At 34.5% G+C, this 57,671-nt stretch carries 48 protein-coding genes, 2 riboswitches and 1 other annotated feature (1 of these 51 running past the window's edge); of the genes, 12 read left to right on the forward strand and 36 right to left on the reverse strand.

Annotation, left to right across the window (positions count from 1 at the left end; genetic code table 11):
- The 5 genes from DFR57_RS18390 to DFR57_RS15335 all read left to right on the forward strand — a co-directional run.
- The coding region (locus tag DFR57_RS18390; protein ID WP_211315379.1) for a hypothetical protein at window positions 1-181 on the forward strand (181 nt) is incomplete at its 5' end.
- Window positions 182-332: 151 nt separating this feature from the next.
- Window positions 333-1,259: a peptidase U32 family protein gene (locus DFR57_RS15320; protein ID WP_170133006.1), complete on the forward strand. Its 927-nt coding sequence runs from the start codon at window positions 333-335 to the stop codon at window positions 1,257-1,259.
- Window positions 1,260-1,274: 15 nt separating this feature from the next.
- On the forward strand, window positions 1,275-2,492 hold the full coding sequence (locus tag DFR57_RS15325; protein WP_114354098.1) for a peptidase U32 family protein: 1,218 nt from the start codon (window positions 1,275-1,277) through the stop codon (window positions 2,490-2,492).
- 178 nt (window positions 2,493-2,670) lie between these two features.
- Window positions 2,671-3,819: an NAD-dependent epimerase/dehydratase family protein gene (locus DFR57_RS15330; protein WP_114354099.1), complete on the forward strand. Its 1,149-nt coding sequence runs from the start codon at window positions 2,671-2,673 to the stop codon at window positions 3,817-3,819.
- Window positions 3,820-3,834: 15 nt separating this feature from the next.
- On the forward strand, window positions 3,835-4,947 hold the full coding sequence (locus tag DFR57_RS15335) for a glycosyltransferase family 4 protein (protein ID WP_114354100.1): 1,113 nt from the start codon (window positions 3,835-3,837) through the stop codon (window positions 4,945-4,947).
- A 315-nt stretch (window positions 4,948-5,262) separates the two neighbouring features.
- Here the strand turns inward: DFR57_RS15335 and DFR57_RS15340 are convergent, their stop codons facing one another.
- Together DFR57_RS15340 and DFR57_RS18335 are read right to left on the reverse strand one after the other, a co-directional pair.
- Window positions 5,263-6,108: a manganese catalase gene (locus DFR57_RS15340; protein WP_114354101.1), complete on the reverse strand. Its 846-nt coding sequence runs from the start codon at window positions 6,106-6,108 to the stop codon at window positions 5,263-5,265.
- 144 nt (window positions 6,109-6,252) lie between these two features.
- A complete protein-coding gene (locus tag DFR57_RS18335) occupies window positions 6,253-6,411 on the reverse strand; it encodes a hypothetical protein (protein WP_170133007.1) in 159 nt (52 codons plus the stop codon).
- Window positions 6,412-6,642: 231 nt separating this feature from the next.
- Between DFR57_RS18335 and DFR57_RS15345 the strand changes: the two genes are divergently transcribed.
- On the forward strand, window positions 6,643-7,773 hold the full coding sequence (locus DFR57_RS15345; protein ID WP_114354102.1) for a CAP domain-containing protein: 1,131 nt from the start codon (window positions 6,643-6,645) through the stop codon (window positions 7,771-7,773).
- A gap of 510 nt (window positions 7,774-8,283) precedes the next feature.
- On the opposite strand, the gene DFR57_RS15350 is transcribed toward DFR57_RS15345, so the two are convergent.
- The 5 genes from DFR57_RS15350 to DFR57_RS15370 form a co-directional block, all read right to left on the reverse strand.
- Window positions 8,284-8,973 (reverse strand): hypothetical protein, encoded by a 690-nt coding sequence (locus tag DFR57_RS15350; protein ID WP_114354103.1) that lies wholly within the window; start codon window positions 8,971-8,973, stop codon window positions 8,284-8,286.
- Between the two features lie 136 nt (window positions 8,974-9,109).
- Window positions 9,110-11,653, reverse strand: a complete 2,544-nt coding sequence (locus DFR57_RS15355; RefSeq protein ID WP_114354104.1) for a lipocalin-like domain-containing protein — start codon at window positions 11,651-11,653, stop codon at window positions 9,110-9,112.
- A gap of 200 nt (window positions 11,654-11,853) precedes the next feature.
- Window positions 11,854-14,400 (reverse strand): LamG-like jellyroll fold domain-containing protein, encoded by a 2,547-nt coding sequence (locus tag DFR57_RS15360; RefSeq protein WP_114354105.1) that lies wholly within the window; start codon window positions 14,398-14,400, stop codon window positions 11,854-11,856.
- 220 nt (window positions 14,401-14,620) lie between these two features.
- Window positions 14,621-15,283, reverse strand: coding sequence for a thiaminase II (gene tenA / locus DFR57_RS15365; RefSeq protein WP_114354106.1), 663 nt, complete (start codon window positions 15,281-15,283; stop codon window positions 14,621-14,623).
- Between the two features lie 126 nt (window positions 15,284-15,409).
- A riboswitch (TPP riboswitch) is annotated at window positions 15,410-15,519 on the reverse strand.
- A gap of 37 nt (window positions 15,520-15,556) precedes the next feature.
- The gene (locus DFR57_RS15370) at window positions 15,557-18,529 is read right to left on the reverse strand and encodes an EAL domain-containing protein (RefSeq protein ID WP_114354107.1); all 2,973 of its coding nucleotides are present in this window, start codon (window positions 18,527-18,529) and stop codon (window positions 15,557-15,559) included.
- A 260-nt stretch (window positions 18,530-18,789) separates the two neighbouring features.
- Window positions 18,790-18,970: riboswitch (Lysine riboswitch) on the forward strand.
- Window positions 18,971-19,114: 144 nt separating this feature from the next.
- Between DFR57_RS15370 and dapA the strand changes: the two genes are divergently transcribed.
- Window positions 19,115-20,002: a 4-hydroxy-tetrahydrodipicolinate synthase gene (gene dapA, locus DFR57_RS15375; RefSeq protein ID WP_114354108.1), complete on the forward strand. Its 888-nt coding sequence runs from the start codon at window positions 19,115-19,117 to the stop codon at window positions 20,000-20,002.
- A gap of 138 nt (window positions 20,003-20,140) precedes the next feature.
- Here the strand turns inward: dapA and DFR57_RS15380 are convergent, their stop codons facing one another.
- On the reverse strand, window positions 20,141-21,295 hold the full coding sequence (locus DFR57_RS15380; protein ID WP_114354109.1) for a M20 family metallopeptidase: 1,155 nt from the start codon (window positions 21,293-21,295) through the stop codon (window positions 20,141-20,143).
- 108 nt (window positions 21,296-21,403) lie between these two features.
- Between DFR57_RS15380 and DFR57_RS15385 the strand changes: the two genes are divergently transcribed.
- Window positions 21,404-21,844 carry a YaiI/YqxD family protein gene (locus DFR57_RS15385; RefSeq protein WP_114354110.1) on the forward strand — a complete coding sequence of 147 codons (441 nt, stop codon included), beginning with the start codon at window positions 21,404-21,406 and terminating at the stop codon, window positions 21,842-21,844.
- Here the strand turns inward: DFR57_RS15385 and DFR57_RS18340 are convergent.
- Together DFR57_RS18340 and DFR57_RS15390 are read right to left on the reverse strand one after the other, a co-directional pair.
- Window positions 21,834-21,980, reverse strand: a complete 147-nt coding sequence (locus DFR57_RS18340; protein WP_170133008.1) for a hypothetical protein — start codon at window positions 21,978-21,980, stop codon at window positions 21,834-21,836. The genes DFR57_RS15385 and DFR57_RS18340 overlap by 11 nt on opposite strands.
- A gap of 66 nt (window positions 21,981-22,046) precedes the next feature.
- Window positions 22,047-22,835 (reverse strand): alpha/beta hydrolase, encoded by a 789-nt coding sequence (locus DFR57_RS15390; protein ID WP_114354111.1) that lies wholly within the window; start codon window positions 22,833-22,835, stop codon window positions 22,047-22,049.
- Between the two features lie 129 nt (window positions 22,836-22,964).
- Between DFR57_RS15390 and DFR57_RS15395 the strand changes: the two genes are divergently transcribed.
- Window positions 22,965-23,210 carry a hypothetical protein gene (locus DFR57_RS15395; protein ID WP_114354112.1) on the forward strand — a complete coding sequence of 82 codons (246 nt, stop codon included), beginning with the start codon at window positions 22,965-22,967 and terminating at the stop codon, window positions 23,208-23,210.
- Window positions 23,211-23,268: 58 nt separating this feature from the next.
- Here DFR57_RS15395 and DFR57_RS15400 read toward each other — a convergent pair whose 3' ends face one another.
- From DFR57_RS15400 to DFR57_RS15475, 16 genes are all read right to left on the reverse strand, one after another.
- On the reverse strand, window positions 23,269-23,913 hold the full coding sequence (locus DFR57_RS15400; RefSeq protein WP_114354113.1) for an SDR family oxidoreductase: 645 nt from the start codon (window positions 23,911-23,913) through the stop codon (window positions 23,269-23,271).
- Window positions 23,914-23,931: 18 nt separating this feature from the next.
- Window positions 23,932-24,831 (reverse strand): cysteine synthase A, encoded by a 900-nt coding sequence (gene cysK / locus DFR57_RS15405; RefSeq protein WP_425450976.1) that lies wholly within the window; start codon window positions 24,829-24,831, stop codon window positions 23,932-23,934.
- A gap of 173 nt (window positions 24,832-25,004) precedes the next feature.
- Window positions 25,005-25,721, reverse strand: coding sequence for a LutC/YkgG family protein (locus tag DFR57_RS15410; RefSeq protein ID WP_114354115.1), 717 nt, complete (start codon window positions 25,719-25,721; stop codon window positions 25,005-25,007).
- Window positions 25,722-27,143, reverse strand: a complete 1,422-nt coding sequence (locus DFR57_RS15415) for a LutB/LldF family L-lactate oxidation iron-sulfur protein (protein WP_114354116.1) — start codon at window positions 27,141-27,143, stop codon at window positions 25,722-25,724.
- Window positions 27,143-27,868: a (Fe-S)-binding protein gene (locus DFR57_RS15420; RefSeq protein ID WP_114354117.1), complete on the reverse strand. Its 726-nt coding sequence runs from the start codon at window positions 27,866-27,868 to the stop codon at window positions 27,143-27,145. Before DFR57_RS15420 ends, DFR57_RS15415 begins: the two co-directional genes overlap by 1 nt.
- A 254-nt stretch (window positions 27,869-28,122) precedes the next feature.
- On the reverse strand, window positions 28,123-30,189 hold the full coding sequence (locus DFR57_RS15425) for a bifunctional aldolase/short-chain dehydrogenase (protein ID WP_114354118.1): 2,067 nt from the start codon (window positions 30,187-30,189) through the stop codon (window positions 28,123-28,125).
- A gap of 241 nt (window positions 30,190-30,430) precedes the next feature.
- The gene (rhaD, locus tag DFR57_RS15430; RefSeq protein ID WP_114354151.1) at window positions 30,431-31,264 is read right to left on the reverse strand and encodes a rhamnulose-1-phosphate aldolase; all 834 of its coding nucleotides are present in this window, start codon (window positions 31,262-31,264) and stop codon (window positions 30,431-30,433) included.
- A 210-nt stretch (window positions 31,265-31,474) separates the two neighbouring features.
- Complete coding sequence (gene rhaA, locus DFR57_RS15435) at window positions 31,475-32,731, reverse strand: L-rhamnose isomerase (protein ID WP_114354119.1); 1,257 nt, start codon at window positions 32,729-32,731, stop codon at window positions 31,475-31,477.
- 14 nt (window positions 32,732-32,745) lie between these two features.
- Window positions 32,746-34,149, reverse strand: a complete 1,404-nt coding sequence (gene rhaB / locus DFR57_RS15440) for a rhamnulokinase (protein ID WP_114354120.1) — start codon at window positions 34,147-34,149, stop codon at window positions 32,746-32,748.
- 148 nt (window positions 34,150-34,297) lie between these two features.
- Entirely contained in the window at window positions 34,298-35,257 is a 960-nt protein-coding gene (locus DFR57_RS15445; protein ID WP_114354121.1) for an AraC family transcriptional regulator, read from the reverse strand.
- 81 nt (window positions 35,258-35,338) lie between these two features.
- Window positions 35,339-36,598, reverse strand: coding sequence for a threonine ammonia-lyase IlvA (gene ilvA / locus DFR57_RS15450; RefSeq protein ID WP_114354122.1), 1,260 nt, complete (start codon window positions 36,596-36,598; stop codon window positions 35,339-35,341).
- Between the two features lie 124 nt (window positions 36,599-36,722).
- A complete protein-coding gene (locus tag DFR57_RS15455; protein WP_114354123.1) occupies window positions 36,723-37,895 on the reverse strand; it encodes an MFS transporter in 1,173 nt (390 codons plus the stop codon).
- Between the two features lie 80 nt (window positions 37,896-37,975).
- The gene (locus tag DFR57_RS15460; RefSeq protein WP_114354124.1) at window positions 37,976-38,905 is read right to left on the reverse strand and encodes a manganese-dependent inorganic pyrophosphatase; all 930 of its coding nucleotides are present in this window, start codon (window positions 38,903-38,905) and stop codon (window positions 37,976-37,978) included.
- 103 nt (window positions 38,906-39,008) lie between these two features.
- On the reverse strand, window positions 39,009-40,253 hold the full coding sequence (locus DFR57_RS15465; RefSeq protein ID WP_114354125.1) for a glutamate-5-semialdehyde dehydrogenase: 1,245 nt from the start codon (window positions 40,251-40,253) through the stop codon (window positions 39,009-39,011).
- Window positions 40,246-41,373, reverse strand: a complete 1,128-nt coding sequence (proB, locus tag DFR57_RS15470) for a glutamate 5-kinase (protein ID WP_114354152.1) — start codon at window positions 41,371-41,373, stop codon at window positions 40,246-40,248. Before proB ends, DFR57_RS15465 begins: the two co-directional genes overlap by 8 nt.
- A gap of 87 nt (window positions 41,374-41,460) precedes the next feature.
- Window positions 41,461-41,670 (reverse strand) — a binding site (T-box leader).
- 54 nt (window positions 41,671-41,724) lie between these two features.
- Window positions 41,725-42,801 carry a branched-chain amino acid aminotransferase gene (locus DFR57_RS15475; protein ID WP_114354126.1) on the reverse strand — a complete coding sequence of 359 codons (1,077 nt, stop codon included), beginning with the start codon at window positions 42,799-42,801 and terminating at the stop codon, window positions 41,725-41,727.
- Between the two features lie 192 nt (window positions 42,802-42,993).
- Between DFR57_RS15475 and DFR57_RS15480 the strand changes: the two genes are divergently transcribed.
- Window positions 42,994-43,734 (forward strand): CBS domain-containing protein, encoded by a 741-nt coding sequence (locus DFR57_RS15480; RefSeq protein ID WP_114354127.1) that lies wholly within the window; start codon window positions 42,994-42,996, stop codon window positions 43,732-43,734.
- 50 nt (window positions 43,735-43,784) lie between these two features.
- On the opposite strand, the gene gltD is transcribed toward DFR57_RS15480, so the two are convergent.
- Both gltD and gltB read right to left on the reverse strand, forming a co-directional pair.
- The gene (gene gltD, locus DFR57_RS15485) at window positions 43,785-45,278 is read right to left on the reverse strand and encodes a glutamate synthase small subunit (RefSeq protein ID WP_114354128.1); all 1,494 of its coding nucleotides are present in this window, start codon (window positions 45,276-45,278) and stop codon (window positions 43,785-43,787) included.
- Between the two features lie 18 nt (window positions 45,279-45,296).
- A complete protein-coding gene (gene gltB / locus DFR57_RS15490) occupies window positions 45,297-49,853 on the reverse strand; it encodes a glutamate synthase large subunit (RefSeq protein WP_114354129.1) in 4,557 nt (1,518 codons plus the stop codon).
- Window positions 49,854-49,983: 130 nt separating this feature from the next.
- On the opposite strand from gltB, the gene gltC reads away from it, so the two are divergent.
- On the forward strand, window positions 49,984-50,886 hold the full coding sequence (gltC, locus tag DFR57_RS15495) for a glutamate biosynthesis transcriptional regulator GltC (RefSeq protein WP_114354130.1): 903 nt from the start codon (window positions 49,984-49,986) through the stop codon (window positions 50,884-50,886).
- Window positions 50,887-51,092: 206 nt separating this feature from the next.
- On the opposite strand, the gene DFR57_RS15500 is transcribed toward gltC, so the two are convergent.
- Entirely contained in the window at window positions 51,093-51,977 is an 885-nt protein-coding gene (locus tag DFR57_RS15500) for a 5'-3' exonuclease (protein ID WP_114354131.1), read from the reverse strand.
- An 83-nt stretch (window positions 51,978-52,060) separates the two neighbouring features.
- Between DFR57_RS15500 and msrA the strand changes: the two genes are divergently transcribed.
- Complete coding sequence (gene msrA / locus DFR57_RS15505) at window positions 52,061-52,594, forward strand: peptide-methionine (S)-S-oxide reductase MsrA (protein WP_114354132.1); 534 nt, start codon at window positions 52,061-52,063, stop codon at window positions 52,592-52,594.
- 176 nt (window positions 52,595-52,770) lie between these two features.
- Here msrA and hisIE read toward each other — a convergent pair whose 3' ends face one another.
- The 7 genes in view from hisIE to hisG are tightly spaced (at most 24 nt apart) and all read right to left on the reverse strand, a layout consistent with a single transcriptional unit that may run on beyond the window.
- Window positions 52,771-53,418 carry a bifunctional phosphoribosyl-AMP cyclohydrolase/phosphoribosyl-ATP diphosphatase HisIE gene (gene hisIE / locus DFR57_RS15510; RefSeq protein ID WP_114354133.1) on the reverse strand — a complete coding sequence of 216 codons (648 nt, stop codon included), beginning with the start codon at window positions 53,416-53,418 and terminating at the stop codon, window positions 52,771-52,773.
- On the reverse strand, window positions 53,408-54,166 hold the full coding sequence (hisF, locus tag DFR57_RS15515; RefSeq protein ID WP_114354134.1) for an imidazole glycerol phosphate synthase subunit HisF: 759 nt from the start codon (window positions 54,164-54,166) through the stop codon (window positions 53,408-53,410). The genes hisIE and hisF overlap by 11 nt, the downstream gene beginning before the upstream one ends.
- Window positions 54,163-54,867 carry a 1-(5-phosphoribosyl)-5-[(5-phosphoribosylamino)methylideneamino]imidazole-4-carboxamide isomerase gene (gene hisA, locus DFR57_RS15520; RefSeq protein WP_114354135.1) on the reverse strand — a complete coding sequence of 235 codons (705 nt, stop codon included), beginning with the start codon at window positions 54,865-54,867 and terminating at the stop codon, window positions 54,163-54,165. Before hisA ends, hisF begins: the two co-directional genes overlap by 4 nt.
- A 24-nt stretch (window positions 54,868-54,891) precedes the next feature.
- Window positions 54,892-55,494, reverse strand: a complete 603-nt coding sequence (gene hisH, locus DFR57_RS15525; RefSeq protein ID WP_114354136.1) for an imidazole glycerol phosphate synthase subunit HisH — start codon at window positions 55,492-55,494, stop codon at window positions 54,892-54,894.
- Window positions 55,491-56,078 (reverse strand): imidazoleglycerol-phosphate dehydratase HisB, encoded by a 588-nt coding sequence (gene hisB / locus DFR57_RS15530; RefSeq protein ID WP_114354137.1) that lies wholly within the window; start codon window positions 56,076-56,078, stop codon window positions 55,491-55,493. The genes hisH and hisB overlap by 4 nt, the downstream gene beginning before the upstream one ends.
- A 13-nt stretch (window positions 56,079-56,091) precedes the next feature.
- Window positions 56,092-57,369, reverse strand: coding sequence for a histidinol dehydrogenase (hisD, locus tag DFR57_RS15535; protein ID WP_114354138.1), 1,278 nt, complete (start codon window positions 57,367-57,369; stop codon window positions 56,092-56,094).
- Window positions 57,363-57,671, reverse strand: partial view of an ATP phosphoribosyltransferase gene (gene hisG, locus DFR57_RS15540; RefSeq protein ID WP_114354139.1) — the final stretch only. Its footprint extends 315 nt past the window's final position; 309 of the gene's 624 nt are visible here — the last part of the coding sequence; the start codon falls outside the window, past its right edge; the stop codon is at window positions 57,363-57,365. The genes hisD and hisG overlap by 7 nt, the downstream gene beginning before the upstream one ends.

Here is a 57,671-nt window from a genome sequence, read left to right on the forward strand (position 1 = left end):
TGTTTGTGTGGTTACTTGCATTTTACACGAAGCTGTTATGGGCTGTTTTATTTTAGCCATGTTTTTAGGTGTTGCACTTAATATTACAATTCGTCATATACAAAAAGCGTTGCAAAATACAGCGCAATTTATTACACATTTTCAGTTGCATTTTGGTACGCGAATTAGAATTTTGCGATAGATAACGGAACCTGTTATAAATATAACAAGCTTTTTTATACATACAGTTCTATTATATGTGCTAATTTGTGATGGAAATCACAGATAAAATTTTAAGTAAACGTTATGATAGAAGTTGTTGCTTTTATTATTGGTAAATGGAGGTTGAAATGATGCAACATAAATATCAACCAGAATTAATTGTGAATGCAAGAGACTTTCATGAAGTAGAAATGTTAATCCTAGCTGGTGCTGATATTATTGAAATTGGCCATCAAAGCTTTGGGCTTCGAACCTTAGGTGATATAAATCTGGAAGATATAAATAGGGCTACTAGCCTTGCTCATAAACATGGAAAACAAATTAGGGTATTAGTAAATGCTATATTTAACAATTCTCGAATTAATGAAGTGAAAGAATATTTAAATGCACTTAATGAAATAAGAGTAGATGCTGTTGTTATAAGTGACCCAGCAATACTTACGCTTATCAAGGAGATGCAATTTGATATTCCGCTTCATTGGAACCCTGAAACACTAGGAACAAATACACAAACCCTTAAATTTTGGGTGAAAAGAGGAATAGAAAGAGTAAGTGTTTCTAATGAATTATCCTTAGAATCCATTGAAAAGATCAACAAGGAGTTGAGTGTTCCGATAGATATTCAAGTCCAAGGAATGACCAATATTTTTCAATCAAAAAGAAATTTAGTGAAAAATTATTATAATCATATTGATGAAGCACTTAAAACTAATTCTGCCTATTACATCAGACAACCTAAAGAAGAACCTGGAACATACCCTGTTTATGAGGATACAAACGGTACACACATCATGAGTAAAGAAGATTTGTGTATGATTGAGTATATTCCTGCTATTTTAGCTAGAAGCATTAGTGGATTAAAAATAAATGGCTTTCTGCAATCCAAAGAAAACCACATAAGTAATACAAAAATATATCGTACTGCAATCGATCAATCCTTAGAGAATAAGGTGATTGATACCAACTACTTCAAAAAATTAAAGTATTTAATCATAAAAAGTCAAGATAAAGATAGATCCCTTGGAACAGGTTTTTATTTTAAAGAGCAGATTTATTAAAACAGAGGTGTACGAATGAAGAGAATGTCTAAGCCAGAATTATTAGCTCCAGCAGGGAACCTAGAAAAATTAAAGTTCGCCATACATTATGGTGCAGATGCAGTTTATATCGGGGGTAAACAGTTCGGACTTCGGGCCAAAGCTGGAAATTTCTCCTACGAGGATATGAAAGAAGGCGTTGCATTTGCTAATAAATATGGTGCAAAAGTATATGTTGCTGCAAATATCATTGCGCATGATCAAGATCTAACCGGTGCAAAAGAATTTTTCAAAAACCTTAAAGAGATTGGAATCTCAGCAGTAATTATTGCAGATCCAGCCTTAATTGATGCTTGTCAAGAAGCTGCGCCAACGCTTGATATTCATATAAGTACACAAGCTTCCATTGTAAATTATCGAACTGTACAGTTTTGGAAAGAAGAAGGAATTCCAAGAGTTGTCTTAGGTAGAGAAGTTTCATTAGAGGAAATACGAGAAATGAAAGAAAAAGTAGACATCGAAATTGAATCATTTATTCATGGAGCAATGTGCATTTCATATTCAGGTAGATGTGTATTATCCAATCATATGACAGCAAGGGATGCAAATAGGGGTGGCTGTGCTCAATCATGTCGCTGGAATTATGATTTATTTGAAGATAGTACAAATGAAAATATCCCACTTAGTACAGAGAATTTCACCATGAGTTCCAAAGATTTATCAATGATTGAACATATTCCAGCATTAATAGAAGCCGGAGTAGATAGTCTAAAAATAGAAGGAAGAATGAAGAGTATTCATTATGTTGCTACTGTTGTAAATGTGTATCGTCATATAATTGATAGGTATTTTGAAAATCCTTCAAGCTATAGTTTAGATTCATCTATCTCTGATGAAATTCTAAAAATTGCTCAGAGGTCTTTAACAACTGGTTTCTATTTCAATGAACCTACGAATAAGGATCAATTATTCGGTAAGCCAGATCGTATTCCAAAGTATGATTTTGCAGGATTGGTTTTAGACTATAATGATGAAACAAAATTAGCAACAGTGCAGCAAAGGAACGCCTTTAAAATTGGCGATGAAATAGAGTTTTTCGGACCGAATTTCTCAAATTTTAAACAAAAAATAACGAAGATTTTCTCAAAAGACGGAGAACCGTTGCAACATGTTAAACAACCAATGGAAATTGTAAAAGTGGAAGTAAAACAAGCTGTTTCTCATCTTGATATGATGCGAAAAAGAGTTTCCTAATCCTCGTATTAATTACGAGGATTTTTTTGTGGCATCGCAATTGTTTGAATATTCATTTTTAATTCTATATACTCATACTATCATAAAGAATTTGTTAAGAATAAAAGATACTACTTTAATTACAGCAATAATATGATTAAATGAATATAATATTTCTTTTTCAAGGGGGAGTATCGACATGCGCGTAATCGTAGCAGGCGGGGATGGCTTTTGTGGATGGCCAACTGCATTACACTTATCTAATCAAGGGCATGAAGTAGCAATTTTAGACAATTTAAGTAGACGTAAAATTGATGACGAGTTAAATTCTAATTCTGTGCTACCTATCGCTTCAATCGAGGATAGAGTGGATAAATGGAAAGAAATCACGAATAAAGAAATACATATTTATAAAGGGGATCTGAACCATTACGACTTCTTGTCCATGGTGATGAAGCAATTTCAACCAGAGGCATTGGTGCATTTTGCAGAACAACGATCAGCACCTTATTCAATGATTGATCGCGAACATGCAGTATATACGCAATCAAATAATGTAATCGGAACGCTTAATGTGTTATATGCGATTAAAGAATTTGCACCTGAGTGTCATTTAATTAAACTTGGTACAATGGGGGAGTATGGCACTCCAAATATTGATATTGAAGAAGGATATATAGAAGTTGAGCACAATGGTAGAAAGGATATCATGCCATATCCTAAGCAACCAGGATCTTTTTATCATCTATCAAAGGTACATGACAGTCATAACATTATGTTTGCATGCAAAGCCTGGGGTATCAAAGCAACGGATTTAAACCAAGGGGTTGTATATGGATTACAAACAGAAGAAACACTTAAAGATCCCGTATTGAGTAATCGATTAGATTACGATGGTGTTTATGGTACAGCTTTAAATCGTTTTATTATTCAAGCAGCAATAAACCATGATATTACGGTCTATGGTTCTGGAAAACAAACAAGAGCATTTCTAAATATTAAAGATACGGTTAGATGTGTGGAAATAGCAATGAATAATCCGGCTGATACAGGGGAATTTCGAGTGTTTAATCAATTTACAGAGTATTTTACGGTGCAGGAATTAGCAGAAAAAGTTCAAAAGGTTGCTAATAGTAAAGAAATAAATGTTGATATTAAGCACCTTGATAATCCTAGGGTTGAGGCTGAAGCTCACTATTACCATGCTGTGAACACAAAATTAAAAACTCTCGGTTTAGAACCGTATTTGTTAACGGATGAAGTAATAGTGGAAATATTAGAGTCTGCATTAGCGTATCCTAACCGCATTAAGAAAGAAAATGTTTTACCTACCATCTCTTGGAGGTAATAAGGAGTAACTAAATTGAAAGTAGCAATTATCACAGAAACCTTTCTACCATCTACAGATGGTGTGGTGACTAGACTTCTTCATGCAATTGATTATCTATTATCAAAAGATCATGAAGTCTTAATTATCGCACCTGACTTAGGTGTAGATAGGTACAAATCAGCAAACGTAGAAGGAATAAAAGCAAGGAAACTACTCTTTTACCGATACAAAGAATTTGCTCTACCAACAAAAAAAGTTCTCACCGTGTTACAAGACTATCAACCTGATATCGTTCATGTTGTAAACCCAGCAATACTAGGGATAAGCGGGATATATTACACAAAAAAACTAAAAATCCCGTTATTAGCTTCTTATCATACACACGTTCCAAAGTATTTTGATTATTACCGTTTGTCATTCTTAAAACCACTTTGCTGGCAATATTTTAAGATGCTTCACAATCCTGCTAGCCTAAATCTATGCACGTCACAGACGGTTGAAAATGAACTTAAGGAGAAAAAGTTCTATAATGTCCATTTATGGAACAAAGGTGTAGATACAGAGCGCTTTCATCCAAAATATCATAAAAATGAAATGCGTAACTATCTTACAAACGGTGAAAGCGATAAAAAATTGTTACTCTTTGTTGGCAGATTAGCAGCAGAAAAAGAAATTGAAACACTATTGCCCGTGCTTAATGAAAAAACAGATATTCGAGTAGCTATGATTGGAGATGGACCGGAGAGAGAGAAATTAGAAAAACTATTTCAACCATACCCGGTAAAATTTACTGGATTTTTACATGGGGAAGAGTTAGCAAATGCATATGCTTCAGCAGACGCATTTATATTTCCTTCAGTGACAGAAACCTTAGGATTAGTAATATTGGAGGCGATGGCTGCTGGATTACCAGTAATTGCAGCTAAAAGTGGACCAACGATCGAACAAATTAATGACAATATCAATGGATTGTTGTACGATCAAAAAAATACAGCTGACTTTATAGCTAAAATTAACTTAATTGAAGATGAAAATTTTCATCAAACTCTAAAACAAAATGCTCGAATAGAAGCTGAGAAATACAGCTGGAAAGAAGCATCTAAGCAATTAGAAGATTTTTATTATACAGTTATTGAAAAAAATTAAATTTCATCTCAATATCCTAAGTTTACTTGGTTATTGAGATTAAATCATTTATTTTTACATTACTTCCTATAATATATATTATGTAAACTAGAATTAAATATTACTTATGCCCATTTTTTACTTCTCTAATGTTGTAGTATTGGTCTATTTTTTTATAAGACACTAATATGTGTTTCTATCCCTTCTATTTAGTTAATAATATTTTTTAGTTTGATGATTTTTAAAACACCTTATATTATAAAAAGATCGAAATAATCATTTTACAGTTAATTCGATCTTTTTATCATTTTTATAATAATGAATTTTTAGGTCCATTTATTCCGAATCTTGCTCTAATTTAAAATTTAATGGTGGTGTGCCATGAATATATTTAGCTCCTGGTTCCAATTTAGGTTTTTGACCCATGGCCTTTGGACTCTGAACATATTCAAAAGTAGATTGACCATCAAGAGTTGGCCCGCTTGCCCATCTTCCAGCTCTACTTTCTTCTCCTTCAGAATAATTCATAAACGAATATGAAACTTCTTGTTTCTCATACTCTTTATTAAAAGTACTTGGAACAACAATACCTTGAGATTGTTCTAATTCTTCAATAGCTGCTAACCACTGGTTTTGATGCATCGTATCACGTGCAATTAAAAAGGAAAGCATATCTCTAACTGCAGGATCAGTCGTCATCTCATAAAGTCTAACTGCCTGGAGTCTACCTTGAGACTCTGCATTTAGGTTCGCTCTAAAATCTGCAAGTAGGTTGCCACTTGCTACCGTGTATCGAGCAGTCCAAGGATATCCTACACTATCATTAGGCTGTGCCCCTAGTCCATTTACAATAGCATGTTGTGGGTTCATCCCACCTAGAACAGCTTCAATCACTGGATCTTTAGCACCTTGTTCTTGGTCATGAGCAGGAGCATTATCTAATAATTGAGCAATCATTGTCGCAATCATTTCTACATGTGCAATTTCTTCTGTTGCAATATCAAGTATCATATCACGATATTTACCTTCCGCACGACAATTCCATCCTTGAAATAAATACTGCATCATAACTGAGATTTCTCCATATTGCCCACCTAATATTTCTTGTAACTTTTTAGCGTATACTGGGTCTGGTTTACTTGGTTTTGCGGTATATTGTAACTCCTTTATATGATAAAACATTTTTTTGCCTCCATTTTTATGGGATATAACACTATTCTAAATAATTTTTGCAACATCAATATCAATAACACTTCTTGCAAGGTAATTTCTTATTAATAAGAGATTGAAATCAAAAGTTCTAACAGAATATAATCTAAAACTGTTTCAGCCTTGCCTTCCTCCAGCTTCTCTAGAAGTCATAGCACCCTGACCATTTTTAACATCATTTTCTATTTGTTTTTTTACTTTCTGTGAATCAGTACCTGAAAAGCTTTGTTTGGGAAATGAATTTGAGCTACCTTCATTTTCTTTTGCTTTTTGCATGATAACCTCCTCAAAAATAGTGTTAGTAACGATATTATTTTACATAATAATGAATTTATACTGGTCTTCATGAATCTTATTGATATTGACAAAGATATTATTTTTCATAACAAATCAATTATCGTGTTTAAGCTTGAATAAAAATTAGAAGTGAACTATTTAATTGAACATAAGAAAGAATGTTGCTAAAATGAAGAATACTATAAAGATAACGCAGACAGGAGTGAAGTTTTGTCAAAAGTACGTTTTATTTTCGTGATATTATTACTTTCTGGTGTTCTTTGGTACTTTTATGGAGACAGCTTCCAAACTGTAGGTGTTAAAGAGACCGCTAATGAAATACAGACAGATATTTTAGAAATAAAAGATAATCCTAAGGTTACACAAACAATCTCTACCATTACACAAGAAATTAAACTACTAATAGATAGCATTAGTGACACCACTAAAGAAGGAAGAAATAATAGCTCTTCTTCCATCGATAAAGTGCAATTAGAAAACCCAGAGCAGCAAACGATTGCTATCCACAATATAGAAATAGGCGATTTACGAAGTGATGTTGAACCAGAAGTCGGTAAACCACAAAGATCCTCTACAAATGATTATGGTGTCAATTGGGTAGCCTATCATCAAGACTATGGAAATTTTTTCATGGCAGCTTATAATGATGAAAATCAAGTAATTGCGATGTATACGAATCAGGATTTAATTACAACAACGAACGGATTAAGCTATGGAAGTTCTAAAGAGGAGGTATTACAAACCCTTGAAGATCCTATTGATTCTATACGAAAAGGGTTTGTTCAATACCAAGTGAAAAATGATGGAGAATATCACACCTTCTTACTTGAAGGTAATTATGTCACCTTTTTTTATGATAAGCATGAAAATAATAAAGTGACCGCTATCCAAATCATTGCTGAAGATTTAGAGGAAAATAAGGATGGTTATTTTGCAGAAGAAAGCGAAAAATTACGAGAAGGTTTTGAGTATCAATTATTTGATTTAACAAACGCAGCTAGAGTTCAGCGCGGCCTACATGCACTGACCTGGGATGAATCTGTAAAAGAAACTGCTAGAAATCATAGTAAAGATATGGCTAACAATAATTATTTTAGTCATACAAATTTAGAAGGACAGTCCCCTTTCGATCGTATGGAAGAGAATAATATTTCATTTCTTACAGCCGGAGAAAATCTTGCAGCTGGTCAACCAAGTAGCATTTATGCTCATGAAGGATTAATGAATTCAATTGGTCATAGAGAAAATATACTCAAAAAAGATTTTGAAATCCTTGCTGTTGGAGTAGCTTTTAACGAGGAGTCCCAACCCTACTATACTGAAAACTTTTTAACAAGATAATAGTAATTCATAATCAAAGAAAATTGAGTTAATGCATAATTGCGCTCGTAGCAATTATGCTTTTTTCTTTGAGTACTTTTATAACCCTACATTTGCTTGATCTATTCAAAAACTATTTTAATACCTCTCTACTGATTCAAATATTTCAGAAATAAATTAAAACTCAAATATTTATTTCTGCATATTTATAGCTTTATTATTAATTAAAATTCTATTATTAGCTTATAAATCTATGTGCCAAACACAAATACAAAGAATAGACCTATAATAAATAAGTTGCATTTTTATGCATTTAGAACATACAAAAACATCCATACTCGCAATTGGATTATAACCCTCAACATGTATGGGTAATTAAAACTAATTGAGAATACACCACAACTTTATAACGAACGGTTGCGCGGAAGGTTTTCAAGTTTTGATGCTAAAACAGCAATATATTGCTACTGAAATTCTGTTTACTTACATACAAAAAATAACAACAAACAACTGGTGCATTTTATTTTTTAATTAATGCCATTTCAATTCATCTATTATTATAACAGTCCTTGCACTAAAGCCATCTGCAAATTCTTCAGGATAATAATACCCTAAACTAAATGGTTCTTCCTTATGATCAAAATAAACCACACGGCCAAGAAAACCATTTTTTTCAAGCTTCATTTCTTCATCTGAAAATTCATGCGTGTTATCCGTTACTTCATTTAAGCTAAAACCTATTTCTTGAAGATGCTCATTTACATCTTCCTTACTGTTATTCATAATAAAAAATCTAGCATTTTCATTTTTAGTATCATTAAAATTAGCATATACATTTAAGGTTTGATCTTCATATTCTGAGATCATATCGCTCGGAATATAAGTTGAAAATAATTCATTCGGATGTTCAAATAAATGAACCATTATTTTTTCTTCCATACCCTCGATCATCATGGTTACTTCTTTTTCATTCTCCATTTCCGGGAGTGAATTTGTTGTTCCTGTGGTTTCTACACTAATTTCTTCTGTTTCACTATCTTGTTCCTCTTTCGTATCATTTCTTTCTTTTTCCTCAGAACTATCATTATCTTTCGAGTTTTTTTTGGTTTGGACCTCATCATCCATATTAGCATCCGTGGTTTCATTAGTATTCGAAGTTCCGCACGCAATAAGGGCTCCTAAAAATATGACAAAACAGAAAAAAACATTTATTTTTTTCATAGAAGTAAACCTCCTTTTATTAATTCATATAATTAGTCGTATAATATCGATAAAGGTTACATTAGATAAGTTCTACCTTAAATTTTGCATAAAAAAACTAGCAAACAATCGTTTGCTAGTTTTAAAAAATTCATGTTTATTCGTTATTACTAGATAATTCATCTAGTTGATTAGGAGAAATTTCACCTTCAAATACTTTTAACTCATCCATATAACCTTTAAACGGTGTATCCCAGTGGTTCACAGCTAAAGCAAAATCAGCATCTTCATTACTTAACACATCAGGGAAATTCGATCCGATATATTCTTCTTCCCCATTTAAGTAAAGTTTAACTGTCCCATTGTTAACTGAAAATGCCACATGGGTCCATTCATTTGTATTGATTTGATAACTAGCTGTAGCATCATACCAAGAAGAGCTACCTGACCAAAGCATGGTTCGATCCCCTGTAGGTCCTTTTGGTACTAAACTAATCCAGTTATCAAGCGTTCCACCAAAGAATGTTGTTGTATAAGTGGAAAGTTCTTCTGGATTTAACCAAAATGAAACGGAATATTTGTTACTTGTAATAAGCTTATCTGGCAGGTTCACGCCAGTTGATCCGTCGAAGTAAATTGCATTACCATTCACTCCAGCATCAAATTGCAAATTACCTCCCTCTTCTGTAATTCGACTACCTGTAACGGTTCCATCACCAAATGAACCTTGTTGATCAGCTAGATTTCCTTCGAAATCAAAGTGTGCTGTTAAATCTGCATTCTCATAAGGAGGAACTGTAACATCAAATGTTTTTGTTGCACTCTCGTCATTTTTAGTTATAGTCGCAGTTAAAACCGCTGATTGTGCTCCTTCTTCTTCAGTACCTCTCGTTATGTTGCCTTCATCTGTTATGACAGAAGCATCAGAACTTTCCCAACTAATTTCAGCCATATGTGTTCCTTCAGTAGGAAGATCTAAATTATTAGTTAATGCATCTAACCCTTCAAAGTTTAAATCTTCCAAGATAGCTTCTACTACTTCTTCATCACTCATTGGCTGTTGTTTACTACCCCAAACTGCAATTCCTTTATCAGACATAGCAGTAAAAGTCATCACGTAAGACTCAGATGTTGAATCCCACTGATTAGCGAATACACCTTTATAAGTAGAACCATCTAAAGTCAACTCTGCATTATACTGACCTGTCTTTTTCCAAGTACCTTCTACCGCTCCTGTTACTTTATTATTCTTATGAAGCGTAATATTTTCTGATGAAGTTATTTCTTCACCATATTCTTGTCCATGATTAATATATTTATAGTCACCACTTAGATCTTTTTTATTTACTTTTTCTAACGATTCACCACTATAACGATAAGGAGCTATAACTGGCCAATCATCTTCATTCATATAAATATTGTGAACACGCATTTCATGAACTTCTCCAGTATTTGGAAATCTAGAGTGAAAGATTAAGTAATGCTCATCTGTCTCTCTGTCTAAATAAACAGAATTATGACCTGGAGAAACATAGCCTAAGCCGTCCCCTTCACCTGGATCTCCTACTTTTCTTTCAAAAATGAAATTACCCATTAACTTATTTCCATAGGTATGATTGGAAACATCACCAGGTAAGACTGCATCCTGATCTTGAACGTCTAAATACGGACCATCTGGTTCAGTTGCACGGAAAGCACGCATATGGTATCCACCGTCAGCGCCTAACCAGCCATAAGTTACATATAGATAATAGTAACCTGTTTCTTCATCATAAACAATATATGGTCCTTCGCCAGATTTTGTATAGCCACCAGCAATTTTAGTACCAAAATATTCGTCAATCATTCTACCATCTTCTGTTGTTCCATTTTCACCTGGATAGATCGGTTGACCCGTTTCTTTATCTAACTCAAGTAAAAATATACCACCTGACCAAGAACCGTAAGTCATCCACAGCTTTCCTTCATCATCATAGAAAAGCGTAGCATCAATAGCATTTGGGTACATTGTGTTATTGTAGGAGCTATCACTGTTAAACCAGTCAGCATTTACACCTTCTAACGTACCATCATCTATTAATCCTTTTATATTTGTATTTTCCCATTGTTTGTTTACATCACTATTTTCATCATATGCTTCATCTCTTGTAAAACCTGAGTATAGAATTGTATCAACATATTCATATGGACCTTCAATATCTTGTGCTACCGCATAACCAATAGCAGAACGGATATAAGTAGATGATGCACTATAATAAATCATGTAAGCTCCAGTAGAGCCATCTTCATTTACATAATCTTCATTGTAAAAGATATCTGGCGCCCAAACAGCAAAGCCACCACTACTATCTGCATCATCTTCTCCAGCCCACTCAAACGATCCGGCTAAATTTTCCGATAAATCTCCATATAAACTATTATCTGGGGTTTCATAACCATTTGTAAAGCGATCCCAGCTAATTAAATCCTCTGACTTAGCTGCTTCTATATGTGTTCCAAAAGCATAAAAAGTGTCACCATCTTTTATAATAGACGGATCATGAACCGATACTTCTCCAAAATTAGGAACCTCACCATCGTACCCTTGATTAGGTTTGTTATTTTGCTCGGGTAAATTATTATTTGGACTAGCTGCAATAATAAAAGGTAACGCTACAAAAAGTAAAACAATAAAAAGTAAAATTCGTTTATTTTTGCTCACTTTTTCATCTCCTCTTCAAATTTTTTATGATCGATGATATCTCCTCTCTTTTCAGTGCTTCATCGCATCCCTCCATATAAGAACGCTTACATAATTATTGAAAGAAATAAAGTGCATTACTTCATTCCCTTCTTTATGTTAAAAACAGCTAAATATAATATCTATTAAAATACATAATTTAGCTGCTTTTCAACCAAAAATTAATTGCCCAATTCCTCTATTTCATCTTGAGAAATGGCGTAGTTATATATCATTAATTCATCTACCAAACCTTCGTATGGTGTATCCCAATAATTTACACCTAAACCAAAGGCAGCGTTAGCTTCTTTAAATATTTGAGGAAACTCATCACCAGTAAACGTTTCTTCCCCATTAAGATAAACTTTAATAGTTTCACCCGATACGGTAAAAGCCAGGTGAGACCATTCGTCAGTAGGAATAGTTTTTCCGGTAGGTGCGTCATACCACGTTTCACTCCCTGACCAAATCATAGTCTGATCCGAAGCAGCTCCCATTGGTACTAAGCTCACCCAATTTTCTTCATCCTTTGCGCCGAAAAATGTAGTCGTGTGTAAGGATAAGCTTGTAGGGTTCAGCCATAAGGAAACAGAATAGTCTTCCGTTTGAATGAGACCATCTGTAAACCTTAATCCGGACTCACCATTTAATAGTAACGCTTCCCCATCAACACCATCACTATAATCAACTTCCCCACCTTCATTGTCCAGTCGATTTCCAGTTACTTCTGGTTCTGTTATTTTATTTTCATTTTCTTCTAATGAACCGTTAAATGAAAAATGCAGTATCTCTTTTTCTACTACTTCTTCTACCTCTGCAATTTCATCTGGACGTTCACTCAATGTTACTTGAAATGTTTTTTCCTTTGTCACTTCACCTTTAGAAATCGTCGCAGTTAGTGTTACCGATTGTTCTTGATCAGTAAGATTAACCTTGCCATCATTTGATAATGCATTCTCATCAGATGACTTCCAAGTAATATTAGAATTATGTGCACCTGTAGTTTTCAAATTTAAATCTTTAGAAATTCCATCCGTTCTTGGAAGTGATAACTCATTCTCAACCGCGTCCGCAATCGCTTCATCAGATTCCTCTAAAAGCTTACTTCCCCAAATTGTCACACCCTTATCTGACATAGCAGTAAATACTGTTACATAAGCTTGTTCCATTGGGTCCCATTGCGTGACTAATACACCGTCATAAATGGTATCTTTTACTTTCACTTTAATACGATAATCTTCAAATAATTCCCAGCTTCCCTCTACAGCTCCAGTGACACTACCATCTTCTTTCAAGCTTATAAAACTGCTGTACTTTAAATTATTTGTATTATCTTTTTCGTGGTTCATATATTTATAGTCACCTATAATATCTTCTTCAGTTTTTTCCTCCAATTTTTCCCCTGTATAAGGATAAGGAGCTACCACTGGCCAATCATTGTCATTCATATAAAAAGGGTGAATTCGCGATTCAAATGTCTCTCCTTGATCAGGAAATCTAGTATGAAATGCTAGGAATTTTTTATCATTATCTTCTTCATAGAATACAGAATTATGACCTGGAGACATGTATCCAAATCCATTTCCCGTACCAGAATCACCGATTTGTTTTTCAAATAAAAAGTGTCCCATTAATTTATTTCCATAAGGTGCATTATCCGTATTATTAGGTAGAACAGCTGGTTGACCTGCTGCATCCACATAAGGACCTTCTGCATTGTCAGATCGGAAGGTTCGCATATTATATTCACCATCAGCACCTAGCCATCCATATGTTACATATAAATAATAGTAATCTGTCGCTTCATCATAGACAATATAAGGGCCTTCTCCTGATTTACCATAACCTCCGGAAATCTTTTTTCCAAAATACCGATCTATTATTCTTCCATCTTCTGTTTCGCCATCTTGGTTTGGATAAATTGGTTGTCCAGTCTCTTCATCTAATTCTAAAAGAAAAATCCCACCAGACCATGAACCATAGTTCATCCACAGCTTACCTTCCTTATCATAGAAGAGGTTTGCATCAATAGCATTGGGATAAGTCATATTATTATAAGAACCATCATTGTTAAACCAATCACCATTCGGTCCACTTACTCGATCCGCTTCTATTAGCTCATCAATATGTGTATTTTCCCATTGCTTGTTTACTTCACTGTTATTATCAAATGCTTCACCTTCAGTAAAACCAGAGTAAACCACTGTATCAACATATTCATATGGACCTTCTATATCCTTGGATACGGCATACCCGATCGCAGATCTAATATAGGTAGACGATGCACTATAATAAATCATATAGGCCCCTTCAGACCCATCTTCATTTATGTAATTTTCATTCCAAAATATATCTGGGGCCCATACCGCAAAACCACCACTACTATCGGCATCATCTTCACCTGCCCATTCAAATGATTCCGCAAGGTTTTCTGAGAGATTACCGTATAATGCGTTATCTGTCGTTTGATATCCATTTGTAAAACGTTCCCAATTCATTAAATCAGTGGATTTTGCTGCTTCAATGTGCGTTCCGAAAATATAATATGTATCTTTATCTTTAATGAGGGAAGGATCATGAACAGACACATTTGTAAAAGATGGGCGATCAGTATATTCCTTATTATCTTTTTGTGTTTCGTTTTCCCCATCAAAAAATATTACTATTGCTAATGCAATAACGACTATAGAAGAAAAAATAATTATTAATCCAATTTTATCCTTGAACATAAATAAACCTCCATTTATTAAACGCTTTCATACTTCACTAAATAATTTAACTTGTTTAGTCTTTATACAGTTTACATGAAACTTTTTAATTATTCAATATGTTTCAATCAACTTTTTATAATGTCATTTGTGAACTAAGTATAATCTATTTAATGTTACATTAACTTTTTAGTTAATTAAAAAAGAGCCTTTATAAAAAGGCTCTTTTTTATTAGATTCTTTATATTTTCCAGTCTTGCATTTCATAAGCCATTTCCCAAAATAAAAGCTCATAATGGCTGCTAATTAAAAAGTGTTGACGCATTCTTTCCTTATCTTTCTTAGAAACTTCTTCAGCAATCTTATCTAACCTCTCAATTTGTTCTTTTACTAAGTTACTAAACCATTCTGAACCATAGGCCTCTATCCATTTCTGGTAAACAACTTCTTTTGGCTCACACTCCTTTAACTGCTCCCCAACTTCTAAATATAACCAGTAACAAGGCAATATTGCGGCTATAACATCGCCTAGATGCCCTTCATAGGCAGCTCGATATAAGTGAGATGTATAGCCATAAGCTGTAGGTGATGGGAAAAAATCAGCCTTTTCCTGTTCTGATATCGAAAGAAGATCAGAAAATGTTCGATGGAGGGCCATTTCCGCTTCATATGTTCCTTGTGCATGAGAGGCCATTCGACTCGTTGTTTCCAAATCCGGAGATTTAGCAGCTCCTAAGGACTGAACTCTTGCAAAATGAGACAAATAGTAAGAGTCTTGCATGACGTAATACTTGAACTTTTCTATTGGTAAAGTACCGTCTCCAATTCCTTTTACAAAAGGATGATTTAAACTGTCCTCCCATATTTGCTTGACATCTTTTCTTAATTGCTGTGAAAATTTCATCCTAAACCCTCCTCAATAAATCATAAATGGCATAATTCGTATAAATTATTCCGCTAAAAAGGTGCCCATCAAAAAGAGCCACCACCTATACACAACATAAAGGTAGTGGCTCTATTTATTACGATTAAAAATAGAACTCTACTTCCCTACGCTGGTGTTAACCAGATCAGGTGGTAAGGGTCTTAAAGTTAAACTTTAATCTCAGTCTTTTCAAAAAGACACCCCTAGCAGATAATTTATAAAGTTACCTTTTCATATTACCATCGATCTCTTCTACTTAAAAGCATTTCTCTTATAAACACTAAAGGTATTAATCAAACTTGGCTTTTTAAAATAATAACCCTGTAAATAATCGAGTTTCATATCTAATAAAATGTCGAGTTGTTTTTTGTTTTCTACCCCTTCAGCAACTACTTCTATTGAAAGTTTATGGGATAGTTGTACAATAGCTTCCACAATTGCTTTATTTTTTTGTCCACTTTCCATCTGTTGAATGAAGGATTTATCAATTTTTAGAATCTGAATTGGAAGATCATTTAAAATGGATAAGGAAGAATAACCAGTTCCAAAGTCATCCAATGAAAGATGAATACCTAATTTATTTAATTTATATAATGCTTTTTTACTGTGTTCTAAATCCTCTAACATAGCTGTTTCGGTTAGTTCAAAACAGAGGCGATCCGCTACACAATTACTTTCATTTAATATTTGCTCCACTTTTTCAAGGAATAACATGTGGTTTAATTGTTTAGATGAGATATTCACAAATATTTTCATAGAAGGGTCTAAATCCTTCAGAAAATAGCAGGCTTCTCTTAATACCCATTCTCCAATAGCAATGATTGTACCATTTTCCTCTGCTACCGGAATAAAATCATTCGGCATAACCTCACCTAGCTCTTCAGATTTCCACCGAATTAACGCTTCAAATCCAATAATTTTCATGGTGTTAGCATTATATATCGGTTGAAAAAGGAGATAAAATTCTTTTTTTTCTAATGCTTTATTTAGTTGATTTTCTAGATGGACTTGTCGATAATTATATTGATTAATCGACTGATTATAGAGCTGAACCCGATTTCGTCCGCTCGTTTTTGCATTATACATAGCGATATCAGCTTGCAGCATAAGTGTCTCAGCATCTAAACAATGATCTGGAAAAACACTCACTCCTATACTCGTAGAGATAGTATAAACGAGTTCCTGATCCTTAATAGGGGCATTAATCGTATTTAATAAATCTATGCTGAACTCTTCAACAAGTACCATATCTATTAGGTTAGGAATAACAATAACAAACTCATCTCCGCCTAAACGACAGATAAGATAATTCTCTTTTGCAATGCTTTTAAGGCGCTTTGCAATAATTTGTAGGAGTCGATCACCTGCTTGATGTCCATAAGTATCATTGATAACTTTAAAACGATCCAAGTCAAACAATAAGAAAGCAACTTTTTTATTATTTGCTTTGGCAGCTTTTAAAATCGGTGTTAAATTCTCTTCTAAATTCAATCGATTAGCTAACTGTGTCAGAGAATCATGGTATGCTAATTCATTAATCCTAGATTCTGCTTTCTTCCTCTCTGATATGTCCATAATCGAACCAACCATTTTCATCGGTACCCCGTATCCACTTGTTCTGTTTTGACCAGTAATATACATCCAAATATAATGGCCTTTCTTATGCTTTATTCTACACTCTATTTCAAATGGAACAGGTCGTTGAAGATGATCTTGAAATTTTCTTATAAAGAGATCCTTTTCTTTAGGATGGATCTTTTCTAAGAATTTTGAAAAAGCAGACACCAAGTTTTTATCTGGATACCCAAGTAATTGATTAATTCCACCCTTACTTACAATACTATTTGATTGTAAATCTAATTCCCAAATGCCGTCATACATAATATCTGAAATTATTTCTAGTTGATTGGAATAGTTTCTTAAATCTTCATTTAATTTTGCTCTTCTGAGTGCAGCTGCAAAAAAATTCACTAACTGATAGGTAGTATTTAGCGGTGTAAGTAATGAAGTGATATCGGCTAATCCTACAAATGAGAATATGCCTAACTCCTTGTTGTCTTGTATGATTGGGATGAGAATTAATACATTTTCCTCGCCCATAAAGTGATTGTCTAATAACGTATATTTTGAAGGAAATTCCGTTTCCTTTGAATGAGGAATTTGTATTCTTTCTGGTTTAGTTGAATGGTCTGTAAAATGATAGCGATGCACCTCCAATTTCCCTGTTGTGGCCTCATCGTTTTTTAGACCTACGATGATCTTTCTAAATGGACTATGAACAAGCCAGGTCATGTCAATGATAGTTTGATAGTCATAAGACTGCATTAATTGTCCTAAATTAAAATTCCGAGCAACCATTTGACTTAAAAATTCTATCGTTTCACTTGCCTCATCATTCCTGTCTAAATTCAAATCAAAACTACAGCCACAGCTAATTCGATAAACCGGTGTTGCTTCTAATCTCGCTTTTTCTTTAAAAAGGGATTGATTAGACACACGATTTAATAGCTTAAATATTGCTTGTTCTCCTATTTCTCTAATAGGCAATTCAATAGTAGTTAGAGGAGGTGAAAAGGATTTAGCAGTTGGACTATTATCAAAACCAATTACAGCAACATCATTGGGCACATATATGTGATAATGCTTTAATAATCGTACAAGATTGTACGCAATGAAATCATTCACACAAAAAATTGTATCGTGTGGTATATCTTGTTCTACAAGCTCTTTCACGATTTCTTCTAGTGTATGTTCATAACTATTATAAAACCATTTTTTAGGCTGTCTTTCTTGCAACGCTACCATTTTTTCAATAGCATGAAAGCGTTCTGTTGCTTCGTGAAATACCACATCGCCTACATAGGCAAAGTTTTTATGTCCGTGCTCCTTCATGTGTTCTCCAACTTCTAACAATACTTCTTCATTATTCACCCGAATATAATCATCGCAATGTAGATTCGTATTAATTCCAATAACAGGTTTGTCTAGTAATTTTAACTCCGCTATGTAATTATCATCTACCGCGTCCATTATAACGATCCAACCATCCACGTAGTCTGAGGCATATAAATGATTATAATAATGTGCAGTTGTTCCAATAACGACAATTTTAATATCATATTCTTTTGCTGTAGCTGCAATGCTCTTAATAATATTGCCGAAATAATTTCCATCTAATATAGGTGTAAGTACCCCAAAAACAAATTGTTTATTGATAACGATCACCTCTTTACACTCGAATATAATGATATCGTTTACAGGTTTTTTTATATTTGTTTTCTTAATAAGTCTATTTTACTATGTTATGTCGATTAATGGAAGCGATATTGAAGTTTTTACAAATTACTTCATGAAATATAGGAGATAAGATAGAATTTTAGTTTATTTATCTAAAATTATTCCAATCCTGTTGCAACATCTTTTAATATTTGTTATAGTGGGAATCACAATTAAATAATACTTTACTTCAATAAGAAATTTTTTGAAGTGAGGATAGAGGTGCGATAACCAATAGTACATAATCAGAGGAGATGCAGCCGTTGACGGTTATGGAAAGGGGAAGTCGCCGAAGTTAGTAAAATGGCATCATTTTACTATACTGGTTCTGTATTGAATAAATACCGAGCTGTCATATAGCAAGTCGCTATATGGAGGGCTATCTCACGCATCATAACTATATTTAAGATGCAACAATGAGACCCTCGTTGTTGCATCTTTTTTAATGTGATCGCATGATGATGAGGTACCCTCTATTCATACACATGTTTGAAAAGTTAAAAAGAAGGAAATTTATGAATAGAGGTGATTACAGTGAATTTTGGAAGAATTATTACGGCAATGGTAACTCCATTTGACGTAAATGACCAAATTGACTATGGAAAAACAGAGAGATTAATACATCATTTGATTAACAGTGGTACGGAAGCTTTAGTTGTTGCAGGTACAACAGGTGAATCTCCTACACTAACAAAAGAAGAGAAATTGTCCTTATTTAAATTTGTTGTTAAAACAGTGAATAAAAGAATACCCGTGATTGCTGGTACAGGATCTAATAACACGCAAGCATCTATTGAATTAACGAAGCAAGCAGAGACAATTGGTGTAGATGGGATTATGCTTGTAACACCATACTATAATAAGCCCTCACAAGAAGGTTTATATCAGCATTTTAAGACCATTGCAAAAAGCACCACTTTACCAGTCATGTTATATAACATACCAGGTAGAACTGCAGTGAACATGCTACCTGAAACTATTATATCTTTATCTGAAATTGAGAATATTGTTTCTGTTAAAGAAGCAAGTGGTGATCTCGATGCGATGACTAAAATAATCCGAGAAACTCCTAAAGAGTTCACATTATATAGTGGAGATGACACTTTAACCTTACCTACCTTAGCAATAGGTGGCACTGGTATCGTATCTGTTTCATCTCATATATTTGGAAAAGACATGCAACAGATGGTATATGCTCACCTTTCCGGTCGTCCGGAACAGGCAGCAGAAATACACCAATACCTTGTACCATTTATGAAGGCATTGTTTATGGCACCAAACCCTTCTACTGTTAAAGAAGCACTTGCTTTAACAGGAATTGATGTCGGATCTGTGAGATTGCCGTTAGTTCCATTAAATGTTCAAGAAAAACAACAATTATCACATGAACTTAGCTATATCCAAAATTCAAACGTAAGTTAAACATATAAAGCCTCGTATTCGATTGACATACATCGAATACGAGGCTTTCTTATGCATCAAAACTAAAACCTCTAACTTTTAAAAAACCGATCAACTCTACAGAAAATTTCTGCAAATAATTTTATTGGCTAAGTTCGATTATTTGTTGTTGGTTATGATGCTTAATTTTCCTATTACCTGAGCTAACAAGGCTGTTCGTGGAACCAGTGAAGTAAGATCCAAATATTCATCCTCCCGATGAGCGTTTCCACCAACTGGACCTAATCCATCTATTGTAGGGATACCTAAAGCAGAAGTAAAGGATGCATCTGACCCTCCACCCGTAGCAGTATCTTTAATTTCAATGCCAAACTCTTTACCTGTTTCTTTTATTATTTTTAGTAATTGCTCAGACTTTTTTGTTTTTACCATTGGTGGTCGATTCATTTCACCTTCTAATGATACTAAGGTACCATTTACAGATGTATCTGCACAAATCTCTTCCATTTTTTCTTCTAAAGAGATTGCTTGTTCTATTTCCTGATATCTAACATCTATTTGAGCACTAGCGAAATCTGAAACAGTATTAGCGGAAGATCCTCCCTCAATCATTCCCACATTGACATGAATTCCTTTTTTAGGGTCTGATAAGTCATGAAGCTTAATAATCTTATAAGCTAATTCCGCAATAGCGCTACTCCCTTTTTCTGGTTCAATTCCTGCATGTGCAGCTTTCCCTTGTACTTCAATTAGATAATTCCCTTTACCTCTACGTGCAGTTACCACTTTTCCATCCTTACGTGCAGGTTCTAATACTAAAGCAAATCTTTTTTCAACAGCATATTTTTCTATATGGATTCTGGATGAAAGTGAACCTATTTCTTCATCACTCGTTAATAATATCAATACATCTTTATAAGCATCATCCCCCTCCTTTTGAAGGGTTTTAATAGCGTAATAAAGCGAAACTAGACTTGCTTTCATATCAATGACTCCAGGACCGTAAGCTCTCTTGCCCTTTATTGAGAATTTACGTGATGCTGTCGTATCCTTTTCAAATACGGTATCCATGTGCGCTAAAATAATTATTGAAGTGTTCTTTATTTGTGTGTCTTTATAATGAAGAAGCAAATGATCACCAAACTCATCTTCAAATAAAGGTGTCACTACAAAATTCAACTTTTCAAAAAGGTTCCTCATTATCTGTCCAATTTTATCAACACCCATCTTGTCATAGGTGCCGCTATCAATATTGACGAGTTCCTCTAATAACACGAGCATATCTTCTTTCTTATTTGTTAAATAATCGATCATTTTGTATCCCTTGCTTTCTTATCTTGATGATAGTTGTTAAAATATTACTATAGATTTAGGAAAATAGCTATAGTTTATATTCAAGTAAATAACTTAGGAAGTGATGAATTGAAGATATTAATAGATGCCGATGCATGTCCTGTTGTGGATATTGTTATAAAAGAAGCGACAAAGAAAAAAATACCGATACAAATATATAGAAGCTATGATCATTTTACGATGCAAGAATTTCCTAAAGGCGTCGAAACAATTTATGTAGATGCTGGAAGTGATGCCGTAGATTACAAAATCATGAGTGAGCTAGACGCAGAGGATATATTAATTACACAAGATTATGGTTTAGCAGCTCTTGCCCTAGAAAAAAAAGCTTTTGTCCTCCATCATACTGGATACACCTATACGAAGGAAAAAATTGATCAGTTACTTCAATTTAGACATATTTCAGCCAAAGCTAGAAAAGCTGGCTTTAAAACGAAAGGCCCAAAAGCTTTAACCAAAGATCAAAAAGACATGTTTAGAAAGATTTTCATTGAACAGATTACTCATTAATTTCTTCCTCGATGATGATAGCAATTTTACTTACTTCCCAACGTTTCGCAGTTTCTAAAGGAATGTCATATTCCTTCCCTTTTCTTAAAATTTCTTTATTATATGTTGACTGAACAAGCATCTTTACTTTGACCATATTCTCCTACCTTTCTCTGTCCTTATCCTTATCACAAAATCGCAGTGATAAGGATAAAATATACGTTTATTTAAAATTATGTCTCCTTAACCAATCGATACAGACATCTTTCCATTTTGCTACTTCTATGTGATCCTCTGCTAATCCTAATCCATGGCGACCATCTTCAAAAATATGTAGAGCAAAAGGTATTTTATTATTTCGGAGTGCTGATGCATAAAGTAAGCTATTTTCTATATCGACTGCTTGATCATTTTCTGTTGACCAAATAAAAGCTGGTGGCGTTTTACTTGTTACTGAATTTTCAATTGAATACTTATCTATATCTTCTTTAATAGCATTTGCTGATAATAAATTTTCTCTGCTTCCCTGATGTGTGTGTTTACCCATCGTGATAACTGGATAAGCAAGTACATGGAGGTCTGGCCTGCTACTATATCGCATAACAGGATCTTCATCATTTTTGATACCGTCGTCAAAATAATTACTAACTGTTGCTGCTAAATGTCCACCTGCAGAAAACCCTAAAATCCCTATTCTATCTGAATCAACTTTCCATTCTTTAGCTTTTGATCTTACCAATCTCATAGCATAACTAGCGTCATCATATGGCAATGGGGCCTGATTGGGGGCTACTCTGTAGTGTAATACAGCGCATGAAATACCGTTTCTATTTAGCCATTCGGCAACAGGTTTTCCCTCGTGATAGGCCCGGTGTCCATAACCACCACCTGGTAATATTAAGATAAATGGCGATTTACTTTCCCTCTCTAATAAATAAGGAGATAAAACCGGACAATCTTGATTTATATCTCTATCTTCCTCTTCATTATCTAAGCGATTTGTAATTTCCATTAGTTAGCTCCTCTTAAAAAGTATATAAAATAATTATAGCATAAGAATAGGTAGTCATTACACCAAAATAACCGTGATTCATACACTGAATATATGTAAAACAATTTTGCTGTAGAAAGGAGTTTTTTTATGTGGGAACAATCAGAAGCAAATATTGATTCTTTATTATCTGGTCAGGGAGAAAGAACATTTAGTTCGATTAAAAGCGATTTCCTTGATTTGGACTTCGGATATCTTGATAATGAAGTTAAAAATCATTTTCTTTTTGATCAAACAGGACCTTATCAATATCCGATCCCCTCGCTATATTGCTATATGCCTCTTTACTATCCACCTTTTGCAAATTATAGTATTTCTAGTAATTATCCGTTTTGAGCGAAAATTAAAAAGAGGCCTAGCAGCATAATACTAGACCTCTCCTTCTATACAACTATTACAAGTTTTTTAAAGCTACATTTATTTCAGAATCACCTGAGATAAGATCAAAATCTTTTCTATAGGTGCTCTCGTTATCTAATGCTAACATAGCAGTTTCAGCTACATCTTCTCTTGGTATGCTTCCTCTTTCTACATTTTTACCTAATTCTACTTTTCCTGTACCGGCATCATTAGTTAAACCGCCAGGTCGTAAAATGGTGTAATTCAAACTACTAGCCATTAAAAATTCGTCTGCATAATGCTTAGCAACAAAATAAGGCTTAATTTGTTCATTCCAACTTTCGCGATTATGTGCTTGATGGGCACTAACCATAATAAATCTATCAACCTTTTTACTTTCAGCAGCTTCCACTGATTTAATCGCACCATCTAAATCGATTAATAATGTTTTATCAAAACCAGTTTTTCCCCCTGATCCCGCTGCGAAAACAACAGCATCAGCATCACTCATTCGTTCAGCTAAAGCGTCAACAGAATCTTCTAGATCTCCTAAAACTGTTTGGATTCCTTTTTTCTTGAACTTTTCTACCTGTTCTTCTTTTCGAACCATTGCAGTTACATCATGTGTAGCATTTTCTTGTAATTTTTCTACGAGTTGTGTACCAATCTGACCATTTGCACCTATTACTAATACTTTCATTAAAAATTCTCCTTTCTCTTATTCGAACAAATTCATACTTAAATATCTTTCACCTGTGTCAGGAGCTATACATAGTACTTTTTTACCTTTTCCAAGTTTTTTGGCCACCTGAATGGAAGCAAATACCGCTGCTCCAGCAGAAGGCCCCACAAATATACCTTCCCAAGATGCTAATTTTTTAAACGTGCCTACTGCGTCTTCATCACTAATTTGAATAATTTCATCATAAACACTCGTATTTAAAATTTTTGGAACAAACCCAGGACTTGTACCGACTAATTTATGTTTTCCCGGTTTTCCTCCAGATAATACAGGAGACCCTTGAGGTTCTACCACTGCAATATAAAGGTCTGGCAATGCTTCTTTTAATGTTTCACCTGTTCCTGTAATGGTCCCACCAGTTCCTGCAGTAGCTACAAAACCATCTAGAGAACCATCCATTTGTGTCAAGATTTCTTTTGCAGTTGTGAAGCGATGAATATCAGGATTTGCTGCATTTTCAAATTGTTGTGGGATAAAGCTATTGGTGATTTCCTCAGAAAGTGCTGTTGCTTTTTCAATTGCTCCGGGCATTTTTTTCTCACTCGGAGTTAGGACAACTTCCGCTCCATAAGCTTTTAATATATTTATTCTTTCTTTTGTCATGTTATCTGGCATCACTAATATTGCTTTATATCCTTTTGCTGCAGCTGCCATCGCAATACCAATACCAGTGTTTCCACTAGTAGGCTCAATAATTGTTGTAGAATCATTAATTAACCCATTCTTTTCTGCTTGTACTATCATATTGTATGCAGCTCTGTCTTTTACACTTTTAGATGGATTGAACATTTCTAACTTCACATAAACATCTGCTGCATCCTCAGGTACTAATTTATTTAATTTCACCACTGGCGTATTACCTATTAATTCAGTCATATTTTGATATATCGTCACTATATGATCCTCCCATGCACTTTATATGTACAGTTTATCAAGAGACAGATTATAATTCCAAGTATTCAACTTGTATTAAAAGATAATGAAGCCTATTCAAGTTATTATCCCAAAATATAAAGAGAAGATACTCCGTTTTAACGGAGTATCTTCTCTCAAATATCATCTAATACAATATAAGCCGCTTTAATTGGACCATGTACACCAACTACTAAATTCATTTCAATATCAGCACTATTACTTGGTCCAGTAATGAAATTTACACATGACGGAATTAAATTTCCAGCTTCAATTTCCTGATCTATTTTAGTTGTCGCCTGTGTCATACGAGGAACGATAGAACTTTTGGGAATAAGTGCTACGTAAAATTTTGGTAAGAGGCTAATAGAACGACCTTTACCTAAACTATTAAATAAAACCACTGTTCCAGATTCAGCTAGCGTGATGTCACTGTATGTTATTCCAATATCAGCTTTCTCTGCATTTTTAATACTTTCTTCAGGATTACTATCATCCCATTCAGAAAAATCGATATTATTGTTTTTTATAATAGCATCAATGCCATTTAAATACTTCTTCATCTCTTCATCACTCCAGGACACAACTGAGGTAGCCTGAAATTTCTTAATAATGCTTTCCAATACACCGTTTAATTCGTTCTTTTTTGTTTGATAAAAATCGGTATGAATTACTTTACATTGTTCCTTTAACACTTCCACCAATTCATCCTTTGATTTACCTTTTAATACGTTTTTTTGAGGGGAAACAGACCATTCAGGCTTTTCCACATGGTCTTTAACTTCAATGACACCTAAATGATTTCTAACCTTGCTTAAGAACGCATCTTTATTGTGAATTTGTCCTGCTTCCATCTACTTCCCCGCCTTTCTCTTTTTATACCAATCTCTAAATCTTTCTTTAGATGGTGCAGGCATATCTCTGATTCCTGTCCATCCTTTCATAGGACCTGGCCCCTTAGAAATAGACCCATCATGAATAAATGGTGTAGCAACAAATGGTGCCATTTTCGTAGCTATTTTATAAAGAGAGCTTGATCCAGTCAATACACCAAATCCTTGCATAGTAATTTTTTCTGCCAAGTTCCCCATTTCTCTTTCTTCCATCATATTTCTTCTATGCATAATCAATTGTTCATGAAGCGGAATTTTAACAGGACAAACCTCTGTACATGCCCCGCACAAAGAGGAAGCGTATGGCAATTCTTTATACTCCTCATCATCACCAAGTAATGGCGATAATACAGCACCAATTGGTCCAGGATAAATTGAACCATAAGCATGTCCGCCAACATGACGATATACCGGACAAACATTGATACATGCTGCACATCGAATACAATGCAATGCTTCTTGGAATTCAGTTCCCAATATTTTTGATCTTCCATTATCGACAATAACTAAGTGAAACTCTTCTGGTCCATCACCTTCTTCTTCTTTTTTCGGACCCGTTAAAGCGGTAATATAGCTTGTTAATTTTTGTCCAACTGCCGCTCTTGTTAAAAGACTTACAACTATATCTAATTCTTCCCAACCTGGTACGATTCTTTCCATACCCATAACTGTAATTTGAGTTTTAGGTAATGATGTTACCATTCGCGCATTACCTTCATTCGTCACAAGTGCAAAAGAACCAGAATTTGCGACAGCAAAGTTACATCCAGTAATACCGATGTCGGCTTGTAAAAATTCTTCTCTTAATTTTTCTCTTGCGAATAAGGCGAGCTCTTCTGGTAGTTCTGAGTTTTGATAGCCTAATCTTTCTTTAAATACATCGCGGATCTGTTCTTTATTTTTATGAAGAGCAGGAGCCACAATATGTGAAGGTGGATCATGATCATCTATTTGTAAAATATACTCCCCAAGATCTGTCTCGATTACCTCACAGCCTATATCTTCTAATGCATCATTCATTGAAATTTCTTCTGTTACCATTGATTTTGATTTTGCTATTTTTTTTGCGTCTTTCTTTTTGGCAACGTCCTGAATATATTTATTTGCCTCTTCTGCAGTTTCTGCAAAATAAACATGTCCGCCTAACTCTGCTACATTTTCACTTAGTTCGTTTAAATAGTAATCTAAATTTTCAATTGTATGTTGTCTGATTTCTTGACCAAGCGTTCTCCAGTCCTCCCAGTCACCAAGGTCCTCTGCTGCTAATTTTCGATTATTTTGCAATCTACTTTGAGCAGATTTGACAGCTCCACGCATAAAATCATCGCCAAGCCCTTTTTCAACACGATTTTTAAAGTTTTTTTCACCAATTTGCATCGGCATTATACTTCACCTCTGCTATTTAAAATTTCGGCTATATGAAATACTTGAATAGGTTTATCCTGTCTTTCAATTCTTCCACCAATATTCATTAAACAACCTGCATCTGCGCCGATTAGAACATCTGCATCTGTCGATTCGATATGCATTACCTTCTCGTCAACCATTTGCTCTGAAATCCGGTTCATCTTCACCGAAAATGTTCCTCCAAACCCACAGCAATCTTCTTTGTGCGGTAGATCAAAAAGCTCTAATCCTTTTACATTTTTTAATAACGTATAAGGTGAATCTTTTACCCCTAGTAATCTAGTCATGTGACAAGAAGTGTGATAGGTTGCTTTCGCTTTAAAGGTGGCTTCTACATCTGATATTTTTAATACATCTGTTATAAATTGTGTGAATTCAAATGTTTTCTTTTTTAATATTTCCGCTTTTTGCTTCCACTCAGGTTCATTTTCAAATAGATGGGGGTACTCATGAACCATATACGCACATGAACCCGAAAGACCTACGACGTAATCTGCATTTTCAAAAGCTTCTATCATATTCTTTGCTGACCTTTTTGTTTGTGTATGATATCCACTATTATAGGCTGGTTGCCCACAACAAGTTTGAGAAGCGGGAAAATCAACCTCACAGCCTAACCTTTCTAACAGTTCAACTGCTGCTTTGCCAGCATTTACATAGAATATATCCCCTAAACAAGTAATAAATAAAGAAACCTTCAATATAATCCGCCCCTTATAATTCAAACATGAAAGCCTTATCATTTCGCTTATATCTATCATAACATTTTCTAAAGAAACTGATGCTATTTCAAGCTTTTTATTTGGATCTTTGATATAAAAGGAATGGATAAACCAAAAATAACGGTTTATCCATCCATTTGTTTTCAAAATGTAATGTTTATTTAAAAGCGTTACATTTTGAATGACTGTTTCGTTAAAAGCATTTTTAAATTCGTTAAAAAAGCACTCATTTTTTAACGTGTGAAAGCAGCTGCTACACCACCATCAACTGTTACCATACAACCTGTTGTTTTAGCTGCTTTTGATGATCCTAAATACGCAATTGCTTCAGCGATATCTTCAGGTAAAATATTCACGTTTAAAATCGTACGTTTACGATAATGTGCTTCTAAATCATCTGTTCCAATGCCATAAGAAGAAGCTCTTTCTTTTTTCCATGAAGAATCCCATATTTTTGATCCTCTGATTACTGCATCTGGAAGAACAGAGTTAACTCGAATACCAAGTTCCCCTCCATCAGCTGCAATTGTTCTTGCTAAATGAACCTCCGCTGCTTTTGCTGTGCTATAGGCTGCAGCATTTTTGCCAGCATAAATGGAGTTTTTAGAACCGATAAACACCATGTTTCCACCGATTTCTTGTGATTTCATTAATTTAAATACTTCTCTAGCAACTAAGAAATATCCGGTTACTAACACGTTGATGTTTAAGTTCCATTGATCCATAGTGGTTTCTTCAAATGGACTTGAACTAGCTAAACCTGCATTGTTCACTAAGAGATCAATACCACCATATTTAAGGACTGACTTTTGAATTGAAGCCTGCACTTCTGCTTCGCTAGTAACGTCCATTTTCACAGCATAGGCACGATTTTCTCCGAATTGTTTGTTAATATTCTCTGCTAATTCGACCGCACCCTCTTTGTTTATATCAGCTATCACAACATGTGCACCTTCTGATACGAGGCGATAACAAGTAGCTGTACCAATCCCACCAGCACCACCAGTAACAAAGGCAACCTGACGAGAATATTCTGCTTCAGCTGGAGCTAAGCTTAACTTATAAAGCTCTAATGGCCAGTATTCTACACCGTAGGATTCTGATTCACTTAACGAAACAAATTCCCCTAAAGAAGTAGACCCTCTCATAACAGAAATAGCTCTGTGATATAAAGATTCACTCACATTTGCAGCAGTCCAGCTTTTACCTGTATTAATCATACCAAGACCAGGAATAAGAAGTACTCGAGGAACAGCCTCTACTAGCTCATCACCTTCATTTTTATTTCTTTCAAAATAGGCAATGTATTCTTCTTCATACTTAGCTAAACCATTTTTAATTTTTTCTTTTAAACCTTCTAGGTTATCAACAGATGGTTCCCAGTCAATAAACAACGGCACTCTTTTTGTATGCACGAGATGATCCGGACAGGCTGCGCCAATTTGGGATAAAGAAGGTGCATTCTCACTATTTACAAAATTAAGTACACTCTCATCATCATTATAGGTAACTAGCATTTTATTTTGCTGACTTACTTGCCCTCTAATTAAGGGTAATATTTGAGCGAAGATATTTTCTCTATCTTCAACCTTTAGAGAATCAAATTTATTGCCACCAAACAGGGCCTTTTCTTTTGCTTTCTTTTCAATATATGCCTCTGCTTCTTGAATAATAGCAATCGTTTTTTCATAAGAGGATTTTGACGTATCTCCCCATGTCACTAGCCCATGTTTTTCCATGATTACTAATTCAGCATTCGGGTTTTCCTTCACACCTTCAGCAATCATTTTTGATAATTTAAATCCTGGACGAATATATGGAACCCAAACAAAACGATCACCATAAATTTCTTTCGCTACTTCTTTTCCATTATCCGCACATGCGATACTGATGATAGCATCCGGATGCGTATGATCCACATGCTTATATGGTAAAAATGCATGTAATAGTGTTTCAATAGAAGAACGAGGATGCTTTGCATCAATCATACAATGGGCTAAGTAATTAACCATTTCCTCATCTGACATATCTTCTTTTTCCATTAAAGGTTTGATATCCTCTAGCTTTAAGCCAGTAAAATTATGCGCTTTCATGGTTGCTAAATCTGAACCACTACCCTTTACCCACATTACTTCAATATCTTCACCTTTAAAGTCTTTTTCTATAGTTTTTGAAGATGTATTACCGCCACCCCAATTTGCTACTGAACGATCTGAACCAAGTAGATTTGAACGATAAACAAGTGATTCTAACCCATTTCCTTGACTTGCCTGATTATCTTCCCAATTATTTTGTACCAATATTAATTCCTCCCCTTGTTTTATTACTGAAACAAGCATAACATATTTTTGTTTATGTTTGAATAGCTTTTTTTATTTTTATTTCATTTTTCTGATTATTTGGTTATTTATTAATACAAAAAAACTAGATCCTTTCGCTTAAAATTAGCGAATGAATCTAGGTTCATTAATACTATTGCATTGTTTTTACTATTTTGTTGCGTATATTCTATCAAGCAAATTGATTATTCTATGGTTTTCTTTATGATAAAAATAAAGGATTTGGTTTTACGTTAAATGCTTTAGCTAAATCGATCAATTGCTGATCTGTTATTTCCTGCATAATGCCTGCTGGATGAGATTTAACTAACATATAAATCTCAGCTGCTTTTTCTGCAGTTTCTATCAATCCGAATGCTTCGTTTAAAGTAGCACCAGAACCGAATATACCATGGTGTGGCCAAACCACTAATCTAAAATCTTTCATTTTTGAAGCTGTTTCTATTCCAATTTCATCTGTTCCAGGAATCATCCATGGTAAGATACCAACACCCTCTGGAAATACAACAATACATTCCGTGCACATTTTCCATAAAGTACTACTCATTTCTTTTTCAGATAATACATGGGTAAATGTCATCGCAATTAAGTTAGTAGCATGTGTGTGCATGATAACTCTATGCTCCGGATCTTCTGCAAGTCTTGCTTCATGACTCATTAAATGTGAGGATAATTCACTAGTTGGTTTTCCTTCGCCTTCAAAACCCCAAACGATTTCTGCAAAATTACCATCTTCACTAATTCTTATAATTCCTAATGTAGCAAGTGGATCCATGATAATATTTCTGAAATACTCTCCAGATGCTGTTACTAATAAATACTGATTTTTAAGTAATTCTACTTTAAAATCTAATACCATTTGTCTTTTCGGATATGCTTCAGACAGATAAGGAATAATATTTTCTTCTTTTAAAAGGTAACTAATATTACCACCATTTCTTTCGTCCCAACCCATTTTCCACATGTCTTGTGTTAATTTCATCAATTCTTGAATTTCAGGAACATTTAGTAAAATTTCATCTTTTTTGTTTATCATTTTCATTTAAATCGACCTCCTATTGATCAATCATTCACATAATATATAGCAAAAGTTTTTAAATACTATCTTCATTTCTTTATATTCTTATTATATCTTCATATCCTAAATAAATCAACACAAACAAACATTTAAGTTTTTATTTGTGTCCGTTTTGTAACAAAAAAAGAGAACCTATATAGATCCTCTTTTTGAAAGCGATTTAATGTCTTATGCTCTTTTACTTAATTCTTCTTTCTCATATTTTTTTACTTCGTCTAACCAATTCTCTTTTACAGGTACATTCATCTCTTCACAATAAAAATCCCAAATCTCTCCAAACGGATAAGTTTTAAACTCCTCCATTAACGCTAAGCGATCAGTAAAGTTTCCTTCTTCTTGAAGCTTCTTCAAATGATCGTGTGGTAATAACAACGCATATAAAAGTGATTTAAGCATATTTCTAGTACCAATTGTCCAAGCTGCTACACGATTAATACTTGCATCAAAGAAATCTAGCCCAATTAATACCTTTTCTAATGCATCGTTTCTAACAATTTCTAATCCAATTTCCCTTAATTCATCATCAAAAATTACAACATGATCACTATCCCATCTAACCGGTCTTGAAACATGTAACGCTAGCTGATTTTGAAATAGCAACATAGATGAGATTTTATTGGAAACCATTTCTGTTGGATGATAATGACCGGTATCTAGTAGGCATAGAATATTATTTTTTATCGCATAAGCCATATAAAACTCATGAGATCCAACTACATATGCTTCTGATCCAATTCCAAATAATTTACTTTCTACAGCATCTAAATTATAATTCGGATCTATTTCTTTTTGTAAAATAACATCTAAAGATTCCTTCAATCGTTTCCGCGGAGTTAATCGATCACTTGGTATATCCTTATAACCATCTGGAATCCAAATATTTGTTAAGGCAGGCGTTCCTAACTCTTTACCAAAGTAGGCACCAATTTCTCTACTTTTAATACAATGATCGATCCAAAATTGCCTTATTTCTTTATCCGGGTGAGTTAATGTTAAACCATCATCTGCTTTTGGATGTGAAAACAAGGTTGGATTGAAATCTAATCCAAGATTTTGCTTTTTCGCCCACTCAACCCAATTCTTAAAATGCTTTGGCTCTAATTCATTTCTATCTACAATTTTACCGTCTGTTTCCGCATAAATCGCATGTAAATTAATGCGATGATCCCCCGGAATTAATGACAAAGCTTTCTCTAAATCTTTTCTTAACTCTGTAGGATTTGTCGCTTTTCCTGGATAGTTTCCAGTGACGTCAATTCCACCTGATAATTCTTGTTGATCTACTTCAAATCCACCTATATCATCCCCTTGCCAGCAATGAATGGAGATAGAAACATTTTTTAACTTTTCTAGTGCCTCATCTACAGAAACACCCCACTTTTCATAGGTAGCTTTAGCTGACTTAAAATTATTATCTGTACTCATTTAAATTCCTCCTTTTACAATGCTTTACTTTTGTAATGCTTTATTTCGAAAGATTGTTGAATCATTGATTTAGCTTCTTGCTTGGTGGAAATACTTCCTTTCGCCATGAACTGAGCAACTAGGTTGCCAATTGCTGTTGCTTCTATTGGACCTGTATAAACATCTTTTTGTGAAACATCTGCTAATTTTTGATTAATGTAAGCATTTTGACTTCCACCGCCAATAATATTGATGGATTCATACTTTTTGTTTGATAAACGCTCTATTTGATTAATTGTTTCATGATAGCTTTTTACTAAACTATCGAAAATTACTTTAGCTAATTCACCAGGTGTCTCTGGTATTACTTGATTGGTTTCCTTACAATATACTTGAATTTCTTCGATCATATTTTTTGGACTTAAAAATCGATCATCATTTACATTCACGATAGAAGGAATCGTTGCACCCTTTGCTAACTCGACTAATTCTTCGTGTGAGTGGGAATCGTTCAATACGCGTTTCACCTCCTGAATCATCCACAGCCCCATAATATTTTTTAAGAAGCGAAAGTTTCCGCCTACCCCACCTTCATTGGTGAAATTATAGAGAAGAGCTTCCTCCGAGTTGATAGCTTGATCATTTTCAACACCCATTAATGACCATGTGCCTGAACTTATATAAATCGAATCTTCTGCTGGAACCGATACCACAGCAGAAGCTGTATCATGTGTCCCTGGAGCAATAACTTCCATATCAAAGCCTAGCTCTTTCTTTAAGCTTTCTGTTAACCTACCAATTGTTACACACGGTTCTGTGATCGGTAAAAACATGGAAGGATTAAGATCTAGTCGGGTTATTAACTCTTCATCCCATTGTCTTTCATCTGCTTTAACTAGCTGTGTTGAGGTTGCGTTCGTATATTCGTTTACAAGTATCCCACTCAATCGATAATGTAGATAATCAGGAATCATTAGGAAGTATTTAGCTTCATCTAACACCTTTTTCTCATGAAGTTTCATCGAATATAATTGATAAATGGTATTAAATTTCTGATATTGAATTCCTGTTCTTTCATAAAGCTCTTCTTTTTTGATATGCCGTAAAACTTCTTCCATCATCCCATCTGTTCTGTTATCTCTATAAGCTACCGCGTCTGTTATTCGTTGTTTGTTTTTATCAAGTAAAACAAAGTCTACTGCCCATGTGTCTATTCCAATTGATTGTGGAAGGAATTTTAATGTATTACACTTTTTTATTCCAGATACTATCTCTTTAAATAACAAATCAACATCCCAATATAAATGTGACTCACCTTGCTTCATTTCATTTTTAAATCGGTGTACTTCTTCTAATATTAATTTTCCATCCTTTAAAAAACCTGCAATGACTCTACCACTTGAAGCTCCAATATCTACTGCTAAGGTACATTTTTGCATAAATTCACTCCTCCATGTAAGCGGTTTATGCTTTCATTATAAAGAAGATAATAAGAATAAACTATATCCTAATTTATTTATTGTATGTCCTTATTTGCATAATTTTGAATTTGAAATAAATAAAAAAACAACAATCCTAGTAAAGGTATCATTGTTTTCGAAGCTGTTTTGGCGTTTTTCCATATTTCTTTTTAAAAATACGATAAAAATAACTTATATTTTCATAACCGACTTCTTCTGCAATTGTGGTGATGGAATAAGTTGTTTCAGCAAGCATTGCTTTTGCTACTGCTAATCGTTTTCCTTGCAAAAGTTCTTTAAATGTAGTGTTGGTTAATTTTTTTATTTGTTTACTAACCCAATAATCTGGACGATTCACTTCTACTGAAAAGCTTTGTAAGCTAGCCGTTTTATAATGTTTTTCTACATAGTGAAAGACTTCAAATAAAAATTGCTGATTAGTTGTTTCTTTCTCTTGAATTAATAAATGACTATGTTCAATTAACTCAACAATGAGGGAACCCATCATAAATTTTGCTTTGGTTTGTGAAAAGAGTGTTTTATTCAACATTTCTTCTAAAATATTTTTAAGAAGTGACTGGATAGAAGCTACATGTGCTACAGGGAAATATAAATACTCGCCTTGGTTAGACGTATCAAAAATACTATTAAGCAAAAAGGAAATGACATGATTATCTCTAAAATCATCTGTTACATTTGCAATGATATTTTCAAAAAAAGCTGGCTGAATGATAAAATTTAAAATGATATCATCATGGCTACTTGCTTTGATTTCATGCTCTATATGTTGATTTAGAAATATTAACTCACCCTTTTTTAGCGTAAGCTTCGTGTTCCCTATTTTTTGTGTTAGCTTTCCATTATAAACAAAATTCATTTCTATATAATCATGTGAATGCTTAGGGAAGTCAATATAACGTGTGTGTTTCCGAATCATTATCGAATCGTTTTCTAAAAAATTTGAGCTTTGAATGATGAAGTCTTGCGTATTTGTATATAAGTCTTTAATATTTAAAGATTTATTTTGAAGGATTGCTTTTTCTTCTTCAGTTTCATCTATTAATTTATCAAACAATAAATCAGCCATCGTTTCGAACATCTCCTTCAAAAAAATCTGAACTATAAAACAGTGACAGGAAACTAATGATTTCCTGTCACTTTGAAAGACTTATATCAATAAATGAAATAAATTTTGATCTTTATTAATTTCGATATAAGTGAATCCTTTTTTGTTCATTCGGTCAATTAAAGCGTGATAATCATTTGCTTCTTGTAATTCGATGCCAACAAGAACAGGTCCTCTATCACGATTATTTTTTTTCGTGTATTCAAATCGTGTAATATCATCTGTTTCACTTAAAACATCATCCATAAATTCTCGTAATGCACCAGCACGTTGTGGAAAGTTGACAATGAAATAGTGCTTGAACCCTTCATAGATCATAGACCTTTCTTTAAACTCCTGCATTCTGTCAATATCATTATTACCTCCACTAACAATACAAACGACATTTTTGCCTTTAATCTCATCTTTATAAAAATCTAGTGCAGAAATTGGTAACGCACCTGCTGGTTCAGCAACAATTGCATTTTCATTATATAAATCTAATAAGGTTGTACAAAGTTTTCCCTCTGGGATAACCGCAATATCATCAATAATCTCTTTAGCAATATCAAATGAAATATTACCAACTTGCTTCACACTTGCACCATCAACAAATTTATCGATTTTATCTAATTTTACAACGTGATCCTTTTCTAAAGAAGCCTTCATAGAAGCTGCCCCAGCAGGCTCTACTCCTACTACTTTAGTGTCTGGACTAATACTCTTCATGTATGAACCGACTCCAGAGATTAACCCGCCACCACCAACAGCCATAAAGACATGGGAAATAGGCTCTTCAATACAATCTAATATTTCTAGTCCAATTGTGCCTTGGCCTGTAATGGTTCGTGTATCGTTAAATGGATGAATGAATTCCATCTCATTCTCTTCACAAAATTTGATTGCCTCATCAAAAGAGTCATCAAACGTATCTCCAGTTAATCGAATATCGACGAAAGGCCCCCCGAAAAATTCTACGCGATTAACCTTTTGCCTAGGAGTTGTGCTTGGCATAAATATAACTCCTTTTACGCCTAATGCCTTACAAGAATATGCAACGCCTTGTGCGTGATTTCCTGCACTTGCACATACCACGCCATTTTCTAATTCTTTTTTAGTCAGACCCTGCATCAGGTTGTATGCTCCTCTAATTTTAAAGGAACGAACAACTTGTAGATCTTCTCTTTTTAAATATACATTGCACTGATACTTCTCTGATAATATAGCATCTTTTTGAAGTGGCGTTTTCACCACTACATCCTTTAACACTTGATTTGCAATAATGATATCTCTTACTTGAATTGGATTTACTTTTGCACTCATACTTAAGGATCCTTCCTACTTCTATAATTAGCTTTATACTAACATAAACAGAAGATTTAGAAAATAAATTTGTTAGTTTTAAATAGTAATTAGATCTATTTTAAAAGTTTTTCTATTTCATAGTTTAGCTAAATGTTGCATCTGCTTTTTTAATCCACATAACTCCATACAATAATATAGCAATTAATACGGAAATAGCTGATGCAATATAAATTTCACTATAACCAATTTTGTCAGCAATTACCCCGAAAAATATTGCACCAAAACCTACACCTAGGTCAAAGCTCGAATAAAATGTTGCATTAGCCATACCTCTGCGATTAAGAGGCGCCTCTTGAACTGCCCAAGACTGTAAGGCTGGTTGAATAGAACCAAACCCAAAACCAAAAAAGAAAGCAGCACTAACCAGCATCCATGAATTATCCATATATACTAAAATAACCATCGCAATCATGATCAAAATCGCACCAGGAATAAACACTAATTTATGACCTTTCTGGTCATATATTTTTCCTGAAACGGGTCTTGAAATCATCAAGGCAAGGGCGAAAATAGTAAAATACCACTCAATTCCTGAGATTCCTTCTTGGTTAGCGTATAGAGGTAAAAAGGTAGTGATTCCACCAAATGTCATCGTAATGAAAAATAATAATAACGCTGGTCTTAAGGCGCTTTTCTCAAATATGTCAAAGCGTTTTTCATGATGTACACTTGATTTTGTGTCTACAGGCTTGTACTTAATAAAGTAAGCTATAACAAAGGCTAGAAAACCACCAAATGCAGCTACAAAGAAAGTGATTGGAAAGTTAAAAACTTTCACAAGCAATAACCCTAACGCTGGTCCAAATGCCATCGCTAAATTCCCCGACAGACCAAAATAGCCCATCCCTTCTCCCCTTCGTTTAGCAGGGATAATATCGGTCGCAATTGTTCCTCCGGCTGTTGTAGACATGCCCCAGCCTAAGCCCTGAACAATTCTCATAAGAAATAATAGCAAAATACTCGTGATCCATATGTAGCTTCCTACAGAAATTACAAATATCAATAAACCTAAAATATATACCCATTTTCGTCCTAAGGATTCTAATAAATGACCAGATATAGGGCGAATTATTAATGCGGAAAATGTAAAAATCCCTACAATCAATCCAATTAACTGTTCATTTCCACCTAAATCATTTAGAAATAAAGGTAGCACGGGTAAGGTCATTTGAAATCCCGCAAAAATGAAAAAGTTAACGAAGCATAGTAAGATAAAATCCTTTGTCCAAATTGTATTGCTGCTATTTTCCTTCATTGCATTTAACCTTCTCTCGTTGATTAAAAACTCGCTGTAAAAGAAAACAACTACCAATTAGATAGCTGTTTTCTGAATAATTAATTCGTAAATGCTTCCGTTAATTGTGGTACAATTTGCTTCTTACGTGATACTACTCCACGTAGTAAACCTTGCTTATCTTCTAATGAGATATCGAATGCCTTTTCTACTGTGTTAATTTGCTCACCGTTTGCTATTATCACAGAATTATTCTCTAAAATATCAGTAATCACAAATAGGAATAAACTCAAGCCTCTTTCATCAATAACTTTAGCAGTAGCGTCATTAATGGCTTGTTTATTTTTTAAAACATCATTTACATCTACTGTATTAACCTGTGCTACTTCTACTTTGTGACCATTCATATCGAATTCTTTTGCATCCAAAGAAAGTAGGTCTTCCACAGTTTTATCACTTATATCTGCTCCTGCTTTCAACATAGCAAGACCATACTCATTAAGATTAATACCAGCTAACTTAGCCAATTCTTCTGCAGCAGCTTTGTCTTGGTCGGTACAAGTTGGTGATTTAAATAGTAAGGAATCAGAGATAATAGCTGATACCATTAAGCCAGCTATTTCCTTCGGTATTTTAACATCATTTTCCTTATATAATTTGTTTAAGATAGTTGCTGTGCAACCAACAGGCTCTGCACGGTAATAAAGTGGATCTTTCGTTTGGAAATTGGCAATTCTATGGTGATCAATCACCTCTAATATTTGTACTTTTTCAAGATCATCCACACTTTGTTGTTTTTCATTGTGATCGACTAAAATAACCTTATCTGTCTCTGTTGCAGCAGCTTCAATGAAACGCGGGGCTTCTACATTGAAGTAATCCAACGCATATTGTGTTTCCCCGTTTACATCTCCAAGACGAACAGCCTCTGCTTCCTCACCTAATTCATTTTTTAAATGGGCATGCGCAATGGCAGCTGTGATTGTATCCGTATCTGGATTTTTGTGTCCGAAAATTAGTGTTTTCCCCATATTATCTACTCCCTTTTATTATTTTAAGTATTTACTTATTGTACCTAAATCTGAATAAGAAATCATACGATTTAATTTATAGTCAGTTAATTATTAAATTGCATTATTTAATTTGACCTTCACCAAACAATAAATATTTGGTTGAAGTAAGTGCTTCAAGCCCCATCGGTCCTCGTGCATGTAATTTTTGTGTGCTAATTCCGATTTCAGCACCAAACCCAAATTCAAATCCATCTGTAAACCTTGTTGAAGCATTATGGTAAACTGCTGCAGCATCTACTTCATTCATGAACTTCACACGATTCATTTCATTGTTTGTAAGAATAGATTCTGAATGCTTTGTACCATAACGATTAATGTGTGATATAGCTTCTTCAACTGAAGACACCTTTTTAATGGCAATGATTTTATCTAAAAATTCTGTTTCCCAATCTTCTTCAGACGCTTCTTTTAACTGTGGATAACTATTTCGAATCGATTCATCTGCTCTTACTTCTACGTTATTCGATTCTAAAGCTTCCAATAAATGCTTAAAGTAACGCTCATCCCATGATTCATGGACAAGAACTGTTTCTATAGCATTACAAACAGATGGCCTTTGCGTTTTAGCATTAATTGCTACCTTAACCGCCATATCTTCCTCTGCTGTTTCATCAATAAAGAGATGGCAATTACCTGCTCCTGTTTCAAGGACTGGAATGGAAGCTTTTTCAACGACAGTTTGAATTAACTTATGTCCACCACGTGGAATTAAAACATCTAAATACTCATTTAATTGAAACATTTCATTGGCAGTGTCTCTGCTTGTATCCTCAATTAATTGGACAGCATTTTTAGGTAATTTAGATTTCTCTAACCCCTGATGAATAATCGATACTAGAGCTTTATTTGAGTGAATCGCAGATGAGCTCCCTCGAAGCAACACGGCATTACCAGTTTTCAAACACAGACTAGCTGCATCTACTGTAACATTTGGTCTCGCTTCATAAATCATCCCAACCACGCCTATTGGTACACGAACCTTTTTAATTTCTAAGCCATTGGGTCTATCCCAAGCTTCCATTTCATCTCCAATTGGGTCGTTAAGGTTAATTAACTGTTCTAATGCATCAGCAATATCATAAATTCGTTCTTTGGATAATAATAGTCGGTCAAGAAGCGATTCATGAAAGCCTTTTTCCTTACCATTTATGATATCCTTTTGATTTTCTTCCATAATAAAGGCACTGTTTTCCCTTAATGCATTAGCAATAAATTGTAAAGCATCATTTTTCTCTTGCGTCGTTTTCTTAGCGAGCTCATAAGAAGCCTCTTTTACCAGCTTCCCAAGGTCTTGTAGCTTATTCATACTTGTATACCTCCTTCATTGATAGAACTAAACGATCTCTGTGTATGACCTCTGGTTTTTTACCAAATGTAATTTCCATAGCCACTGCACTAATTTCACCTTTTATGCGCCTAATGTCTTCTGCTGTATAGTTAACTTGCCCTTTTGCAATCACTTGGTCTTCATAAATAATCTCAACAACATCACTTTCATTAAAATTACCAACTACATCTATAATGCCCGCTGGCAAAAGACTTTTTCCATGTACAAGTATAGCCTCTGACGCACCTTTATCGATAATAATTTTGCCCATTACCAATGAATGAAAGGCGATCCACTGTTTGTGTTTACGGAAATTAGAGGTTAAATGGTTACCAATATAAGTACCATCCCCCTTATTTTGGATGATGTCGATTAACTTTTGATCATTGGTTCCACTTCCAACAAATACTTTTACCCCTAAGGATAATGCGGTTTTAGCAGCAAGAAGCTTTGACTTCATTCCACCTGTGCCAAATTTTGAACCTGAATCAATTTTCGCTTCTTCTATTAGATCCTCACTAATGTCTTCTAAACGATCATAACGTTTAGCTGAAGGATCAAATTTAGGATTACTATTATAAAAACCATTAATATCTGTAAGCATAATGAGAAAATCTGCATGCACTAATCCGCTTACTAAAGCAGAAAGCATATCATTATCACCGAAAGTTAACTCATCAATGGCAACTGTATCATTCTCATTGATAATTGGTAATACATCTCGCTTTAATAGCTCCGTCAATGTTGTATAGGCATTGCTATAGGATAATTGAGTGGAAAACACATCTTTTGTTAAAAGTAATTGTGCTGGAATGATGTCAAAGTGCTTGAAAGCTTCCGTATAAGCTTGAATCAATAGTCCTTGACCTACAGCTGCTGCCGCTTGTTTACCAGAAACAGTGACTGGACGAGTAGGATAACCAAGGTCTTTAAAGCCTGCAGAAACAGCCCCAGAGGAGATTAAAACAACTTCATATCCTAATTCCTTCAATTTGGCAATTGCAGCAGTATGTTCTTTAATTTTAGCATGACTTAGTTGACCATTTTTTTCAGTTAAACTACTACTGCCTATTTTTACCACTATTCTTTGTTTTGCCATTGTCATCCCGCTCTCATTCACATTAATTACTCGTTATATAGTATAAAGGTGATCAGTTCTTCGAATAAAAAAAACCTCCAATCCTCATATAAGGACGGAAGATTTTTGATCCGCGGTACCACCTTAAGTTGACATAAATATGTCCCCTTACACTTTTAACGCAAGTTTACGATTAAGCATTACCTTAACAGTTCCTAGAGTAGGTTCACTAGCGAAAGCATGATAAGATTTCACAGCCTTAGAATCTTATTCTCTGACATGTTTCTACTAATTACTATTTCCAGTCATGACTTTTAATTTATCAGCATTCTAATTATAGTAAATTTTTTCAATTTTCTCAACAATTAACGTTTAAAATTTTACTTTTACTATCCAATCAAAAATATCTTCGTCTCTACCATATTGAATTCCTGTTAATGTTTCATATAAATCAAAAGAAATTTTACCAGTCTTACCATCATTAATTTCTATCTTTTTATCATTCCATGAAAGTTCACCAATTGGAGAAATAACAGCAGCAGTGCCCGCACCAAAAGCTTCTTTAAGCTCACCATTTTGTGCATATTCATATATCTCTTCCATTGTAATCTTTCTTTCCTTAACAGGTATATTCCAGTGATTTAATAAGGTTATAACTGAATTTCGTGTTACACCATTTAGTATACTTCCATTAAGCTCTGGTGTGATTACCTCATCATTAATTACGAAGAAAACATTCATGCTTCCTACTTCTTCAATATATTTCTTTTCAATCCCATCTAACCATAATACTTGTGCATATCCTTTATTAGAAACCATTTCTTGAGCTTTTAAACTAGAAGCATAATTACCAGCAGTTTTTGCCTCACCCGTTCCACCTTTTACTGCACGAACGAATTCGTTTTCTACAGCAATCCTAACAGGATTGATCCCTTCTTCATAATACGCACCTACTGGCGATAAAATTATAATAAATTGATATGTACTAGAAGGTGAAACACCTAAATAGGGTTCAGTTGAAATGATAAAAGGACGAATATATAAAGATGTACCTGGAGCATCAGGCACCCAATCTTTATCGATCTCTACTAGATTTTTGATTGCTTCTATTGCAAATTCTTCATCTATTTCTGGAATACACATTCTTTCATTTGATCGATTTAAGCGTTCCATGTTTTTGTTTGGTCTAAAAAGCTGGATATCTCCACTTTTCGTTTTATAGGCTTTTAAGCCCTCAAATACAGTTTGTCCATAGTGAAAAACGATAGCTGCGGGATCTAATTGTAAAGGTTTATAAGGAACGATCCTAGCATTATGCCATTCTTTTTGTTCACTATAATCCAAAATAAACATATGATCGGTAAAATATTTCCCAAAAGCTAAGTTATCAAAATCAGGCTTTTCTTTTTTATTTTCATTCTTTATGTAAGTAATCGTATAAGCTGACATATTCTTTTGCTCCTCATTATATATAGTTTTCTCTCAAAATAACTTATACCCTTCATTTTATTACTAATTGAATTAAAAAAACAACCTCTAACTATTAAAAAATTCTAACAATTACAGCGATTACTATTATTTAGACATAAAAAGTCTTATAATTGATGTATGAGATCGAATTAATCTGGAGGAAATCGAGTTATGAAAAATAATAATTATGATAATGCCATTCGTTTTGAAACAGCCTTTAATCGCATTCATGACAAGTTAACTGTTTTAGCTAATGAAAAAAATGAATTCGTTTCGTTTGGTGAGGTTTTACATAAAGCTAGACACCATCATATCGTTAACTATCACTATGATCTATTAAAACAGTGCAGTAAGTTAAGAAATGCATTAGTTCATCGCAAAGTAAAAAAAGACTTTTATATTGCAGAACCCCATTTAGAAATAGTACTGGAGTTAGAAGAAATATGCGAATTATTATATCAACCGCCATTAGCTTTGACTATTGCGTCAAGTCCTGTAGTAAAACACTACATTGATGATACAATTCCACATATTTTAAAATCCATTGAAAAATATAGTTACTCTCAGTTTCCTATATACGATAAAAATGGTTTTTGTGGGCTTATCACAGAGGGAGGACTAGCTAAGTGGTTTGCGAAAAACATGCAAGATAAGCAAGTTATGTTAAAAAACACTACTGCTGCTCATGTATTAGCATGTGAAAAGAAACATAATGTCGGTTTTTTATCCAAAACTGCTACCATTTATGATTTAGAAGCAATATTTGAAGCCAGTCTATCAAATAATCAAAAATTAGAAGCTGTTATCCTAACAGAAGATGGCCTATCACAAGAGAGACCAATGGGTATAATATCTGCTTGGGATTTAGTTAAAATAAAACCGACTACCTTGTCTATTATTAGTCATATTTGAGAAAGTAAAAGAAAGAAGCTGCTCACAAATAAGCAGCTTCTCTTTTTTTACTATGCATTCACAACTGAAGGCAAAGCACTCTCACCCATTAAATAACCGTCTACTTGATGTGCAACTTCCCTACCTTCATTAATTGCCCAAACAATCAAACTCTGCCCTCTTCTTGAATCACCGGCAGCAAAAACTCCATCTACATTCGTTCTAAAATCACCATATTCTGCGTCGATTTTTTTTGAGGTAGCGGATACAGAGAACTCTTTTATAATTGCATCTTCTGCTCCTTCAAAACCAATCGCAATAAATACTAACTGAGCTGGCCATACTTTTTCTGTTCCTGGAATTTCTTCAAATACAAAGATCCCATTTTCATCACGAGTCTTTTTCATTTCAATCGTGTGAAGTGATTCTAATTCACCGTTTTCATCCATGACAAATTTCTTCGTTTGGATGGAGTATTGACGAACATCCTCGCCAAATTTAGCTTTAGCTTCTTTGTGCGCATACTCCAAGCTGAATACTTGCGGATATGCAGGCCACATATTTTCACTACCTCTTTTTACAGGTAATTGAGGGTGCTTACCAAATTGCGTTATGCTTTTAGCACCTTGTCTTAAAGCAGTTGCGATACAGTCTGCACCTGTATCTCCTCCACCAATAACAATAACATCTTTTCCAGCTGCATCTAGACCTTCATTATTAATCTTTTTATCTAATAAATTTTTAGTCGAAATTGTTAAATAGTCCATTGCATAGTGGATACCCTTAGCTTCTCTTCCTTCAATTGGAAGGTTTCTATGCTTTTGCGCTCCAGTACATAAAATGACAGCATCATTTGAATTTTTCAATTCGTCACCTGTAACATCTTTTCCAATTTCCGTGTTTACGATGAAATTAACTCCCTCATCTTCCAATAATTTCACACGTCTAGCCACTACGTCTTTATCTAATTTCATATTTGGAATACCGTAAGTCAATAAACCGCCAGCACGATCTGCTTTCTCATAAACCGTAACGGTATGACCTGCTTGATTTAATTGATCAGCTGCAGCTAACCCTGCTGGTCCTGACCCAATAATAGCAATCTTTTTACCAGTACGTATTTGAGGTATACGTGGAGTGATCCAACCTTCCTCAAAGCCTTTATCAATAATTGCTTGCTCAATATTCTTAATCGCAACAGCAGGCTCTGAAATAGCCACTGTACAAGAACCTTCACAAGGTGCTGGACACACTCTTCCCGTGAACTCCGGAAAATTATTTGTTTTAAGCAATCGATCAAGCGCTTCTTTCCATTGCTCTTTATAAACAAGATCATTCCATTCTGGAATCAGGTTATAAACCGGGCAACCAGAAGTTGCCCCATCTATTTCCATTCCAATATGACAAAATGGAGTACCACAATCCATACATCTTGCACCTTGCCTTTTCATCATATCATCTGAAAAAGGCGTGGAATATTCTTTCCAATCTTTAATTCGCTCATTTGGATCACGCTCAATTGTCTCTTCTCGCTCTATCTCCATAAATCCAGTTGCTTTCCCCATGTAATTGGACTCCTTTCTTTACTTAATATTAGATGTCTGTTTCTCTTTATTAGGAATCATTTTATTTTCTTTTTTAGCGACAAATGCATTTAATAAAGCATCATTATTTGAATCTCCTTGCTCTTCATGCCAAGCAATTTGCGCTAACATGTGTTTGTAATCGGTTGGAATTACCTTTACGAAATACTGCTGTTGTTCCTTCCAATTATTTAAAGCTGTTGCTGCTTTACCGCTATTGGTATAGGAATAATGTTTTTCAAGCATGCTTTTCACTTTTTCTATATCTTGCTCTTCACTTAATGGAGTAACTTCCACCAATTCCATATTGCATAATTTTGCAAAGCTTTCTTTATCTCTAACCATGACATATGCTTCTCCACCTGACATACCTGCTGCAAAGTTTTTACCAACTTCACCTAAAATCAAGATACGACCGCCAGTCATGTATTCACATCCATGGTCACCTACACCTTCTACAACGATGTTTGCACCACTGTTTCTAACTGCAAATCGTTCTCCAGCGAACCCGTTAATATACGCTTCACCGCTTGTTGCGCCATAAAACGATACATTACCAGCTATTACGTTGTGACCAGCATCTATGGACGATTCTTTAGGTGTTTTAACAATGATTTTACCACCTGATAGTCCTTTACCTACATAGTCATTTGCATCACCTGTAAGGTTTAATGTCATACCCTTAGGAACAAAAGCTCCAAAGCTTTGACCGGCTGAACCATGGAAATTAAGCTTTATCGAGTCTTCTGCTAACCCATCTTCCCCATATAATTTAGAGATTTCACTTCCAACAATGGTTCCTGCCACACGATTTGTATTCTTGATTTTAAAGCTCGCTTCAATTTTTTCTTTATTTTTAATCGCGTGCTCAACCTTAGGCAATATCTCTTTAATATCTAGTGACTCATCAATTTTATGATTTTGTTTTGTTTTATTTACTCTTCCGCCCTCTGGCTGATATAGCAAGGTTCTAAGATCGAGATGTTTGGCTTTCCAGTGTTGTTTTGCACGTTCGCTCACTTCTAGAACATCCGTTCTTCCAACCATTTCATCAATTGTACTAAAGCCAAGTTCAGCCATGATTTCGCGCATTTCCTCTGCAACAAAGTACATATAATTCACAATGTGTTCTGGTTGGCCTGTGAATTTCTTTCTAAGCTCTGGATCTTGTGTTGCCACACCAACTGGACATGTATCCATATGACAAACACGCATCATCACACAACCTAAGATAACTAATGGCGCTGTAGCAAAGCCATATTCCTCTGCTCCTAATAATGCTGCCATTACAACATCTTTTCCGGTTAATAATTTTCCATCAGTTTCTAATATTACACGCTCTCTCAGACCATTAAGCATAAGTGTTTGGTGTGCCTCAGCTAATCCAAGCTCCCAAGGTAATCCGGCATGTTTAATACTTGTCTTAGGCGAAGCCCCAGTACCTCCGTCATAACCAACTACAGAAATAACATCAGCACTACCTTTAGCAACCCCTGCTGCGATTGTTCCTACACCAGATTTTGCTACTAATTTAACACTTATTCTTGCATGACGATTTGCATTTTTTAAATCGTGAATTAATTGCGCTAAATCCTCTATTGAATAAATATCGTGATGTGGAGGTGGTGAAATCAAATCTACACCAGGTGTTGAACCTCTAACTTCTGCAATCCAAGGATACACTTTATTCGCAGGTAGCTGACCACCTTCACCCGGCTTTGCACCTTGAGCAACTTTAATTTGTAATTCTTCAGCATTTACTAAATAGTGACTGTTTGCTCCAAATCGACCAGAAGCTACTTGTTTAATTGCGCTTCTTCTTAAATCTCCATTTGCATCTTTCTTAAATCGGTTCGGATTCTCACCGCCTTCACCACTATTACTTTTCCCACCGATACGGTTCATTGCTATCGCTAAAGCTTCATGAGCTTCTTGACTTATCGATCCATAAGACATGGCACCAGTTTTAAAGCGTTTCACAATGGAATCAGCAGACTCAACTTCATCAATCGAGATGGAATTCGATTTTTTAAATTCAAATAAGTTTCTTAAAAAGCCAATTCTTTCTTCATTAGCAGCTTTAGAGAACTGTTTGAAAAGTTTATAATCTCCTCTTCTGCTCGACCATTGTAACAAGTGAATAGTGGTTGGATTAAACGCATGGTGCTCTCCAGTCTTACGCCACTGAAAATCACTACCAGGTTCTAATGATTGCTGATATCCTTCTAAATAAGCATCATGATGAAGTTTCTTTGTTTCCTCTTCAATGACATCTATCGTTATACCGTCAATTTGGGAAGCAGTCCCAGTGAAATATTTTTTTATAACTTTTTTACCAATTCCAACTGCCTCAAATATTTGTGCACCACGATAACTTTGTACAGTAGAAATACCCATTTTGGACATAACTTTTACAATACCTTCTGTCACACTATCAATATAGTTATCTACAATTTGACTAACAGACAAAGAAATATTTCCTTCTTCTTTCTGATTTGCTAATGTTTCAAATGCTAAATAAGGATTTACAGCGTCTACACCATATCCTAATAAAGTAGCAAAATGATGCACTTCTCTTGTTTCTCCACTTTCAGCTATAATACTAGCTTTCGTTCTGATTCCTTCTTTTACTAGATATTGATGCAATCCACTTACTGCTAATAATGCTGGAATTGCCATTTTATTTTGATTAGTATTTTTGTCAGAAATAATAATGATGTTTGCACCATTGTCTATTGCTGTTTTTGCTTGTGAAAATAAGTGATCAAGTGCATTTTCTAAATTTTCCTCAAACACTGATTCTATTTTTTTAGCTTTAAAGCCTATATATTTATTATTTTCGATATCCTTTAATTGCTGATTAGATAAGACTGGTGAATTTAATTGCAGTCTTTTACAATTTTCGCTTGAAGGATGAAGTATATCTCCTTCTGTACCTAGCCACGTTAAAGTAGATGTAACGATTTGCTCTCTATAAGAGTCTATCGGTGGGTTGGTAACCTGAGCAAATAGTTGTTTGAAATACAAAAATAAACTTTGCGGGCGTTCTGATAATACTGCCAGTGGCATATCATTCCCCATAGCACCAATTGGGTCTTTTCTTTTTTCTACAAGTGGAATCAAATATTTTTCAAGATCCTCTGTTGTATAACCAAAAGCCTTTTGTTTTAATAATAAGTCATCACTAATATCTATTTTGGCATTAGAATGATCTTCATCTAATAGCACGACTTTCTCATCTAACCAATCTTGATATGGCTCTTCATTGACCACTTCTTTTTTCATTTCTTCGTCAGAAATAATCCGTCCTTCTTCTAAATCCACTAATAACATTTTGCCAGGGCTTAAACGTTCTTTTAGTAAAACATTCTCCTCTTCTACTTCAATTACCCCAACTTCAGATGAATAAATGATATAATCATCTTTAGTAACGTAATATCTGGCAGGTCTTAATCCATTACGATCTAATATCGCACCGATTTGTTTGCCATCTGTAAAAGTAATAGAGGTTGGCCCATCCCATGGCTCCATCAAGCAGCTATGGTATTCATAAAAAGCTCTTTTTTGTGCCGACATATGAGGATTATTTTCCCATGGTTCTGGAATCAACATCATAGCAGCGTGAGCCGGCTTTCTTCCAGCTAGCGTGAAAAATTCAAGTGCGTTATCAAGCGTTGCTGAGTCACTACCGTCATCGTGTAATATTGGTAAAACTTTATTTAAATCATCACCAAATGCATCCGATACAAATTGCTTTTCTCGTGCACGCATCCAGTTCACATTACCTTTCATCGTATTTATTTCACCATTATGAATTAAATAACGATTTGGGTGTGCTCTTTCCCAGCTCGGGAAAGTATTTGTACTAAACCTTGAATGAACCAGTGAAAAGGCTGATTCAAATGATTCGTCTTGAAGATCTAAATAAAATTCATCTACTTGAGTAGGAGTTAATAATCCTTTATAAATTATCGTTTTATTTGATAAACTAGCGAAATAAAAACGGTATTCTTTTTTTATCGCCCAGTTTTCAGCTTGTTTGCGAATAATATACAATTTACGTTCAAAATCAATTTCAGTTTTAATATCATCTGCAGCTTGGATAAAAACCTGTTTAACTGTAGGTAACGTTTCTTTAGCTGTTTTACCGATATTTTCACCATCTACTGGTACATTACGCCAACCAAGAAGAACTTGACCTTCTTGCTCAATTAATTCATTTACTTTACTTTCAAATTCAGCTTGGTGTTGTTCATTTTTAGTCATGAATAACATACCAACGCCATAACGTCCATTTGCTGGTAATGTAAATTCGGTACAAACTTTTCTAAAATATCTATCAGGAATTTGAACCATTAAACCTGCACCATCACCAGTGTTTGGATCGCTCCCTTGCCCACCACGGTGATCTAATTGGCATAACATGTTTAAACCTTTTTTTACTATAGCGTGTGTTTTTTTACCTTTTATATGTGCATACAATCCTATTCCACATGCGTCATGTTCGAAATCAGGATGATATAAGCCTTGTGGGCCTGGTATTTTACTGTATGTCATATATGTCGCCCCCATTCTCAATATATACTGTTAAGGTGTCTAATACTATTGTAATTTTTATTATCAATCTAAACAATATATAATTAACATGATAATGATCTACTTTTGATATAAATAATGAGGTGAAGTCATGGAATTAAGACAATTAAGATATTTCGTAGAAGTGGCAGATAGAGAACACGTATCAGATGCCGCTGCTGAATTACATGTAGCTCAGTCCGCTATAAGCAGGCAAATCGCGAATCTTGAAGCAGAATTAGGGGTTCAATTGTTTGAAAGAGAGGGCAGAAATGTAAAGTTAACGCATATTGGGAAAATATTTTTAACTCATACAAAAACAGCATTAAAAGCAATTGATCATGCAAGAAAACAGGTAGATGAATATATCGATCCCGAAAGAGGTTCGATTAAAATAGGTTTTCCAACTAGTCTTGCCAGTAATCTACTGCCAACAGTGGTATCTGAATTTAAAAAGAAACACCCAAAAATAGGCTTTCAATTACGTCAAGGTTCTTATAATTTTCTTATTGAATCTGTTGAGAACCGAGAAATTGATATTGCTTTTTTAGGTCCGGTGCCTACCGAACATAGCGATATTATTGGAGATATTCTTTTCACTGAAAATTTTTATGCACTGGTTCCTAGCTCGCATCCGTTAGCAGAGGAAAGTAGTGTAGATCTACGGGATTTACACGATGAGTCATTTGTCCTTTTCCCAGAAGGATATGTTTTACATCAACTTGTGATTGATGGATGTAAACAAGCAGGTTTTATGCCTAAGGTAACCTCCCAAGGTGAAGATTTAGATGCTATCAAGGGGTTAGTTGCGGCGGGTATTGGGATCACATTATTGCCCGAAAGTGCCTTTAACGATTTGAATCCGTATTACAGCGCAAAAGTTGCGCTTCATAGTCCGGAATTAAAACGAACAGTGGGGATAATCATTCCTAAAAATAGAAAATTAGCCCCATCTGAGCAAGTATTCTACGAATTTGTTAAAGAATTCTTCTCTATATTGCAAAGATTTCAATAAATAGCGATCAAAAAAAGTAGACACTAATTTAAGGTGTCTACTTTTTTATAAGTGAATTTTGCTTTTAGGTTTATAAAAGATCCAAAAAACATAACGAAAGTAAAAAAAAGCTATCCTTATTTAGAAAAACTTCCTTTAATTACTTATGTGATATTAAATCATTCTCACATTGAGATTGATTATACATTATTTGGGGATAGAATAGATTAATTAACAGCTAATTTTTTTAACCAGCGATCTGTATTGGAAAATTCTAATTGGTTTACTAAATAATCATTTGTGACGTGATAATTAAAATTCCACATAGCTTGTTCAAGTGAATACGTTAACGGTACATCCTTTTTTATGGTCGCTAAGTTACGAGATAAAGCGAGGATTTCACTACTCGTCGCTAACTTTTTCTGGAGTCCTAAAGGTAGCTTTCCTGTATTTAATAGAATGTTATCGATAGAATGAAATTCTTTTAATAATTTAATTGCAGTTTTTTCTCCTACCCCTTTTACACCTGGATAATTATCTGCACTATCTCCCATTAATCCTTTTAAATCAATAATTTGCTTCGGTTCTAATTCTTTCTTCTCATAGAAATTATCCTCTGTAAAAACTTCATAATTACCAGTACCTTTTTTCATAATCGCAACGGAAGTATTTTTATCGACTAATTGCAATAAATCCAAATCACCACTAACAATAACTACTTCATTGTCTAAAGAGAGGTCTTGTGCTATCGTTCCAATACAATCATCAGCTTCAAAATGTGTTAAACCAATGTTAGGTGTTTGAAAAGCATCTACAACTTCTTTACATAAATCAAATTGTGGTACAAGCTCCTCAGGTGGATTAGTTCTATTCGCCTTATAATCTGGATATATATCATTTCTAAATGTTTTACTCCCCATATCCCAGCAACTTATCACATGCGTAGGTTCAAAAGTTTCTATCGCATCCGTAAAATAATTAAGAAAGCCAAAAATGCCATTTCTCGGAATCCCTTTACTATTAACCATAAAGTTTCCTTTAAAAGCAGTTGCATAAAATCCACGAAACAATAAAGCCATTCCATCAATTAATAAAACACGGTTTTTATTCATCAAATCAATCCTTTTCTATTTTTCATAATCTCGTTTAAAATAATGATAGTTCGTTATTTTCTAATATTGGAGTGAACATCATTATGAGCGTTAAAAAGCAATTTGCCACATTTGCCGGTGGCTGTTTCTGGTGCATGGTAAAACCCTTTGACCAATGGGATGGTGTAGAATATGTAGTATCTGGATACACAGGTGGACAAACATCAAATCCCAGTTATGAAGAAGTTAAAACTGGAAAAACAGGTCATTACGAAGCGGTTCAAATAAAATATGATCCTGAAATCATTTCTTATGAGACGATTCTAAATTTATATTGGCCACAAATAGATCCTACTGATGACGGTGGTCAATTCCACGACCGCGGCAGCCAGTATCAAACAGCTATATTTTATCATTCAAATGAGCAAAAAATTGCAGCATTGGAATCAAAAAAGAAAATCTCTTCTAACTTTAATAAACCTATTGTAACAAAGATTCTAGAGGCGGAGAAATTTTATGTAGCGGAAGAATATCATCAGGAATTTTATAAAAAGAATAAAGACTACTATGAAAAAGATCGAAAAGCTTCAGGAAGAGACGATTTCATTCAAAAACATTGGGACACTCCTATTGAATAAGGAAATATAGAAAAACTAGACAAACTCTTTCGCAAAATAGCGAATGTGTCTAGTTTTTCTTATGTCTGAATTATTTATTTTCACTTCATCCATTACACCTATAACTTTATCCATTTGTAAAAATGTTATATCTCACATCAGCACTTAGTTTACATAATAAAGTTATCGTTAACAATCTACCAATCTTTTATTTCTTCTCGGTCACCTTTACTATTTCCTTTTTTAGAAAATCGATTAGATAGTTCTGCTTTTACTTCACTCAAACTAACATTTTGGTTTGCCAGTAATACTAAGCTATGGTAAAGTAAATCACTTACTTCATTGATTATTTCCTCTTTATCCTCATTTTTAGCAGCGATGACAACTTCTCCGGCTTCCTCAATTACTTTTTTCCCTATTTTATCAATACCTTTATCAAAAAGATAATTGGTATAGGATTTTTCAACTCTATGTTGTTTTCTCTCTTCTACTTCTTGCATAACTTCATCGATAATAGCATGATTACTACTATCTTCACTTGTTTTAATACTGTTAAAAAAGCATGTTCTACTTCCTGTATGACAAGCTGGTCCTTTAGGATCCACTTTTATAAGTAAAGTATCTTGATCGCAATCTAAATCAATGGAAATAACCATTTGTTTATTACCAGATGTTGCGCCTTTATTCCATAATTCATCACGTGATCTAGAATAAAACCATGTCTCGTTTGATTCTAATGTTTTTTCGTAAGCTTCTTCATTCATATAAGCTAACATTAAAACATCACTCGTTTTATCATCAACTACAATAGCTGGAACTAATCCTTTAGAAAAATCAGGCTTCACGAATATCCACTCCTTCCTGTTGGCAAATACGCTTCACTTCTCCAACGGTAAACGTATTCTCATGAAAAATCGAAGCAGCAAGGCCTGCCGATACATCTGTTGCTTTAAAAATATCAGAGAAGTGTTCAGGTTTACCACAACCTCCTGAGGCAATTACGGGTATCCGTACAGCTTCTACAACTGCAGAGGTTAGCTCGGTATCGAAACCATCTTTTACTCCATCGGTATCTACACTCGTTAATAATATTTCTCCTGCTCCGTTTTTCTCAGCTGTTTTTGCCCACTCAATCGCATCAAGACCAGTATCCTTTGATCCTCCATGTGTCATTACATGCCACTTATCCCCAAACCTTTTCGCGTCAATAGCAACAACAATACATTGCGCCCCAAACCTAGCAGAAGCCTCCGTAATTAGGGAAGGATTTACGACAGCTGCAGAGTTCATCCCTACTTTATCTGCTCCAGCTTGTAAAAGACGTGTGACATCATCTATGGTTCTGACACCTCCACCTACTGTGAAAGGAACAAAAACTTCTCTAGCAGTCGCTCTAACAATATCAACCATTGTTTGACGACCTTCATTGGTTGCTGAAATATCTAAGAAAACAATTTCATCAGCTCCTGCTTTTGAATAAGCTGAAGCCATCTCGACAGGGTCTCCTAACTCTCTAAGCCCTACAAAATTAGTTCCTTTTACCACTTTTCCTTCTTTGACGTCTAGACAAGGAATTATTCTTTTTACAATCATGATAAGTCACCTGATAACGTTACTTTACCTTCATAAATGGCTTTACCAACAATCGCTTCTGTTATCCCAATATTATCTAAATCCACTAAATCTTGATTGCTTTTAATACCTCCAGAAGCAACAATTTTACAAGAAACGGCTTCATTTAACTTTTTTAACTGCTCTAAATTTGGACCAGTCATTGTACCGTCACGCGAAATATCCGTATAAACAATTGTTTTAACTCCTAGTGCTTCCATTTCTTTTGCAAAATCGATATAGTGGGCTTCAGAGAGAGTTTCCCACCCTCTTGTTGCTACCATTTCATTTTTCGCATCGATTCCTATCACCACATTCTCCTGAAAGCGGCGAAGTGCTTCTTTAAGGAAATCTTGATCTTCAATTGCTGCTGTACCAATAACAACCCTTTGGACTCCAACATTAATTAATTTTTCTAAGGTTTCCATGTTTCTTACACCGCCACCAACTTGAATGGGCACTGTTGCGATATTACATAGCTCACGAATTAATTCAAATTGGGAAGAACTCCCTTCTCTTGCTCCATCTAAATCTACAATATGTATTATTTCAGCTCCATCAGCAAGAAATGTTTTGATTTGAGTTTTAGGATCACTTCCAACTTGCTCTGTTTTAGAAAAGTCCCCTTGATAAAGACGAACACATTTTCCATTAATTAAATCTATAGCCGGTAATATTTTCATAACCATACTCCTCTATCTTTATTATTAGCGATTTGCAGTTTCATTCATAAAGGTTCGAATGATTTCAATCCCTATTTCTCCACTTTTTTCTGGGTGGAATTGTATCCCAAATACATTTCCTTTTCTGACTATGCCTGGGATTTTTGTTCCATAATCAGTAGTAGCAACGATATTTTCCTCAGCTGTATTTGCTTGATAAGAATGAACAAAATAAACATGCTTTGCTTCAAAACGATTGAATGCTGGATGTTTATCACTTATTTGTAATTTGTTCCACCCAATATGAGGTAATATATGAGGCGTTTCAATTTTATCAATAGTACCTGGGATAATTTCTAATCCAACAGTTTCTCCGTTCTCAAATCCTTTTTCAAATAATAGTTGCATTCCTAGACATATACCAAGAAAAGGTTTTTCCTTAGCTAGTTTTCTTAACGCTGCATTTAAATTTCGATCATTAATCTCTTCCATAGCTGCTTTAAATGAGCCTACACCTGGTAAAATAACGTGTGTAGCAGACTCTAATAACTGAATATCATCCGTTATTACTACCTCATAACCTAAGTTTGTGAATGCAGTAGACACACTAGCAGTGTTTCCCATACCATAATCTACGATAGCAATCATTCGATTAACCCCTTTGTCGAATTTACTCCTTTAATATCCGGATTGATTGTTATTGCTTCATTTAGCGATCTACCAAGTGCTTTAAAAATAGATTCAATTTTGTGATGTGTATTTTGGCCATACAACACATTCACGTGCAAGGTGATACCAGCTTGAAAAGCAAATGCTTGTAAAAACTCTTGTACTAACTCGGTATCAAAATTTCCGAGTTTTTGATTGTCAAAAGTAGCATTAAACACTAAAAATGGTCTTCCACTTATGTCTAATGAAACAAACCCTAAGCTTTCATCCATTGGGACATATGCACTTCCGTAACGATTGATTTGTTTTTTGTCTCCCAAAGCTTCCTTTATTAATTGTCCTATCACGATACCAACATCTTCAACAGTATGATGGCTATCAATATGAAGATCGCCGTCCGCTTCCACAACTAAACCAATTCTACCGTGCCTCGCGAATAATTCAAGCATATGATCAAAGAAGCCAACTCCTGTCTGAATGGATACTTCATTGCTATCATCAAGATTTACAGCCACTTTAATTTTAGTTTCATTTGTGTTTCTTTCTTTTTTAGCTACTCTCAAAATAAGCTTCCTCCTATTTGATCCTTTTTTCTATTGCTCTACTATGACCTTCTAGCTGCTCTTGTTTAGCTAACTGCATCACATCTTCTGAAGCATCCTTTAATGCCGCTTCACTATAATAAAGAAACGTTGTCTTTTTAATGAAGTCATCGACTGATAGTCCTGAAGAAAATTTAGCTGTTCCAGAAGTTGGTAGCACATGATTTGGTCCTGCGTAATAATCTCCTAATGCTTCAGGAGTGTAGTGACCCAAGAAAACTGATCCAGCATGCTTTACTTTACCTAGACATTCTAATGGACGTTCTGTTTGAATTTCTAAGTGTTCAGGAGCCACTGCATTACAAAGTTCAAAAGCCTGATCTATATCTGAAACAAGAACACTTGCCCCATTAACGTTTAATGCCTCTGTTGCAATTTCTTCTCGAGGTAAAACAGAACATTGATTTTTTAATTCATCATTCACTCGATCAATTAACTCTGCAGATAAGGAAAATAGTATTGCTCTAGCTGATGGATCGTGCTCAGCTTGTGCAATTAAATCAGCAGCAACATAAGAAGCATTGGCTGACTCATCTGCTACAATAGCTACTTCAGAGGGCCCTGCTATCATATCAATACCTACATCTCCATAAACGAGCGCTTTAGCAGCTGCAACATATGCATTTCCTGGCCCCACGATTTTATCGACTGAAGGAATGGTTTCTGTACCATAAGCAAAAGCTGCAATAGCTTGCACACCTCCAACCTTATAGATGTTGTGAACGCCGACAATATCTGCTGCAACAAGTAAAACTGGATTAATTGGCTGGCCATTTCTTACAGGAGTAGCCATACTAACGTTCTCTACCCCTGCTAAGACAGCAGGAATTGCATTCATTAACACAGAGGATGGATAACTTGCTGTTCCCCCTGGCACATATATCCCTACACGTTCTATTGGGCGATATAATTGACCAGCATAGATGTTTTCATCCTGCTGCATAATTCTTGAATTTTGTAGCTGTTTTTGATGAAAACTTTTGATATTTTCTGCAGCATTTCGAAGCGCAGTTATCGTTTTTGTATCTACTAATTTCCAAGCAGCTTTTCTTTCCTCTCTTGACACGAGTAAGTTTTCAGGAATCACGCCATCAAACTTTTCAATATAACCTAGGAGTGCACGATCACCTTTATCTTGAATGTCATCAATAATTTTCTTAACACTATCCATAATGTCTCGGTTTGTCTTATTTGATTCTTTTTTTAAAAAGCTTGAGGATAAAAATTCCTGATAATTATATGCCGTTAACATGTAAGTTTCGCCCCCTCCTTGAATGCTTCAATGACAGGATTTAATTGATCTTTCTTAATTTTTAGCGATGATCTATTTGCAATTAATCGAGCGCTTATTGCTAAGAATTTCTCTTCGATAACTAACCCATTCTCTTTAAGGGTTGTGCCAGTTTCTACAATATCTACAATAGCGTCAGCTAAACCTAAAATTGGAGCTAATTCTACAGATCCTTCTAATTTTATAATATCTACTGATTCACCTTTTTGCATAAAATGTTCTTTTGCAATATTAGTAAAAGATGTAGCAATTCGTTTTTTTCG

Origin of the sequence: Saliterribacillus persicus (assembly GCF_003337485.1) — a bacterium.
GTDB classification, from domain to species: domain Bacteria; phylum Bacillota; class Bacilli; order Bacillales; family Amphibacillaceae; genus Saliterribacillus; species Saliterribacillus persicus.

Bases quoted from the DNA above. Each gene is read 5' to 3' on its own strand.
- DFR57_RS15415 (WP_114354116.1), bottom strand. From the start codon at position 27,143: ATGCCGATGCAAATTGGTGAAAAAAACTTTAAAAATCGTGTTGAAAAA.
- DFR57_RS15410 (WP_114354115.1), bottom strand. From the start codon at position 25,721: ATGGAAGCAGGACAAATTCACAATAAAGATGCGTTCTTAAGCAAGGTT.
- rhaD (WP_114354151.1), bottom strand. From the start codon at position 31,264: ATGATAAACAAAAAAGATGAAATTTTACTAAATGTTCCTGAAATTCAA.
- DFR57_RS15340 (WP_114354101.1), bottom strand. From the start codon at position 6,108: ATGTTTTATCATATAAAGGAGTTACAATATACCGCAAAACCAAGTAAA.
- DFR57_RS15445 (WP_114354121.1), bottom strand. From the start codon at position 35,257: ATGGCTGATTTATTGTTTGATAAATTAATAGATGAAACTGAAGAAGAA.
- DFR57_RS15390 (WP_114354111.1), bottom strand. From the start codon at position 22,835: ATGGAAATTACAAATCGCTTAGATAATGAAGAGGAAGATAGAGATATA.
- DFR57_RS15475 (WP_114354126.1), bottom strand. From the start codon at position 42,801: ATGTCAGCTTATACGATTACTTACATAAAGAATGAAAATAAAAAAGAA.
- ilvA (WP_114354122.1), bottom strand. From the start codon at position 36,598: ATGAGTGCAAAAGTAAATCCAATTCAAGTAAGAGATATCATTATTGCA.
- hisF (WP_114354134.1), bottom strand. From the start codon at position 54,166: ATGATTGTAAAAAGAATAATTCCTTGTCTAGACGTCAAAGAAGGAAAA.
- cysK (WP_425450976.1), bottom strand. From the start codon at position 24,831: ATGACTGAATTAATAGGTAATACGCCAGTGGTGAAATTAAATAAATTA.
- tenA (WP_114354106.1), bottom strand. From the start codon at position 15,283: ATGAAATTTTCACAGCAATTAAGAAAAGATGTCAAGCAAATATGGGAG.
- proB (WP_114354152.1), bottom strand. From the start codon at position 41,373: ATGGCAAAACAAAGAATAGTGGTAAAAATAGGCAGTAGTAGTTTAACT.
- DFR57_RS15360 (WP_114354105.1), bottom strand. From the start codon at position 14,400: ATGTTCAAGGATAAAATTGGATTAATAATTATTTTTTCTTCTATAGTC.
- DFR57_RS15500 (WP_114354131.1), bottom strand. From the start codon at position 51,977: ATGAATAAAAACCGTGTTTTATTAATTGATGGAATGGCTTTATTGTTT.
- DFR57_RS15465 (WP_114354125.1), bottom strand. From the start codon at position 40,253: ATGAATAAGCTACAAGACCTTGGGAAGCTGGTAAAAGAGGCTTCTTAT.
- rhaA (WP_114354119.1), bottom strand. From the start codon at position 32,731: ATGAGTACAGATAATAATTTTAAGTCAGCTAAAGCTACCTATGAAAAG.
- DFR57_RS15455 (WP_114354123.1), bottom strand. From the start codon at position 37,895: ATGAAGGAAAATAGCAGCAATACAATTTGGACAAAGGATTTTATCTTA.
- DFR57_RS18340 (WP_170133008.1), bottom strand. From the start codon at position 21,980: ATGGTCAAAGTAAAGATGCTTGTTCAGTCAACATATAATAAAGAAATT.
- DFR57_RS15320 (WP_170133006.1), top strand. From the start codon at position 333: ATGCAACATAAATATCAACCAGAATTAATTGTGAATGCAAGAGACTTT.
- rhaB (WP_114354120.1), bottom strand. From the start codon at position 34,149: ATGCAAAAATGTACCTTAGCAGTAGATATTGGAGCTTCAAGTGGTAGA.
- DFR57_RS15400 (WP_114354113.1), bottom strand. From the start codon at position 23,913: ATGAAAGTATTAGTAATAGGTGCAAATGGTCAGATTGGTACACAACTC.
- DFR57_RS15325 (WP_114354098.1), top strand. From the start codon at position 1,275: ATGAAGAGAATGTCTAAGCCAGAATTATTAGCTCCAGCAGGGAACCTA.
- msrA (WP_114354132.1), top strand. From the start codon at position 52,061: ATGAGCGTTAAAAAGCAATTTGCCACATTTGCCGGTGGCTGTTTCTGG.
- DFR57_RS18335 (WP_170133007.1), bottom strand. From the start codon at position 6,411: ATGCAAAAAGCAAAAGAAAATGAAGGTAGCTCAAATTCATTTCCCAAA.
- hisA (WP_114354135.1), bottom strand. From the start codon at position 54,867: ATGAAAATATTACCGGCTATAGATTTAATTAATGGAAAATGTGTTCGT.
- DFR57_RS15480 (WP_114354127.1), top strand. From the start codon at position 42,994: ATGAAAAATAATAATTATGATAATGCCATTCGTTTTGAAACAGCCTTT.
- DFR57_RS15460 (WP_114354124.1), bottom strand. From the start codon at position 38,905: ATGGGGAAAACACTAATTTTCGGACACAAAAATCCAGATACGGATACA.
- gltB (WP_114354129.1), bottom strand. From the start codon at position 49,853: ATGACATACAGTAAAATACCAGGCCCACAAGGCTTATATCATCCTGAT.
- DFR57_RS15330 (WP_114354099.1), top strand. From the start codon at position 2,671: ATGCGCGTAATCGTAGCAGGCGGGGATGGCTTTTGTGGATGGCCAACT.
- DFR57_RS15350 (WP_114354103.1), bottom strand. From the start codon at position 8,973: ATGAAAAAAATAAATGTTTTTTTCTGTTTTGTCATATTTTTAGGAGCC.
- hisD (WP_114354138.1), bottom strand. From the start codon at position 57,369: ATGTTAACGGCATATAATTATCAGGAATTTTTATCCTCAAGCTTTTTA.
- DFR57_RS15395 (WP_114354112.1), top strand. From the start codon at position 22,965: ATGTGGGAACAATCAGAAGCAAATATTGATTCTTTATTATCTGGTCAG.
- gltC (WP_114354130.1), top strand. From the start codon at position 49,984: ATGGAATTAAGACAATTAAGATATTTCGTAGAAGTGGCAGATAGAGAA.
- DFR57_RS15380 (WP_114354109.1), bottom strand. From the start codon at position 21,295: ATGATCGATTATTTAACAAATAAGAAAGAAGATATGCTCGTGTTATTA.
- gltD (WP_114354128.1), bottom strand. From the start codon at position 45,278: ATGGGGAAAGCAACTGGATTTATGGAGATAGAGCGAGAAGAGACAATT.
- hisH (WP_114354136.1), bottom strand. From the start codon at position 55,494: ATGATTGCTATCGTAGATTATGGTATGGGAAACACTGCTAGTGTGTCT.